This window comes from Nitrospinota bacterium (genome assembly GCA_016235255.1).
GTDB lineage: Bacteria > Nitrospinota_A > UBA7883 > UBA7883 > JACRLM01 > JACRLM01.
This window is the reverse complement of record JACRLM010000074.1, coordinates 1-55,410: the sequence shown is the minus strand read 5'-3', so window position 1 is coordinate 55,410 and position 55,410 is coordinate 1. Positions and strand designations below refer to the sequence as shown.

At 58.2% G+C, this 55,410-nt stretch carries 68 protein-coding genes (1 of these 68 only partly in view); 45 read left to right on the top strand and 23 right to left on the bottom strand.

Annotated elements, in window-relative coordinates; all coding sequences use genetic code 11:
* From dnaB to HZB29_09890, 17 genes are all read right to left on the bottom strand, one after another.
* On the bottom strand, window positions 1-1,308 hold the 5' portion of the coding sequence (gene dnaB, locus HZB29_09970) for a replicative DNA helicase (GenBank protein ID MBI5815923.1). The gene continues 30 nt to the left of window position 1, outside the view; only the first 1,308 of its 1,338 coding nucleotides appear in the window; it begins with the start codon at window positions 1,306-1,308; its stop codon lies beyond the left edge, outside the window.
* Entirely contained in the window at window positions 1,308-1,508 is a 201-nt protein-coding gene (locus tag HZB29_09965; GenBank protein MBI5815922.1) for a hypothetical protein, read from the bottom strand. The genes dnaB and HZB29_09965 overlap by 1 nt, the downstream gene beginning before the upstream one ends.
* Before the next feature lie 280 nt (window positions 1,509-1,788).
* Entirely contained in the window at window positions 1,789-2,184 is a 396-nt protein-coding gene (locus tag HZB29_09960) for a hypothetical protein (protein ID MBI5815921.1), read from the bottom strand.
* Window positions 2,181-2,414, bottom strand: coding sequence for a hypothetical protein (locus HZB29_09955; protein ID MBI5815920.1), 234 nt, complete (start codon window positions 2,412-2,414; stop codon window positions 2,181-2,183). The genes HZB29_09960 and HZB29_09955 overlap by 4 nt, the downstream gene beginning before the upstream one ends.
* 83 nt (window positions 2,415-2,497) lie before the next feature.
* Complete coding sequence (locus HZB29_09950; protein MBI5815919.1) at window positions 2,498-2,704, bottom strand: hypothetical protein; 207 nt, start codon at window positions 2,702-2,704, stop codon at window positions 2,498-2,500.
* A gap of 4 nt (window positions 2,705-2,708) precedes the next feature.
* Window positions 2,709-3,275 (bottom strand): hypothetical protein, encoded by a 567-nt coding sequence (locus tag HZB29_09945; GenBank protein ID MBI5815918.1) that lies wholly within the window; start codon window positions 3,273-3,275, stop codon window positions 2,709-2,711.
* A complete protein-coding gene (locus tag HZB29_09940; protein MBI5815917.1) occupies window positions 3,272-3,481 on the bottom strand; it encodes a hypothetical protein in 210 nt (69 codons plus the stop codon). Before HZB29_09940 ends, HZB29_09945 begins: the two co-directional genes overlap by 4 nt.
* Window positions 3,482-3,501: 20 nt before the next feature.
* Window positions 3,502-3,732, bottom strand: a complete 231-nt coding sequence (locus tag HZB29_09935; GenBank protein MBI5815916.1) for a hypothetical protein — start codon at window positions 3,730-3,732, stop codon at window positions 3,502-3,504.
* 18 nt (window positions 3,733-3,750) lie between these two features.
* Complete coding sequence (locus HZB29_09930; GenBank protein ID MBI5815915.1) at window positions 3,751-4,134, bottom strand: hypothetical protein; 384 nt, start codon at window positions 4,132-4,134, stop codon at window positions 3,751-3,753.
* Window positions 4,134-5,453 (bottom strand): AAA family ATPase, encoded by a 1,320-nt coding sequence (locus tag HZB29_09925; GenBank protein MBI5815914.1) that lies wholly within the window; start codon window positions 5,451-5,453, stop codon window positions 4,134-4,136. Before HZB29_09925 ends, HZB29_09930 begins: the two co-directional genes overlap by 1 nt.
* A 21-nt stretch (window positions 5,454-5,474) precedes the next feature.
* Window positions 5,475-7,223, bottom strand: a complete 1,749-nt coding sequence (locus HZB29_09920) for a DDE-type integrase/transposase/recombinase (GenBank protein ID MBI5815913.1) — start codon at window positions 7,221-7,223, stop codon at window positions 5,475-5,477.
* Window positions 7,224-7,231: 8 nt separating this feature from the next.
* The gene (locus HZB29_09915) at window positions 7,232-8,143 is read right to left on the bottom strand and encodes a hypothetical protein (GenBank protein MBI5815912.1); all 912 of its coding nucleotides are present in this window, start codon (window positions 8,141-8,143) and stop codon (window positions 7,232-7,234) included.
* On the bottom strand, window positions 8,133-8,474 hold the full coding sequence (locus tag HZB29_09910; protein ID MBI5815911.1) for a hypothetical protein: 342 nt from the start codon (window positions 8,472-8,474) through the stop codon (window positions 8,133-8,135). The genes HZB29_09915 and HZB29_09910 overlap by 11 nt, the downstream gene beginning before the upstream one ends.
* Window positions 8,474-8,701: a hypothetical protein gene (locus tag HZB29_09905; protein ID MBI5815910.1), complete on the bottom strand. Its 228-nt coding sequence runs from the start codon at window positions 8,699-8,701 to the stop codon at window positions 8,474-8,476. Before HZB29_09905 ends, HZB29_09910 begins: the two co-directional genes overlap by 1 nt.
* Window positions 8,694-9,005 (bottom strand): hypothetical protein, encoded by a 312-nt coding sequence (locus HZB29_09900; GenBank protein ID MBI5815909.1) that lies wholly within the window; start codon window positions 9,003-9,005, stop codon window positions 8,694-8,696. The genes HZB29_09905 and HZB29_09900 overlap by 8 nt, the downstream gene beginning before the upstream one ends.
* A 59-nt stretch (window positions 9,006-9,064) precedes the next feature.
* Window positions 9,065-9,532, bottom strand: a complete 468-nt coding sequence (locus HZB29_09895) for a hypothetical protein (protein MBI5815908.1) — start codon at window positions 9,530-9,532, stop codon at window positions 9,065-9,067.
* A 108-nt stretch (window positions 9,533-9,640) separates the two neighbouring features.
* Window positions 9,641-10,297, bottom strand: a complete 657-nt coding sequence (locus HZB29_09890) for a hypothetical protein (protein MBI5815907.1) — start codon at window positions 10,295-10,297, stop codon at window positions 9,641-9,643.
* A gap of 279 nt (window positions 10,298-10,576) precedes the next feature.
* Here HZB29_09890 and HZB29_09885 point away from each other — a divergent pair, with 279 nt between their 5' ends.
* Both HZB29_09885 and HZB29_09880 read left to right on the top strand, forming a co-directional pair.
* Window positions 10,577-11,296 carry a LexA family transcriptional regulator gene (locus HZB29_09885; protein MBI5815906.1) on the top strand — a complete coding sequence of 240 codons (720 nt, stop codon included), beginning with the start codon at window positions 10,577-10,579 and terminating at the stop codon, window positions 11,294-11,296.
* Window positions 11,297-11,298: 2 nt separating this feature from the next.
* A complete protein-coding gene (locus tag HZB29_09880; GenBank protein ID MBI5815905.1) occupies window positions 11,299-11,973 on the top strand; it encodes a hypothetical protein in 675 nt (224 codons plus the stop codon).
* Between the two features lie 96 nt (window positions 11,974-12,069).
* On the opposite strand, the gene HZB29_09875 is transcribed toward HZB29_09880, so the two are convergent.
* From HZB29_09875 to HZB29_09860, 4 genes are all read right to left on the bottom strand, one after another.
* Window positions 12,070-12,315, bottom strand: a complete 246-nt coding sequence (locus HZB29_09875; protein MBI5815904.1) for a helix-turn-helix transcriptional regulator — start codon at window positions 12,313-12,315, stop codon at window positions 12,070-12,072.
* A gap of 39 nt (window positions 12,316-12,354) precedes the next feature.
* Window positions 12,355-12,675 carry a hypothetical protein gene (locus HZB29_09870; GenBank protein MBI5815903.1) on the bottom strand — a complete coding sequence of 107 codons (321 nt, stop codon included), beginning with the start codon at window positions 12,673-12,675 and terminating at the stop codon, window positions 12,355-12,357.
* The gene (locus HZB29_09865; protein MBI5815902.1) at window positions 12,672-13,097 is read right to left on the bottom strand and encodes a hypothetical protein; all 426 of its coding nucleotides are present in this window, start codon (window positions 13,095-13,097) and stop codon (window positions 12,672-12,674) included. The genes HZB29_09870 and HZB29_09865 overlap by 4 nt, the downstream gene beginning before the upstream one ends.
* A 145-nt stretch (window positions 13,098-13,242) precedes the next feature.
* Window positions 13,243-13,764, bottom strand: coding sequence for a hypothetical protein (locus tag HZB29_09860; protein MBI5815901.1), 522 nt, complete (start codon window positions 13,762-13,764; stop codon window positions 13,243-13,245).
* Between the two features lie 415 nt (window positions 13,765-14,179).
* On the opposite strand from HZB29_09860, the gene HZB29_09855 reads away from it, so the two are divergent.
* The 33 genes from HZB29_09855 (at window position 14,180) to HZB29_09695 (ending at window position 43,156) form a co-directional block, all read left to right on the top strand.
* Window positions 14,180-14,482 (top strand): hypothetical protein, encoded by a 303-nt coding sequence (locus HZB29_09855; GenBank protein ID MBI5815900.1) that lies wholly within the window; start codon window positions 14,180-14,182, stop codon window positions 14,480-14,482.
* The gene (locus HZB29_09850; protein ID MBI5815899.1) at window positions 14,479-15,075 is read left to right on the top strand and encodes a hypothetical protein; all 597 of its coding nucleotides are present in this window, start codon (window positions 14,479-14,481) and stop codon (window positions 15,073-15,075) included. The genes HZB29_09855 and HZB29_09850 overlap by 4 nt, the downstream gene beginning before the upstream one ends.
* Window positions 15,062-15,496 carry a hypothetical protein gene (locus HZB29_09845; protein ID MBI5815898.1) on the top strand — a complete coding sequence of 145 codons (435 nt, stop codon included), beginning with the start codon at window positions 15,062-15,064 and terminating at the stop codon, window positions 15,494-15,496. Before HZB29_09850 ends, HZB29_09845 begins: the two co-directional genes overlap by 14 nt.
* Before the next feature lie 2 nt (window positions 15,497-15,498).
* Window positions 15,499-17,052, top strand: a complete 1,554-nt coding sequence (terL, locus tag HZB29_09840) for a phage terminase large subunit (GenBank protein MBI5815897.1) — start codon at window positions 15,499-15,501, stop codon at window positions 17,050-17,052.
* A complete protein-coding gene (locus HZB29_09835) occupies window positions 17,049-19,301 on the top strand; it encodes a DUF935 family protein (GenBank protein MBI5815896.1) in 2,253 nt (750 codons plus the stop codon). Before terL ends, HZB29_09835 begins: the two co-directional genes overlap by 4 nt.
* 2 nt (window positions 19,302-19,303) lie before the next feature.
* Complete coding sequence (locus tag HZB29_09830) at window positions 19,304-20,290, top strand: hypothetical protein (GenBank protein MBI5815895.1); 987 nt, start codon at window positions 19,304-19,306, stop codon at window positions 20,288-20,290.
* Window positions 20,291-20,335: 45 nt separating this feature from the next.
* Window positions 20,336-20,974, top strand: coding sequence for a hypothetical protein (locus HZB29_09825; GenBank protein MBI5815894.1), 639 nt, complete (start codon window positions 20,336-20,338; stop codon window positions 20,972-20,974).
* Window positions 20,975-21,126: 152 nt separating this feature from the next.
* Window positions 21,127-22,041, top strand: coding sequence for a Mu-like prophage major head subunit gpT family protein (locus tag HZB29_09820; GenBank protein MBI5815893.1), 915 nt, complete (start codon window positions 21,127-21,129; stop codon window positions 22,039-22,041).
* Window positions 22,042-22,059: 18 nt separating this feature from the next.
* Window positions 22,060-22,392 carry a hypothetical protein gene (locus HZB29_09815; GenBank protein ID MBI5815892.1) on the top strand — a complete coding sequence of 111 codons (333 nt, stop codon included), beginning with the start codon at window positions 22,060-22,062 and terminating at the stop codon, window positions 22,390-22,392.
* 3 nt (window positions 22,393-22,395) lie between these two features.
* The gene (locus HZB29_09810) at window positions 22,396-22,815 is read left to right on the top strand and encodes a DUF1320 family protein (GenBank protein MBI5815891.1); all 420 of its coding nucleotides are present in this window, start codon (window positions 22,396-22,398) and stop codon (window positions 22,813-22,815) included.
* Window positions 22,816-22,817: 2 nt separating this feature from the next.
* Complete coding sequence (locus HZB29_09805) at window positions 22,818-23,258, top strand: phage virion morphogenesis protein (protein MBI5815890.1); 441 nt, start codon at window positions 22,818-22,820, stop codon at window positions 23,256-23,258.
* Window positions 23,255-23,695, top strand: coding sequence for a hypothetical protein (locus tag HZB29_09800; GenBank protein ID MBI5815889.1), 441 nt, complete (start codon window positions 23,255-23,257; stop codon window positions 23,693-23,695). Before HZB29_09805 ends, HZB29_09800 begins: the two co-directional genes overlap by 4 nt.
* 1 nt (window position 23,696) lies before the next feature.
* Window positions 23,697-25,079 carry a hypothetical protein gene (locus HZB29_09795; GenBank protein ID MBI5815888.1) on the top strand — a complete coding sequence of 461 codons (1,383 nt, stop codon included), beginning with the start codon at window positions 23,697-23,699 and terminating at the stop codon, window positions 25,077-25,079.
* Between the two features lie 36 nt (window positions 25,080-25,115).
* Window positions 25,116-25,820, top strand: a complete 705-nt coding sequence (locus tag HZB29_09790; GenBank protein ID MBI5815887.1) for a hypothetical protein — start codon at window positions 25,116-25,118, stop codon at window positions 25,818-25,820.
* 47 nt (window positions 25,821-25,867) lie between these two features.
* A complete protein-coding gene (locus HZB29_09785) occupies window positions 25,868-26,083 on the top strand; it encodes a hypothetical protein (protein ID MBI5815886.1) in 216 nt (71 codons plus the stop codon).
* Entirely contained in the window at window positions 26,076-30,542 is a 4,467-nt protein-coding gene (locus HZB29_09780) for a phage tail tape measure protein (protein ID MBI5815885.1), read from the top strand. Before HZB29_09785 ends, HZB29_09780 begins: the two co-directional genes overlap by 8 nt.
* On the top strand, window positions 30,543-31,742 hold the full coding sequence (locus tag HZB29_09775) for a hypothetical protein (protein MBI5815884.1): 1,200 nt from the start codon (window positions 30,543-30,545) through the stop codon (window positions 31,740-31,742).
* Entirely contained in the window at window positions 31,739-32,635 is an 897-nt protein-coding gene (locus HZB29_09770; protein ID MBI5815883.1) for a hypothetical protein, read from the top strand. Before HZB29_09775 ends, HZB29_09770 begins: the two co-directional genes overlap by 4 nt.
* Window positions 32,636-32,648: 13 nt before the next feature.
* A complete protein-coding gene (locus HZB29_09765) occupies window positions 32,649-33,830 on the top strand; it encodes a hypothetical protein (protein MBI5815882.1) in 1,182 nt (393 codons plus the stop codon).
* An 8-nt stretch (window positions 33,831-33,838) separates the two neighbouring features.
* Entirely contained in the window at window positions 33,839-34,510 is a 672-nt protein-coding gene (locus HZB29_09760; GenBank protein MBI5815881.1) for a hypothetical protein, read from the top strand.
* Window position 34,511: 1 nt separating this feature from the next.
* Window positions 34,512-35,063, top strand: a complete 552-nt coding sequence (locus HZB29_09755) for a hypothetical protein (protein ID MBI5815880.1) — start codon at window positions 34,512-34,514, stop codon at window positions 35,061-35,063.
* Between the two features lie 199 nt (window positions 35,064-35,262).
* Window positions 35,263-35,646, top strand: a complete 384-nt coding sequence (locus HZB29_09750) for a hypothetical protein (GenBank protein ID MBI5815879.1) — start codon at window positions 35,263-35,265, stop codon at window positions 35,644-35,646.
* The gene (locus tag HZB29_09745; protein ID MBI5815878.1) at window positions 35,639-35,827 is read left to right on the top strand and encodes a hypothetical protein; all 189 of its coding nucleotides are present in this window, start codon (window positions 35,639-35,641) and stop codon (window positions 35,825-35,827) included. The genes HZB29_09750 and HZB29_09745 overlap by 8 nt, the downstream gene beginning before the upstream one ends.
* The gene (locus tag HZB29_09740; protein ID MBI5815877.1) at window positions 35,824-36,303 is read left to right on the top strand and encodes a hypothetical protein; all 480 of its coding nucleotides are present in this window, start codon (window positions 35,824-35,826) and stop codon (window positions 36,301-36,303) included. The genes HZB29_09745 and HZB29_09740 overlap by 4 nt, the downstream gene beginning before the upstream one ends.
* Window positions 36,304-36,349: 46 nt before the next feature.
* Window positions 36,350-36,631: a hypothetical protein gene (locus HZB29_09735; GenBank protein ID MBI5815876.1), complete on the top strand. Its 282-nt coding sequence runs from the start codon at window positions 36,350-36,352 to the stop codon at window positions 36,629-36,631.
* Between the two features lie 109 nt (window positions 36,632-36,740).
* Complete coding sequence (locus HZB29_09730; GenBank protein ID MBI5815875.1) at window positions 36,741-37,748, top strand: DNA/RNA non-specific endonuclease; 1,008 nt, start codon at window positions 36,741-36,743, stop codon at window positions 37,746-37,748.
* A gap of 127 nt (window positions 37,749-37,875) precedes the next feature.
* Window positions 37,876-38,646, top strand: a complete 771-nt coding sequence (locus tag HZB29_09725; protein MBI5815874.1) for a DNA adenine methylase — start codon at window positions 37,876-37,878, stop codon at window positions 38,644-38,646.
* Between the two features lie 347 nt (window positions 38,647-38,993).
* The gene (recA, locus tag HZB29_09720) at window positions 38,994-40,034 is read left to right on the top strand and encodes a recombinase RecA (GenBank protein MBI5815873.1); all 1,041 of its coding nucleotides are present in this window, start codon (window positions 38,994-38,996) and stop codon (window positions 40,032-40,034) included.
* A 325-nt stretch (window positions 40,035-40,359) separates the two neighbouring features.
* Complete coding sequence (locus HZB29_09715; GenBank protein MBI5815872.1) at window positions 40,360-40,857, top strand: regulatory protein RecX; 498 nt, start codon at window positions 40,360-40,362, stop codon at window positions 40,855-40,857.
* On the top strand, window positions 40,854-41,621 hold the full coding sequence (locus HZB29_09710; GenBank protein MBI5815871.1) for a prepilin peptidase: 768 nt from the start codon (window positions 40,854-40,856) through the stop codon (window positions 41,619-41,621). Before HZB29_09715 ends, HZB29_09710 begins: the two co-directional genes overlap by 4 nt.
* 44 nt (window positions 41,622-41,665) lie before the next feature.
* Window positions 41,666-41,902 (top strand): CDGSH iron-sulfur domain-containing protein, encoded by a 237-nt coding sequence (locus tag HZB29_09705; protein MBI5815870.1) that lies wholly within the window; start codon window positions 41,666-41,668, stop codon window positions 41,900-41,902.
* A gap of 30 nt (window positions 41,903-41,932) precedes the next feature.
* On the top strand, window positions 41,933-42,535 hold the full coding sequence (locus HZB29_09700; protein ID MBI5815869.1) for a polyisoprenoid-binding protein: 603 nt from the start codon (window positions 41,933-41,935) through the stop codon (window positions 42,533-42,535).
* 72 nt (window positions 42,536-42,607) lie between these two features.
* Complete coding sequence (locus tag HZB29_09695) at window positions 42,608-43,156, top strand: metal-dependent hydrolase (protein MBI5815868.1); 549 nt, start codon at window positions 42,608-42,610, stop codon at window positions 43,154-43,156.
* Here HZB29_09695 and HZB29_09690 read toward each other — a convergent pair.
* A complete protein-coding gene (locus HZB29_09690; GenBank protein ID MBI5815867.1) occupies window positions 43,153-44,247 on the bottom strand; it encodes a tetratricopeptide repeat protein in 1,095 nt (364 codons plus the stop codon). The genes HZB29_09695 and HZB29_09690 overlap by 4 nt on opposite strands.
* Before the next feature lie 378 nt (window positions 44,248-44,625).
* Here HZB29_09690 and HZB29_09685 point away from each other — a divergent pair, with 378 nt between their 5' ends.
* The 5 genes from HZB29_09685 (at window position 44,626) to HZB29_09665 (ending at window position 48,169) form a co-directional block, all read left to right on the top strand.
* Window positions 44,626-45,834, top strand: coding sequence for a hypothetical protein (locus HZB29_09685; GenBank protein ID MBI5815866.1), 1,209 nt, complete (start codon window positions 44,626-44,628; stop codon window positions 45,832-45,834).
* Between the two features lie 123 nt (window positions 45,835-45,957).
* On the top strand, window positions 45,958-46,446 hold the full coding sequence (coaD, locus tag HZB29_09680) for a pantetheine-phosphate adenylyltransferase (protein MBI5815865.1): 489 nt from the start codon (window positions 45,958-45,960) through the stop codon (window positions 46,444-46,446).
* Window positions 46,447-46,490: 44 nt separating this feature from the next.
* Window positions 46,491-47,684: a pyridoxal phosphate-dependent aminotransferase gene (locus tag HZB29_09675; GenBank protein ID MBI5815864.1), complete on the top strand. Its 1,194-nt coding sequence runs from the start codon at window positions 46,491-46,493 to the stop codon at window positions 47,682-47,684.
* Between the two features lie 20 nt (window positions 47,685-47,704).
* Window positions 47,705-47,836 (top strand): redoxin domain-containing protein, encoded by a 132-nt coding sequence (locus HZB29_09670; protein MBI5815863.1) that lies wholly within the window; start codon window positions 47,705-47,707, stop codon window positions 47,834-47,836.
* A gap of 30 nt (window positions 47,837-47,866) precedes the next feature.
* A complete protein-coding gene (locus HZB29_09665; GenBank protein ID MBI5815862.1) occupies window positions 47,867-48,169 on the top strand; it encodes a peroxiredoxin in 303 nt (100 codons plus the stop codon).
* A 25-nt stretch (window positions 48,170-48,194) separates the two neighbouring features.
* On the opposite strand, the gene infA is transcribed toward HZB29_09665, so the two are convergent.
* Window positions 48,195-48,503 carry a translation initiation factor IF-1 gene (gene infA / locus HZB29_09660; protein MBI5815861.1) on the bottom strand — a complete coding sequence of 103 codons (309 nt, stop codon included), beginning with the start codon at window positions 48,501-48,503 and terminating at the stop codon, window positions 48,195-48,197.
* Between the two features lie 156 nt (window positions 48,504-48,659).
* Between infA and HZB29_09655 the strand changes: the two genes are divergently transcribed.
* From HZB29_09655 to asnB, 5 genes are read left to right on the top strand one after another with little or no spacing between them, the layout of a single operon-like run.
* The gene (locus tag HZB29_09655) at window positions 48,660-49,535 is read left to right on the top strand and encodes a class I SAM-dependent methyltransferase (protein MBI5815860.1); all 876 of its coding nucleotides are present in this window, start codon (window positions 48,660-48,662) and stop codon (window positions 49,533-49,535) included.
* Window positions 49,535-50,284: a methyltransferase gene (locus HZB29_09650; GenBank protein MBI5815859.1), complete on the top strand. Its 750-nt coding sequence runs from the start codon at window positions 49,535-49,537 to the stop codon at window positions 50,282-50,284. Before HZB29_09655 ends, HZB29_09650 begins: the two co-directional genes overlap by 1 nt.
* Entirely contained in the window at window positions 50,281-51,162 is an 882-nt protein-coding gene (locus HZB29_09645) for a glycosyltransferase family 2 protein (protein ID MBI5815858.1), read from the top strand. Before HZB29_09650 ends, HZB29_09645 begins: the two co-directional genes overlap by 4 nt.
* Window positions 51,162-53,018: a glycosyltransferase family 39 protein gene (locus HZB29_09640; protein MBI5815857.1), complete on the top strand. Its 1,857-nt coding sequence runs from the start codon at window positions 51,162-51,164 to the stop codon at window positions 53,016-53,018. The genes HZB29_09645 and HZB29_09640 overlap by 1 nt, the downstream gene beginning before the upstream one ends.
* A gap of 30 nt (window positions 53,019-53,048) precedes the next feature.
* Complete coding sequence (gene asnB, locus HZB29_09635) at window positions 53,049-54,956, top strand: asparagine synthase (glutamine-hydrolyzing) (GenBank protein ID MBI5815856.1); 1,908 nt, start codon at window positions 53,049-53,051, stop codon at window positions 54,954-54,956.
* Window positions 54,957-55,410: the final 454 nt, after the last annotated feature.

Here is a 55,410-nt window from a genome sequence, read left to right as displayed (position 1 = left end):
CTCAAACTTCGTGATCTCTTTTAAATAAGCCAGCCGCACAGTCCCCAGCGGACCATTGCGTTGTTTGCCTATGATGATCTCCGCGATCCCTTGCGCCTCCGCCTTGTCCGGCGTATAAAATTCCTCGCGATGGACGAACAGCACCACGTCCGCGTCCTGCTCGATGTCCCCGCTTCCCCGCAAATGCCGAAGCTCCGGCCGCTTGTCCGCCTTCTCTTCCGCCATCCGCGAAAGCTGCGATATCAAAATCACCGGGCATGACAGTTCTTTCGCCAGCGCTTTCAAACTCCGCGTCATCTCCCCCAGTTCGATCACCCGGTTCTCGCTCCCCTTCGCCGGCGTGATCAGCCCCAGATAGTCCACGACGATAAGGTCCAGCCCCCCCGCCGACGTTTTCACCCGCCGCGCCTTCGCCCGTATCCCCATCGTCGTCATGCTCGCCGTGTCGTCCACATACATTTTCCAGTCATGCACCCGCCCCGCCGCCGCCGCAAGGTTCGGCCAGTCACTTTTGGCCAGGTATCCAGTCCGCAACCTGTGGCCGGACACCCGCGCCTCCGCGCATAAAGCCCGGAGCACCAGTTCCTGCGCCGTCATCTCAAGCGAGAACACCCCCGCGATCTTTCCAGCGTTGCATGCGTGCCCGCAAACGTTCAGCGCAAACGCCGTCTTTCCCATAGATGGGCGCCCCGCCACGATCACAAGGTTCCCCGGTTGCAGTCCCCCCGTCAGCGTGTCCAGTTCGCCATACCCCGTCGGAAGCCCGGTTATCAGCTGCTTTGTCTCATACAGCTTTTCGATATGCTGCACCGCTGGCGTCACAAGCTTCGCCGCGATCACCGCCTCCCCGGTCACCATGTCGTTCGCGATGGAAAGCGCCGTGCGCTCCATAAAATCGAGGAACTCTTTTATCTCCCCCTCTTCTTCATAGGCACGCTCCGCGATTTCATTTCCGGCCCGGATCGCCCGGCGCAAAACGTGTTTCTCCCGCACAATCCGCGCGTGGGCCCCCACGTTAACCGCCGTCGGCGTCCCCTCCACAAGCTCCGCCAGATATTCAATTCCGCCCGCCGCCGCAAGCTCCCCCCGCCGGTCCAGTTCCGCCTGCAGAGTGACAAGGTCAATCGGCTCGCTCTTTTCAAACAGCGCCGTCATCGCCGCGAAAATCTTCCGGTGTTTCGGCGCGTAAAAATACTCTTCCCCCTTGATGATCTCCAGCGCCCGCGCGAAAGCCTCGTTGTCCAGAAGCGCCGCCCCCAGCGTCTGCCCCTCGGCGTGCATGTCGTTCGGAGGCGTCCGTGCCGCCATCACTCCCGCCCTCTTCTTTTGTTGCGCACCACGCGATATGAATGCCCGCTAAAAGCCCCGATCTCCCCCATATCGTCGCCAGTCACTGATATCATTTTCCCCGCGTGCATCGAGCACAGTTTCCGCACCGTCTCCGGCTCCGGCGACAAAAACCGTATCCCGCACGCAGCGCACGATCTCGGAGTCCCCAAAACTTTCATTTCTCCCTCCCAAAACCCACATCCAAAGCCCCCGCCAATACGATCCCGTGTACGCGGCGAAAACAACCGATACGATCACAAGCAAAACGATTACTCCGTTTCCGGTGATAAAGGCCGCGTTGCGTTGATATGCCCCACGATCATGCGCTCACTCCGGCCCCGGCAGATGTTTTCCGCCTCTTTTGCCAAACGGCAAGCGGCGCTGGCCGCCTTCCCCCACGGCTCATACCGCCGGTTCTCCCAGTCTTCCAGCAACCCCGCCCCCAGCCCGTCTTTTCCATTACGCCGCCTCCTTTTGCGAAAAAATCCGCAGATAAAACCGCTGCTCATATCCCCGCGCGATCTTGATCGCCAGCGTGCGCGGCATGGCCAGCTCCAGCGTGCAATAAAAATGAAGCGGGTTTAACCAATGCCTCGCCCTGTCGCGCCACGTCAAACGCTTTCGCTGTGGAGCCACCTCTGTCAGGCTGAGCTTGTCGAAGCCCTGTCGAAGCGTCTCCTTTTCCAAAATCCCATCAATAAACTCCTCCCGCTCCGCCTCCAGCCGCTCCCTCTTTGCCCGCGCCACGTCCGCCAGCGATCCAAGCCCTTTCCCGAACGCATAAAGCCGCCGTCCGCCGATCTCCGCGTATTGCGGCGCGTCCTTGGCTTTCTTTAGGCAATTCGCGCAGTTCATAGGTCGTCTTCGTCTCCGTAAAAACCGTACATATCCCTCTCCAACCATCTAGCGTGGCCGAGCACAGCCGCCTTCACCGTCCGCGCGATAACCCCCGTGTCACCAATGCTGATCGGGTTGCAAGGGAGGTCGCGGTAATCGTGATCGGCGAAGTCCCGGAGCCAGCCGTGATCCAGCATAAAAGCGATAAGCTTCTCCGCGTCCTCCCGCCTATCTATTAATGAGTTCATTAGTATCTATACAAAATCGGTTACGGAAATCTTGAAAAGAGGGCTAAATTTGACATTTTTTGCGATAATCGTGTAAAACATACTTATGAACTCATTAATAATTCAAAAACTCTCCTCCCGGTTGGAACGTGCGTCACCACCGAATAGCCAAGGTAGTCATGGATGGACAGATAGTCATAAATATCAGCCATCACCCACCGGTCGTCTTCCCCTACCTCACTGATAAACACAGCCCCTCGGGTCAGCGCAAGCGCGGGCTTCTCGGTAAACTGCATCTCTTTATGCCTCATCCCCTCACCGCACATGTTCCCCTCCCGCGGCCGCTCGTTCCTCCCGCGCCCTCACTGCGGCGGAATGATTTAGAATCGCCTGGGAAAGGTTCTCCAAAACCGCCCCCGGAATCGGGGACTCCGTTTTCTCGATCAACCGTTCGATTATCGCCACCATCCGCATCGTCCCGTCCTCCTGCCCCTTGAACGTCCGCATGGCGTTCTCCCCCTCCACAAGGACAGGCAACGCCCTGGCTGCCCGTTTCACCACGGCTCCCCGCCGCGCGGGGACGTTGGATGTCTTTTTCACCGGAGACATGCCACGCCCGCACCGGTAGCACTGGTCCTTGTTTTTGCCGTAGAGATTCTTTTTCAATTCACCGCCGCATGTCGCACACGCCGCCATCTTCTTGTCCTCCGTTATGGTTTGTTCATCCGCCTTATCAACTCCAGGCGCATCCTCGCTGACTGGGACAATCTTCCCGATATGCTCCGGGCAGAACCTCTGTCGCGGATCGGGATTACAGAACACGTCTCCGCAGACCGAACACGAGCGCGGCGTCCCCACCACGACGGCCCCTGCAAACGTCATCGCGCCGCCCCCGCGCTTCCCCGCCGCGCGTCACGCAACGGCAGCCGGTCAACGCTTTTCGCCATCGGCCTCGGCTTGCGCCGGATGCTCGCCCCGAAAACCGCCGTCCACGCCGTCAGCGGCGCCCAAATGAAAATGCACCACAGCCCCGCCGCGATCACGCCGATCACCCGCTTGCACAACGGCTCATGGATTTCAGCCTTCATGGTTTGCCTCCGGATAGCGCTCATCCCTCCCTCCTCTCCGCCGCAAACTCCCGGCTCAACGCATAATTGATATCGTCCACACCCTTGCCCGCCGTCGCGTGGTTTTTCTCACCGCATTGCGGGCACATCCAGCCGATCTCAATCCCCGCCCTGGGCGTCAGCACCGCCGGGGTGAACACGATCTTCACCTCCGCGTCAAAATCGCACCCCCGCCGCCCGCACCTGATCTGCATGCCGCTCCTGTTCTCCATCTCCGCCTCCATAAATAGTTAAAGCCCCGGTATCAGCGACGTCTGCGGGAACGTCCGCGCCATCGCCTTTTTCACCGCCGCCAGCTGCTCTCCCATCTGCAGAAAATGCCCCTCCAGCGAGTCCACATACCGCTGGAATTCATCCGCCCCCTGCGGCACGTAATAGCCCCCGCCGCTGCTGTAACGGCTTGCGATGGGGGCGTTATAGATCGTGCGCAAGGTGTGGATCACCAGCCGCGTTTCCCGCGCGCTCACCTTGTGCCCCAGCGAAAGGGTCACCCACCCGGCCAGTTCATCCTGCGTCTGCGCGTTGCGTTCCCCCAGGGCGTGCGCGTTGAGCGCGGCGACAATCGCCCGCTCCAGTTCCACCATCCCCTCGTAAACTTCAACCCGCGTCGGCATCAGTCCCTCCCCGGCCGCTGGGCCGCGATCACCACGTCCGCCGTCACTTTCTTGTATCCCATCTTCTGCGCCATGTTCATCGCTTTCACCGCCAGGATGTTCACCAGCAGCGGATAACATTTGCTGGCGTTAACCGTCCGCATCCCGATCTTTTCTTTCAGCGTCAGCGCCTCCTGAATCTGTTCCACCGCCCCCGCGTCGAACACCGCTTCCAGCCGCGCCCCGGCGCGCTCAAACTTGAATCGCAGATAATCCGGCGTCTCCCCGTTCAGCGACGGCATTTTCAGCATCTCTATCCGCCGCGATGTCTGCCGGAGCGCATAATTGCCGTTTTCGTCCAGCAGCCCTTCCAGCTCCGGCTGGGCGAAAATGATGATCCCCACCAGCCGCTTGCCGCAATGCTCCAGCTCGTAAAATCCTTTCAGAAAATAGAGCATGGCGGAAGTCAGCCTCTGCCCGTCCTCGATCAGCAAAAGATTGCGCTTGTGCGCGTCCAGCCGGGCAATCAAAAGCTCCCGCGCACGGCGCACCATGATCTCTTCGGAAGTGAACGAGGCTTGCCCGCCCAGGTCCGCGATGATCGAATACAAAATGGACGCCGTTGTGATTTTCCGCTGGTCCAGCGTGGCCGGGCGGATCACCTGTGTCACACCTTCATCCGCCAGCCTGCTCTCCAGATATTTGCGGAGTACGCTTTTCCCGCAGCCGGACTCTCCCACAAAAGCGGTGAATCCCCCTTGCCTGGCCACTTTGTGCAGGTTTTCGTACAGCCGCGTGAACTTCTGCGGCAGGAACACGTCGCCATATTCCGTCACGTCCTCGATAAACGGGTTCGCCTCAAGCCTGAAATGTTTTTGCGTCTCTATCAGCATCGCCTCCACCTCCATATCTAAAACGAATGCATCATCAGGCGGATTGTGCTTCGGGCTCCTAGCTCCGTTGCGCCTGTCCGCCGCCGCCTTTGCCTCTTCCCCCGGTGCGCTCTCCTCGCGGAAGAGCTCCTCCGGCTTTTTAAGTCCCCACTCCGCCATGAAGTTTTTCAACGCCGCCGCGCGCCGCCCGGTCTTGAAAAGCGCCAGAACTTTTTGTTTCCAACCCGCCGCGTTCGGCTCCCGCCCGAATCGCTTAAAAAGCCCCCATTCGTTGCGGGAAACGCCAAGGGCTTTGCCTATGTCCTCGTCCGTGACATTTGCCGCCAGTTGGAAATGCCAGATCAGGCGCGGCTTTGGGCCCCGCATGTAATGCGGCCGCCGGTCCGCCAGTTCCCCGGGAGGTTTCCTCGGCCTCCGCCGCATTTTCTCCGCCGCTTTTTTCGCCACATCGCCTCCGTAAAAAAATGGTTATTCGTTCACCGCCGGGCGCAATGTCACAACCTTTTCGCCGCCATCCTGCCGGGTGAAAAGCGCCACCGCCTGGCGAATGTCCGCCTCCGTCATGCCGGCCGGATACATCGCGTGCAAATGATCGTTTTCCGCCGCGTAAAGCCTGTCTCTCCCCATTTCGCCCATGATTATTTCCATCGCGGAGATCAGCGGATATACAGTCGCCGGTTCCGCCGCCGCTTGCGCCGTGGCCGGGTGTTCCGTCCCTTTGCGCGGGATCAGCGCCACGTCCGGCAGGTTTTCCGCCATCTCGCCAAACACTTTTAGCCGCGCCCCGGAATGCTCTTTCGCGGGAAGCGCCCTGCGGTGGCTCCCCGTCCCCTTGAACTCCACTCCGTAGCCGGCCAAAAACTTTTCAGCTTCTTTTTTGCCCGTCTCCACCGCGCCGTCCTTTATCGCCTTCGGCGCGCCCGGCCGCTGGGCCGTCTCCACGTCAATCGTCCGCCCATAAATGTCTTTCTCGATGGGCGCCAGCGCAAACCGCGTTTCCTTTTCCGTCCCCCGCCACACGATCACCTCCGCTTTGCCAAAGTCGTATGCGTTCAGCCGAACAAAAGCCTCCTGCCCGTTGAGCGCCGGATCGTTGGGGAGCCGGTACATTTTCCCGCCGAAGCTTATCTGCAGGTTCGGCGATATCCTGCGGCGCACAGGTTCCGTCGCCGCCAGCCGCCCGAAGATTTCTTTGGGCGGGCACTCGCGCAGTTGCTCCTGCGTGATCGTCATCCAGAGCGCCGTCCGCGCCAAGGAGCCGCGAAAACAGTTCTGCGCGTTTTTCCAAACGCAAAAATCAAACGCCCAGGCGTTGAGTTGCACCAGACTCGCCGGAGTTTTCAGCGCAAGCCACGCCTCAAACCACCGCGTCAGCCAGTTGTTTATCGTTTCCACCGCCCCCTTCGCGCGGGGGTTTCCCGGCAGATGATGGGTGAGTGTCACATCGAGGTTCTCGCAGAGGTTTGTGATAATGGCGTTTTTAAAGGCGCTTCCGGGGTCTGTCCATAAAAAGCGCGGAACCCCCCGGAATGGAAACCGGCTGTCATCCTTCGCCGCCATCGCCTGGTAGATAAAATTCATCACATCGTTTGTGTTCTCCCCCGCCGCATAAACATATTGGAAGAAGAAGGCGCCGCTGGTGTGATCCACCATTGCATAGCGGATCAGATGCTCCCGCACTTTCCGCATATCCTCCGGTTTGCGGGAGACCTCGATGGTAAAGTCCCGGTTCGCCCGCACCGCCCCGCCATCCGCCAGGAAATACATCACGCACGGTGTTGCGTCCGTCAGCCAGAGCTCGTTGGGGTGGTCGGTATAAATCGGGCGATACGCTTTTTCCGCTTTCAATCCACGCGCCGTCAGCCCCAGCTCACGCAGTCTGCGGTTCCACGCCCCGGCGCTCATCCCCCCCACAGCCAGCCCGTTTTGCTCTAAAATCCGGACCGCGTCCGGCGTGGCGCCAAGCACCTGGTTGTTCCGCCGCCTCGACGCGGAAAGCAAAGCGAAGCAGCGCTTCGCCGTTTCATCAGATATCGCCGATCCCCGCTTCGCCCGCGTCCGCCCGCTTCCCTTGCCGTGCGCGTTGAGGATGCGATAGATCGTCTTGACGCTCACACGATACACCTCCGCGCACCGCGCCACATAATCGCCCAGCGGGCCGGAATGCGCGGCCCGCCCTTCGGCGATCTGTTTTGCGGTGGTTGCGGAGATTTTCATTCGCGTGGTCACGCGTTCACGGCCATCTCTTCCGCTGGAATGAGCTCTCGCTCCACCAGCCATTCGGCGGCGGTGCTGGTGTCAAGCCCTTTGGGATTTACGCCGACAAAACCCCGGTGCTTCTCCAGCGTCCGTATCCACTCCATGTGCTCGATAATGTTCGTCGCCACCGCCGCGTAAAACTCGCCGATGATCTCCGCGTCCTCCACCTCCTCCAGGTTGATCCTGCCAAGAGGAGCCAGGGCCATCAGCCCCTGCACGCGGATCTCCGCAGCCACTTTCAGCGTGTCTTTTGTGCTGTTGGCCACGGGGTGCAGCTGTTTTTCAAGCTGGCCGATTTTTGTCTCCGCCGCTTCAAGGTTTTTTGAAAGCTTCTTTTCTTTATCCTTATGCTCGCGCAACGCGGTTTTCAATTTTCTCACCGGCAGCCGGTCTATCTCGTCCAGCGGCGTGCCGCCGAGCGTGTCTTTCTCCGGGTCATAATCCTCGGCGCTCATCCCCGCCTCGACCAGTGTGTATAATTTCGATGGCAGAATCTTTTTGAAAGCCGCGATATTTTCCCCAAACGCCCTGGCGACTTTCATCATGTTGTAAGCGGTGGACTTGGCGATGCCGCGATCCTCCAGCCCCGCCAGAAAATCTCCGTGCGGCAGGTCCGCCTGAATGGTCAAAAGCGCGGCTCCGTTTGTGAAAATTATTTGCGCCGCATCGGAATAGCCTTTTTCAATGAGCGCCCATCGCTCCTCTATGGATGCGGGCAAGCCCCCACGCAATTTCTCCACCGCCTTGTCCTTCGCGCTGGCCGGATGCGCCAGCGCCACCGCCGCCGTCTTCGGCTGTTCTTTTTTCTCCGCCGCGAACCGCTCAACGCGGCGCTCTTTGAGTTTCGCCACGCGGCTAACTTTTTTATTACTTGCCATTTCCGATTCCTCCGTATTGTTTGATTTCATCCGCTATCTTCAAGGCCGCGTCCGCCGCACCCCTGTAAACGCAAAACGCAATGTCCAAAATCCCTTTCCCGAGGCGGTAGCGGTCGTCCACTTTTTCCGCCCAGTCATTGGCCTGGAGCGCGCCGAGCTTTGTTATCACCGTCGCCGCCGCAAGTCCGGTGGCTTCCACCAGGTCTTTCACCCCCGCCGGCCGGAAATGCCTTTCCGCCAGCGCCTCGATCACCAGGATCAGCTTCTCGTCGGATGACAGCCGCTCCAGAACCGCCCTCGCGTCAATATCAATCGCAATCGTTCCGTTCATCACGCCCCCTCCTTTATGTCCACCATGTTTTCCAGCTCGTGTTCCGCCCGGATCATCTTGATCGCCAGCACCGCCAAGCGCCGCTTGTTGCCCGGATTCGCTTTCGCCGGGATAAAAACCGCGTGAAATCCCAGCTTCTCCGCCGCCGCCGAAAGCCTCCACAGCGCGTCCATGCGCGCCCGCGCCGCCGCGCTTTTTGTGATCTCAATCCCATCGCCGCTACACATATGCCGCTCCTCCGTTTGACTTTGTGATCGCATAAATCAGCTGCGCCCGCCGCAGCCTCCGCAGATAATCCCTGTCATCGCTTTCATCTCCATCCGCCTTCACCGCCTCCGCCAGTTCTTTTTCCCAGTCAAAAGTACCCTCCCCCAGCGCGAATCTGACGACCTCGCGCATTTCTTTGTCGCTGGGGAAATAATCCCGTCTGGAACTTTTAAACCATTTATTCACCGAGCCGATTGGAACGGAAAAACCAAAGGCGTCCAGATGGGCGGCCAGTTCTTCGCGGCTTTGTTTGTTTGCCGCCATTACCCTTCGCACCGCGCGAAGAACGCGCTGTTTGTCTGTGGCGCTCATCCCGGCAGTTATCACAGCTTGATCTCCCCGCGCTTTGCCCGGCTTAACAAAATCCCGTCCACCGCCCGCTCCAGTTTTTCGTCGTGCATGGCGATCAGCTTTTTGTTCATGTACGCCTCGCCGACAGCCAGGAGCTTTTGCCCCTCCTCGTCAATCACGGAAAGCCCCCGCGTTTGCGCCATCGCGTTGAGCGGCTCATAACTGCCGAGGAAATCACAGATCAAAAGCAGAATGGGGAAAGAAGGCCATTTATCCTTCGTTTCACAAAACCACATGTCCACGGTGGTCACCGCGATGGTCCGATCCAACCGCCAGGTCAGATAATCCGCGAGATTTGATCGGCTTTTATTTCGCCGCTTCATCAACCGCTGGATTTCCCCCATCACAAGTATCCCCGCCAGCGCGGCGCCATGCTCCGGTCCCGGCTCCACCCGGTTAAAGTCCAGCGCCGCCTGCCGGTCTAATTTTTTACTTTTCATAGACCTTGCCCGCCGGGGCAAAAAAAGGGAAAATGGCGGCGGTGAAAAAAATAGAGCGGCGAGGGAAACTGTGCTGACGATGCTGGCTATATATAGATGGATAAGCGATCATAGGGCGCAAAGACCCCCTTTTGCGATGGGGGCAAGCCAGCCAACCTTCATGAGGGCTTTGCCGACAAGATGAAAAAACGTCTTTCTCCGGAGCCTGTCCGCCCGCGCCTTCACCGCGCGGAATTGCAAATGCCGCCGTTCTCCGCCCCGCACAAGGAATTTGTGGCTCATGGCGAAAGCGATCAGGTATTTCTCCCGCATCTCCCCGTCGTCCATCATGGCCGCCTCAAAAAAGGAGATTGTCCTGGGAGGTTCTTTCAGCTCGCCGCTCATGAATGCGTGGACAAGGTTGGCCACCCATATTTTGTATTCCCTCGCCTTCGGCTGGCCGCTCTCGAAAACGATCAACTGAAGCCCAACCGGGGAATAGACCTCCTGTTCGGACTCCCGTTCGTAGGTGGAGTTGCCCCCCTTGCCAGTGGTGAGCTCTACCCTCAAATTGAGGGTAGAGCTCCAGCGCGGATCGCTGATGTGCGGATTCCGCGAAATAATATTGTCCACGGCCTTTTGCGGGTTCTCGTATTCCAGCCATTCGCCGATTGCCCGGCGGGTGAAATAGGGCTTGCCGTTTATCCAGCAGGCCTCCTGCAGGCGCTCCCCGTCGAAATCAAAAGCCCTCGGCGCAAGCGCCGCCTCCCCAGCCGCCGGACACATAATCATTTCCCTTCTCTCCACACTTCGCGGTATCTTTTACCGAGAACCCGTGCTATTTCCTTTTTGACTTTGCGTGATGTGCGCCGCCCGGAAATCACCATAGACACCATCGGCTGGGACACTCCGACCCGCCTGGATATTGTTAAAGGCCCCTCGCCTACGAGGATCAGCGCGGCTTTGATGTGCCTGGAGTCCATCGAATATACGCAGAAGTTATAATGTTAATCATTTAAAAGAAATTTAGCGTATATGTCAAGTGAAAAAAGCACTTACGAGGCTATGGGTATAAGAATTAAGAATTTGCGCGAATATTGTGCCCTCACTCAAAAAGAATTCGCCGCAAAACTTGGGGTGGCGCAAACAGTCATCTCTCGATACGAGCGCGGAACGATAGCTCCCCACCTGGACACCGTATTTCTGATGGTCAATTCATCCGGGTTGAAACCAAGTGGGCGATACATCAACTGGCTGCTTTCCGGTGAAAATGTATTTAACAATCACCAATGCGAAACGCTGGAGGAATTGATTTCATATGATGGTTCCCCGGTGGTCGCCGAAAAGCCCGCTGGTGCGAATTCGCCAGACTTTATAAAAATCCCCTTGCATGGCGTCTTCGCTTCCCTCGGTCCCGGTGCCATCGTGGATGAGGAACATATAATCGGCTGGCGCGCTTTTTCCCGCGAATGGCTTTCGGCGGAGCGGCTGGACGCTAAAAATCTCGCATGTATCGAGGCGCGGGGGGACAGCATGGACCCGGCGATAAAGGACCGGGACACGCTTTTGGTGGACACGTCCATCTCCGCCGTGGCCGATGATGCGATCTATATTTTGCAAAAGGACGGAACTCTGGTGGCCAAGCGGTTGCAAAAATTATATGACGGCAGTATATTGGTCAAATCGGAGAACCCGATATACAGCACGGAAACAGTTCCGCGCGAAGCGGCGGCGGACACCCTGCGGATCGTTGGCCGCGTGGTGGCGCTTATGAGGAGGATTTGAAAATGGCGGACAAGAGCGCTAGACCCATCGCCACATTAATATTTATTGTCATACTCGCAATAATGGGTTTGACAACATCACCCACCATATCGCATGCATCGGCGCGGCCGGAAAACGAAAAAAAACTTATATACAGTGAATTAATAGAAGCAAGGCAACAGGCCGGAAAACAGGCAGAAAAAGAATTTCCCATTCCATCTTCAAAGCGGGTGGGGGAATTAAAAGTCGGTCAAATAATCACTCTGTCATCTCCCAACACCCCGCTAATACAAACCCGTGGGAAACCGGCTAACCTGACAGAAGCCGTGATAAAAATGGAAAACACCGTGCAACTCCCGCCGGGGACAGCAATAAAAGTTCTACGCAAAGAGATTTATGAAAAGACCGATGCCAATACCAGCTACGATTATTGGATTGTGGTCATGGACGGGGTCAAGGGTTGGATTAAAAAAGCCGTTGGCATTAAAGGGTGGATTCCGAGCGAAGCAGTCGAATTCCAGCATCCTTATAATCCCTCGCTGGAAACATTAAAACAAAAACACGGTAAGCTTTTTTATGCTCTTTTGTCGGAGAGTGAAAAACGCCTCGAAACAAAATATAATTTGCAACCGACAGAGTTAAAGGCGATTGGAGACGAAGGATTTAAGAAACACTGGCCCCAGACAGGACTGCGCTGATCCTCGCCGTCGGCGTCAGAATAGCCGCATCACAATTATAATCATTGCCACCCAGAACAACAGCCGCGACCATACGCTCATAATGTCCTCCTGATATTATTTTACACCTTTCAGCGCCAACCGGATTCCCTCGCTGACGTTTCCATCCCCCAGTTTTTCCGCCGCCTCCATCGCCAGCGCGGCCATCAGCGGGCAGGGGCGGGCGGACACATCCGCGGGATCGGCGAGCCATGCCCGCAGAGTCCGCGGCGACACGCCAAGATACGCCGCCACCGCCTTATTGGTCATCCCGGATTTTTTCACCGCCGCCCGGAGCCGGGCGCGATTATTTTTTCCCGCCACGTTCCCCTTCCCGCATTTTCAGCCGCTGCGGCGCATCGTTCACATTTTGTTTTCATTTTCCTCCACTACCCTTATTGCATCTTCCGGCGTATCCGTAAGCGCCAAGTAGAGCGCGTTAGCCGCCCGCCGTTTTGTTTCGGCGGAATCCACCTCGATCCACGCGCCCCAACGCTGGCGCATGACGGCAAACTCCTTGCCGCCAAGCCGATCCCCGGACTTGCCGCGCAAAATAATCCCGATGCCGTAGCTACTATCCGGGTGATCCGCCGTCCAACGGAGTGTCTCCGGGCTTTTTTGCCGCAACCCCATCCGGGCGATTGCGGCAAGGCTGTCCGCCGGGAATCGCAGTTTTATTTTCATTTCCGGGTCTCCCACGGTTTGAGGCACGGGATGGCGTCCACGATCCGGTATTTCCCTGGCAAGCGGAGCCGCTCCCCGCCGCGCGCATAAACGATCACCAGTATATCCGCCCCATGATCCTCCACCGGGAGCAGACGATCCGATTGCTCCGCGCCCAAGTGGATGCAATAGGGATTGTTCGAGCCATCCTCAAACAATACCTCATACGCATCCCGCCGCTCCCGCTCCGGCCACGCCCCCCGCGAGATTATCACGAGGCGCGCCGTTGACATGGCGCCGATAGCCGGTTCCAACGGGGGCGGCACGAGCAACCGCGCCGCCCCGGCATTGAAGCTAAGATAGCAGTATCCAGCCCTCGCCGGATCGCTGTCCCAATAGTTCGTTCCCGAAACGGCGGCGCCGTCGTTTTGGAGAATTATCATCCCGCCCGCACCGGATCGAGGAAGCGATGTGTCCATGTTTTCCCCCTTTTTGTTGTTTGGCAATTGGTTCAAGCCCGCGTTGTATGTTGTATGCGGTCGCCGCCCGTTTGGCGGCCGCGTCATTTTTTGTTTTCGTTTTCCCCTCCTACACTACTGCCCCCCCTCCGAACAGCAACGCGAAAGTGTCGTCAAAAATATCCGGGATTGCACGATAGGCCGGGGTCAGCTTTATCAACCGCCAAGACCGGGGGCCGATTTCGGCGGTTGTCGCCGGCAGGAACCTCCACTCGTGGATAAGCCGCTCCAAATCGCGGGAGTAGAACACACCGCTGTCATTGGCGGCCACCTCTGCATTGGCGCTCACGCGGGCGGCCCGCCTGATCAACTTGTAAGCATCGCGGGATTGTGCCGGAGTTCCGGCGGCCAGCGCCACCAGGTGTTGATTAGATGTTTGACGGATATTGTGGCCGCTATGCGCGGCAATGTAATCCCGGCAAGCCCGCTCACAGGCTTGCTCGTCTTGACCCTCCATCTCCGTGATTTCGAACACAATTCGGCTGGCGCCGTAACTGTCCCCCACAAAATGGCAAGGAGCCTCCCCCAACTGCTGGTATAGACCTCTGTTGGGGGCGTAATAGACCAGATATGTAACGTGATGTTTTTGCATGAGACTGTTTCCCTGCCCCAAGTTTCCGCGAGGCGCCGGTTTGCGGTGATCCGCGCTATCTATAGATATAGTATGCGGCACAATGCGCCGCATGTCAATAGCGATTTTAATTTTTTTAAATTATTTTCACCCTCGAAATTTCCAACGTTTGGAAATTGTTTTCGCCTTTTGTTCACCCTCGAAATTTCCAACGTTTGGAAATTGTTTTCGCCTTTTGTTCACCCTCGAAATTTCCAACGTTTGGAAATTGTTTTCGCCTTTTGTTCACCCTCGAAATTTCCAACGTTTGGAAATTTGGGGCGGCGGTTCCCTCCCTCGCCGCCAATCGGGTACGGCCAAAAATAGCGCAAAATGGCCGAAGATTTTTTTCTCAATCCGCTGAAAAATATATGCAGGGTTTTTTGACGGGGCGGATATGGGATTAGCGGCGATTCCGGCGGATGTGGCTTTGAGCCTGATCACGGCGGCGGTGTCCATCATAGGCGCGATAGCCGTGGCCCGTGATCGGATCGGCCGCGTGCAGGAGGACCTTAAAAATATCCAGGCGCAGATATCCACGGCGCAGGAAAAAATGAACGCCTTCGCGCAGCGGGGCGCTGACGATTTGCGCGAATACGAGCATCGAGCGGATGAAAAATTTGTGACCACACGCGAATACTCCACAACCATCTCCGCGCTTTGGCGCCGCATCGAAAATCTGGAAGGAAAGACCGAATGACCGAATACAATCCCCGCTCCGCGCGGCGGCATATCCTCACGATCATCAACGATCTATTTGAGCACGCCGTGTCGGACAAGCAGGTGCGGGAAAGTCTTCGTGAATTTTCGCTCGATCTCTCCACCACCGACATCCGCCGGGAGTTTGCGTACCTCGCCGGCCTGGGCGCGGTGACCGTGGACAAAAACGAGGGGCACGACATGGAGACCTGCCGCATCACTCCGCATGGCGTGGATATCCTCACTGGCGCGGTTGAGGTGGACGGTGTGCGAACGGGGGATCCGCTCGCCGAAAATCTGTACCACAAAAAAGATTTACGGCGCGGTGTGCTGGCGCACCTGGCGGAGAAACCGGCGATATACGTTGAGGACGTGGACCTGGCGGAGCGTTTCGCCGAGGACGGCTTCGGCGCGGTGGAGCTTGCCGATGTGCAGTATCACCTCTGGTATCTGGCAGGCAAGACCCTTGTGACCCTCCGTGAGATACGTGTCGGCAAGGCAAATAACTACACCGCCAAAATCACGCCGGCCGGTGTGGACGTTTATCAGGGACTGAAGGCCGATGTGGGGATCACCGCCGATGCCAGCCGCTGAAGCCGCGCAGAGCGGCTATGACCGCTACACCGAGGCGTACACCCTGTACGTCCAGCAGGGATGGTCTTTGGAGTCGGTCAGCGAAAAAACGGGTGTGCCAATTTCTACGCTGAAAAGCTGGAGCGCGAAGGACGGATGGGCGCAGGACCAGCGCGATTTTAAGACTCTCGGGCAGAGCATCACGCGCGACCTGATCGTGTCGGCCAAAACTTTCGGCGACCAGGCGAAGCGCGGGGACAAACAGTCCGTATTCGCGCTCCTGAAAATCATGCGCGAACTTCGCCACGACGCGGACCCGAACACGATTATCACGGAGTTCGCCACGGCGCTTGTGACCATGCTGGAAAACGACGGCCACGCCGAAGCGGCCCAGCTTGTGGGCGCGTATCTGCAAAGGGCCGCCGAGAAAGTGACGGGCTGACAATGGCGAAAATGACGCGGGCGCAAAGGGACAAGGCTTTAAAAGCCATCGCGCGGAAGCGCCGCGCCGCCGCTCCCGCGTTCGAGGATGACACACCGGAGAAAAAGCGGGCGCGCAAGGCCGCCTGCGAGCGCGACGTGTTCCTTTTCGCCGACACGTACCTCCCGCATTACGTCACGGACGAAACGCCGGAATTTCATCGCGAGTGGAATGATCTTGCGGAGATAATCTGCAAACTCACGCTGGTCTGCGCGCCGCGCGGGCACGGAAAAAGCGCCGTGTTCTCGCTGATGAAAATATTACACTGGACGGCATACAACAAGCGGCTCCTTGCGATCCTCGCCAGCGACACGCAGACCCAGGCGGAAAACCTTTTGAGCTTCGTGGCCGAAGAACTGAAAAACAACGAGCGGCTGAAAAACGATTTCGGCGAGTTTTACCAGGACGGCAGTTGGGAGGCTTCCGAAATCGTCACGCGGCAGGGGGTGATGATCGTGGCGCGGGGCAAAGGCGCGAGCTTGCGCGGCCTTCGCAACGGCCCGCACAGGCCGGACGCGTTTGTCGGCGATGACATAGAAAACGACGAGGAACAGAAAAATCCCCGCCGGGTTGAAAAAACGCTGGACTGGGTTTTGCGTGTCGTCATCCCCGCGATGAATCCGAAAGGGTGGACGGGGGTGATCGTCGGCACATTGCTTTCCAAAAAGTCCGCCCTGGCGCGCTTGATGACGATGAAACAGGAAGGCTCCGAAGCGCCCCTGTACGTCACGCGGATTTACCGCGCCATCACGATTGAGGGCGAACCTCTTTTCCCCTCGCGCTTCACACTAGATTACCTGATAGACATCCGGACGCAGATCGGAAGCCGGGCGTTCAACGCCGAATATATGAACGATCCGAAAGACGACGAAGGGGCGTTCCGCGAGGAATGGATCCGCGAGGCGCGTGAAGACGGCGCCGCGATAGAGGCCATCGCGATTTACACGGACCCATCCATCGGCGAAACAAAAAAGAACGACTACAAGGCCACCGTGGCCGTCGGATCGGCTGGCGCCACGGCGCGTGTGCTCATGGCGCGCATCCGCAAGGAAAGCCTCTCCGCCTCCATCAACGGCGTGTTTGACATTTACGAGGCCCTGCGCGCGCTGTATCCGCACGCCTCGATTGACGTGGGCTTTGAGAGCAACGGATTTCAAAAACTTTTAAAGCGCGATTACGAGGAGATCGAAAAAGAACGCGGGGTGCGCCTGCCGCTCCGTATGATCGAGAACCACAGCAACAAAGAGGCGCGGATCGAAAGCCTCTCCCCGCTGATCGAAAGCGGGAAGCTGCTTTTCACCCGCAACCAGACGGACCAGGAAACGCTGATCGAGCAGCTGGTGTATTTCGGCTCGTCCACCGTGCATGACGACGGGCCGGACGCACTGGAGGCCGCCGTGCGGATATTGGACAGATTTAAATCCCGCCGCGCCGAATACTCCACCGTCTCCCGCCGCGCCAGCTATAACGCCGTGCGGGTGGAAAACGCGGGCGAACTTGCGGGAGTGGCGCTATGACCGCCGTGGCCGCAAAACCGAAAAAGAAAAAAAAGATAGCCCCGGTGGACACGCCCCAGGCCGTCGTCCCTTACTACAGCCATAACAGCATCGGGGTGATAAAGGCCACTCGGCTAAAGTCCGCCCTGGACGCTGGGGACTGCCACGCGGCGGGGGTGATCTTCACCGAGCTTGAACAGAAATACTACCACGCGATGGCGGAGATGCAGAACCGCGTGAGCCGCACCACCGGGCTTAAATGGAGCGTCACGCCGGCGGCGGTGGACGGCAAAGAGCCGGATGCGAAGGCGCGGGAAATCGCCGGATTCGTGGAAGCAAAAATAAAAGCGATTGAAAATTTCACGCCGTCGTTAAAAGCCCTCGTGTGGCAGGGGATAGGCTGCGGCGCCGCGTTGGGGGAAATATTCTGGATCCTTCGCGGAAGCGAAGTGGTGATCGAAAAAATAGACACGGTGAAACCGTTCCGCTGGTTCGCCTACATGGATATCACATCGCCGCAGACCCTTTTGGATTTCCCGCGCTGGCAGACGCGGGAAAACCCGACGGGGCTGGAACTGGACCGCGCCCGCTTTATTTATCACGCGCCGCTGGCGATATGGGATCACGCCGTGCAAAGCGGGCTGTATCGCTCGCTCTCCTGGCTGTACCTGTTCACGCAGATAGGGATCAAGGACTGGCTCACTCTGCTTGATCTTTACGCCGTGCCGATGCGCGTGGGCAAATACAAGCCCAGCACTCCCCAGGCGGACAGGGACGCGCTGAAAGCCGCCGTGCAGGGGATGGGTGTGGACGCGGCGGCGGTGATCAGCGATGACACCGCGATCGAAATATTGTCAAACTCCATCACGGGGACAGCGCCGCACAGCGCGTTTATAAGTTGGGCCGAATCGCTGGCAAGCAAGCGGATCACAAGCCAGACCCTTTCCGGTGACCAGCAGAAATCAAGCTCCTCGCTTGCGATGGCCCAGGTGCACGAGAACACCGTGAACATGGTGACGGACGAGGACGCCCGCGCGCTGGAAGCCACCATCATGCGCGATCTGGTGATACCACTGGTTGATTTTAACTACGGCCCGCAGGATGAATACCCCGCGTGGGCGATGGGCTCCGAGGAAGTGATCAACGTGGGCGTGGAACTTGACAATCTGCAAAAAGTAAAAAATCTTGGCTACGACGTGCCCGCCGATGTGGTGCAGAAAATCACCGGCTATGAAGTGACGCCCCGCGCCGCCGCGCCGGACATGCCGCAGGCGCCGCAACCGGGTGATCCGGCACAAGCCGCACAGCAAACACCAAACAGCCTGCGGGCGAACAGCCTGGCGGCGGCCAGCGCCTCCACCGTGGCCGCCGTGGACGAAATATTCAACGACGCGGAAGTGCGGCTGGCGCCGCAGGCATACGCGGAGCTATATGCGGATGTGGCGCGGCGCGTGGACGGCGAGGATATCCGCCCGATGACACCCGCCGAGATAGAGGGGAGCGGGATATACAAAGCGCTGCTTGCGATGTTCCTCACCGCCGCCGTGGCCGCCGAGGCGGTGGCGAAGGCGGAAGCGGCGGGGGCAATGGCAAAAGCGGTGACCGCGAATTCATTATGGGTCAACGCGCTGGATCATTCGTCCGTCCCAAAATCAGTGATCACCCCGGATGTGGCACGCGCCTGGTGGATAAACAAGCTTTCGTTGCCGGCGGAAGATTTCGACGCGCTCACCGCGCGGGAAAAGATGAGCGCATTCACCGTGGCGCAAAACGAAGATGTGGGAGCGATCCGGCGGTTAAAGGACCTTTTCACAAAAGCCCTCAACGATAAAAAAACGGAGTTGCTCACCTTCCGAGGCTGGCTGGCGGAAGCGGAGCAGACCGGCGTGGACTTTATAGACCGCGCCCACGCCGAAACGGTGTTCCGCACGAATCTCGCCAGCGCATACGAAGCCCAGCGCCATATGGCATACCAGGGGGAATACGTGGCGGACGTGTTTGAGGCGTACACGATCCACACCGCCGGGGACGAGAACACCTGCCCGATCTGCGGCGCGCTCTCCGGTGTGACGTTGCCGCGCGGGGACGCTTATTGGAAGACCCACTGGCCGCCCTTTCACTTTAACTGCCGTTGCACGGTGGCGCCGGTGAGCAAATATGAAAACTATTCCATCACCCGCCCGGACAAAAACATCAAGTACGCCGATGGATTCACCAACCCCGCGCTGGCCCGGTTCGGCGCGGTAAGCGATCCAGGGAGGAATTTCTGAACATGCTGGTTACATTATTATTAAATGTCTCAACGGAGATCGCCGACGGGCTTTTGCAGGAAACCGTGCTTGCCCCTTACGGCGAGCACCCGCACACGGCGGGGTTGCAGTTGGTGGACGCCCCTGCGGTGGAGAGAATGCTTGCCGCCATGTCCGCTGACGGTCGCGACGTTTGCGTGGATTACCTTCATAACAGCATCAAAAGTGATGATCCTCAAAAAGCGATCGCGGCGGGATGGGTGCTGTGGAACACGGCGAAAATCACGCCCGCCGGGCTCACTGCCACGATCAAATGGAACGACGACGCCGCCACGCTTATCAGGGACAAAAAATATAGGTTTCTTTCCCCGGTGTTCATGGCGAATGGGGGCGTAATCACAAAGCTTGTCAACCTGGGGTTGACCAATAATCCGAACATACCGGCGATGCCGCCGTTATCGAACCAGACTCAATTTTCAACGCAACAGGAGAAACCCAAAATGAAAGACCTTTTGAAGAAACTCGGCCTGGCCGAGACCGCAACGGAGGCGGACGCCATCGCCGCCGTGGAGAAGCTCCAGGCGAACAGCGCGGGCAGCGCCGGATTGCTGGCCAGACTGCAGGTGAACGATTTCACCGCCGCCACCGCCAGGCTCACGGAGCTCCTGGCCCCGCCCGCGTACAACCCGGCTGATGTGTCCGCGATGCAGGCGCGGATCACCGCGATGGAGTCCGCCGAAAAACAGCGCGGCGCGGAACTGCTGGTGAACGACGCGCTGGCAGCCGGGAAACTTACCCCCGCGCAGAAGGCGTGGGCGCTTGGCTACGCGGCGGAAAATCCGGAGGGATTTAGAGGCTACATAGCCAACGCCCAGGTGATCGTGCCGCTGGCCGCGTCGGGAGCGGACGGGAAAAAGGTGGCCGCCAACGCCGGCGTGGTGACCGACGAAGTGAAGCTGATCGCAAACCAGCTTGGGCTGAAACCCGAAGACCTGGCGAAGGTTTCGTAGGCGGGCAAGAAAAAAAACAAATAACGCAAACTGGAGAAAACGAAAATGGCTTTGACATCAGGGAAACAGATAACCAGAAAAGGGGACGATCTTTTCGCCGCGCCCGTTGCCGCCGCCGCGAAAATATATGAAGGGGCGCTGGTGAGCGCCAAGGCCACCGGCTATGCCGCCCCGGCCACGGACACGGCGGGGGAACACTTTCTTGGCGTGGCGCGCATCGAGGCGGACAACACCGGTGGAACCAACGGCGCCATCACCGTGGAGGGATACCGGGAGGACGTGCACGAGCTGACGGGCGCCGGGGCGATGACCCAGGCGGACGTGGGCGAGGACGCCTACGTGGTGGACGACGCCACTGTGGGGCGCGGCATCGCGGCCCAGCCGGTGAACGTCACCGGCGTTGTGTTAAAGCGCATCGCCACAAGCCGTGGCGGAACGCGCGCGCTTGCCTTCACCGCCGCAGGCACAACGCTCGGCTACGGCGGCGGCTCCGCCGTGAACGTTGGTGCGGGCGGGGAATTCGTTCTCACCGCCACGGACGGAGCGCAGATACTGGCGGTGGTAACCGCCGCGAACATCCCCAACGCGGACAAGAGCGACAACATCCAGCTGCGCCACGTGCGCGCGGGCAAGATCACCGGCTACGTGTCCGCCACGGAAGTGTGGGTGGACCTGGCGCGGTAACCAACAACCAAGAAATCACAACCAAGGAAACTAAAATGAAAAACCTGCTTTTGATAGTGATGGGGCTTTTCACCGCCGCCATCTACGCCCTGTGCGGCACGTGCCACGGCGGCTCGCCGCTTCCCCCGGCTGGCTTCGACTCGCTTCCGCTTATGCTGGGGCTTGTGGTCAACGGAGCCACACTGCAGACGCTATACCGTGGATTTAAACTCATTTTCCAGGGGGCCTTTGACAGCGTGACATCCGACCTCCCCAAACTGTGGACGGAAGTAAAGTCCACCACGGCGGGGGAGGAATACGCATGGATCGGTATGATGCCGAATATGCGGGAGTGGATCGGCGAGCGCGTGATAAAGAGCCTCGCCGCCGCCGGTTATTACCTGAAGAACAAAGATTTTGAACTGACCCTGGGCGTTCCGCGAAACAACATCCTGGACGACAACCTGGGGCTTTTCACCCCTCTCCTTGAAAGCCTGGCGCGGGCGGCAAAACTCCACCCGGCGGAGCTCCTGGCCGCGATCCTCAAGGCCGGGGAAACGAATTTGGCTTTCGACGGGAAACCGTTTTTCGCCACGGATCACCCGAACGGAGCACAGACCCCGTTCTCAAACCTGTTTGCCGCCACCGCGTTGACCGCCGATAACTACGGCGCGGTCCGCGCGGCGATGATGAGCTATATCAACGACGCCGGAAACCCGTTGGGGATCATCCCGGACACGCTGATCATACCGCCGCAGTTGGAGAAGGTGGCGCGGTCAATCCTCACCGCCGACGTGATCATCGGCGACGCCACGGCGGGCGGGTCGCAAAGCAACGTTTGGAAAAACTCCGCGAACCTTCTTCTCGCTCCGGAACTGGCGGACCATCCCACGGAGTGGTATGTGGCCTGCCTCAACCGCCCGCTCAAACCCTTTATCTACCAACTCCGCCAAGCGCCGGAATTCGTTTCGCTGACAGCCCCGGACGACGACAACGTGTTCATGCGGAAGGAATACCTATACGGCGTGGACTATCGGGGCAATGTGGGCTACGGCCTGCCGCACCTGATCGCCAAGGCCCGCGCCTGATAGGAGACGCATAACGCCATGAGCGGATTTTTAAAGTTTTCATACCCACTTGGCTATGGCGCCCGCCACGGCGCGCCGCAGCCGGTGGACTGCGTTTACCCGGCTGCCCTGTACCGGGACGTGACCCTGGCGAAATTCCGCGAGCAGGGCGTGGCCATCACACCCTGCGACGCGGATGGATCGCCGATCGTTTCCGCTGGAGACGCTTCGTCCTCGTCCGAAGCTGTCTCCGCCTCCGGGCCCCCATCCGCGTCGCCGCTGGATGGGGGCGTTATTTCCGGTGATGGTCCCGCGCCCGCCGAAGCTCCCGCAAAGGGCAAAGGCGGCTTTTTCAAACGCGGGGGGAAATAGCCGATGTACTGCGCGGTGACGGACGTAAAAGCGAAACTGGACACAACGTGGCTTTCCACGCTTGCGGCCAACGACGCGGGGACGGTGGACGATTCGATCATCACCGCCGCGATTGTTGCCGCCGACGCGGCGATAGACGCGTATGTCCGCGCATTTTACGCCGTCCCGCTTTCACCCGTCCCGTCCAGCGTGCGGGACATCTCCGCCACGCTGGCGGTGGGGAAACTTGTCCAGCGCAAGGGGCTGGACTTTGCAAACTGGCAGGCGGCGTGGGACGACGCGCTGGGCAAACTGAAACTGATCGCATCCGGGATTTTAAAGCTGGACGGGGTGGAGATGAAAGTGTACACCGCCGCCCCGTCCAACCCTGTGATAATCCCCGGCCGGAGAAACACCGGCGGCGACGCTTTGGACGGATTTTAAAAATGCTGGTGATAAAAATATCAGGGGACGCGCCGGGCAAACTTGCCGCCGCATCGGGGAAGCTGCGCGACCTCACTCCGGCCATGCGCGCCATCGGCGCGTTCGAGCTCGGCGCCACCCTGAAAACCTTTGGAAGCGAGGGCCGCCCGAACAAGTGGCCGGCGCTGGCCGAATCCACGGCCGCGTACAAGGCGAAGAAGAAAAAAACAAAAATGCTGATGATGAGCGGGATGTTGCGCCGGTCCATGACGGTGAAGGCCGGATCGCGGAAGGTGGACATCGGCTCGTCATTGCCGTATTCGGCGATCCACCAATTCGGCGGGGACGCGGGACGCGGGCATAAATCCAAAATCCCGGCGCGGCCATACCTGGTGGTGCTCGATGAGGACATCGCGGTGATAAATAAAATTATGGGCGACTATGTGAGAGGGGCGCTGGCGTGAGCGCAAAAGCCATTCTGCAAACGATCATCGCGGCGCTGGAACCGTTGAAGACCACCGCCGGGGTGAAGACCATCCGCGCATACGGCGGCGAACTGGCGAAGCTGGAAAGCGGCAAAGAGCCGCCAGCGCTTGCCCCAGCGATCCTCGGCGGCCTGCACCAGGACAGCATGGAGTATGTGGACCAGATCACGGACACCCGCCGGATGCGGTTTGTGTTTTTCCTCCTCACCGCCGACGCGGACCGGGGAGTGAAACGCGCTGAAAGCATGGCGGACCTGCTGGACGCTTTCCGCGGCGCGCTGCACAACCAAACTTTGGGAATGACTTTGACGGCCCCCATCAGGGTTGCCGAGTTTGAAATCATCGCCGACTCGCCGCTGTTTCTCGGCGCGGCAGTGTCGGTGGAAATCGAAACACTGGAACAGACAGGAGCTTAACATGACAATCTCACGCGCTCTCTCCTCCGCTTACAAATCGTTCGCCTCGCAGATCGAGTCCGCCTACGCAATCGGCGGGGACATAAACAACGCCACCATCGAACACGCGCTGGACGCCACCACCATAGACCTGCAGGAACGGGCAGACCTGGAAAACAAGGAAAGCGTGCCGGACGGCGTGGCCAACTCCCCTTTTAAAGGAAAACTCAATCCCGCGAAGTGGACGGCGGAATCACTCATCGGGCTGGCCTCCGGCCCGGCGACGAAGGCGAGCTTTGACGACCTGATCGAGTGCGCCATGCTCGGCGCGCCGTACCTCACCCCCGCCGGGGTGACCACACTGGCCGGGTCCACAAAAACCACGCTAAACGTGGGCGCGGCGCACGGGCTGTTGCTTGGGGACATAATAATGATCGGGATGGAGGCCGTGTCCGTCCGCGCGGCCGGCGCAAGCTCCGTCACGGTGGACCCGCCCCTTTCCGCCGCGCCGGGCAACGGCACGGCGATAAAACAACTCAAACAATATCCGCTGGACACGGCGTACAAAACGATGGTGCGCCACGCATACCGGGACCTGATGGCCATGCGCGCGGACGGCTGCACGGTGGGCAGCTTCAAATTGGATGTCCCCGGAAAAGAGCTGGCGAAAATGACCGCCAGCGGCGAGGCCGGGTATGTGACCACGATGCAGGCCACGCGGCTTGCCACCGCGATCAACACAAGCGTGGCCAGCGCCAGCGCGTCGTTCACCCCGGAACACAAAGGGTTCCTCGCGGTGGGGATGAGGATCAATATCGGCGCGGAAAAAAATGATCTGGTCACCGCCGTCAACGAGACCACCGGGGAGGTGACCATCATGCGGTCCAACGTGGGAGTGGCAACACATGCCATTGGCACGGAGATAACACCATACTGGCCCGCGCTTCCGGCGACGATCAAGACCGTGGCCCAGGGAAAATCCATGACCATCCGGATGCTGGAGCCGGGCGCCACGGACGCCGTGACTGCCCATGCGCTCAACTTCGCGTTCGAGATGAACACGGGGCTTTCCCAGTTCACCGACGAAAGCGGCTATGACGGACCTAGCGACGTGGACGTGGACAAAAAAACTGGCAAGATCACGGTCAAGACCATATTCCACCAGCCGGACTACACCCGCGTGGTGAACGCCGGGAAAGATGTGACGTTCAGCGTCATCTGCGTGATTGCCACTTCGGACAACGCCCACGGCCTGGTGTTTTATGCGAACAAGTGTTCGCTGAAAACGAAACTGGACACCAGCGGAAAAACGCTGAAGCACGACCTGGAATTTGCCATTGGGCGCAGCGTGGACGCGAGCGGGAACGACGTGATCAACGAGGCGTGGCGCATCGCGCGATTCTAAAATTACCAGCAACCATAAAATACGGAGGGCGGGAAAATGGGAGTGAACGGGCATAAGCGGCTGACCGGCGCGGAAGTTATCGCGATGTTCAAACGCGGCGAGATAAAGGCGGACATCCCGTGGACAGACAACGTGGTGATAACCGTGGTCCTCCCGCCGCCGGGGGAACTTAGGAAGCGCCTGGCCGCCGCGAAAAAGATGAGCGAGGCCGCGCCGGTTTCAATCTGGAAAGACCTTGCGGGAAAATCCGCGCCGGAGATCGAGGATCTCTTCAACGAGCGCCTGTTGCTCCAGGCGGCGCAGGACCTTGCGCTGGCGAACGCGGAAAACAAAATATACGCATCGTATGTGGAGGCCGCGCAGGATCGGCGCATATCAGATGACGGCGTCGCCCGGCTGTATCTCTCCTTTATCGCCGACACGGACTATATGGACGGGTTCGCCACCCAGCCGCAGGAGGCGGTGGTGGAATTTTCCACCGATCTGCTGGTGCATCTGATGGACCGGAATGACAACATCCGCAGGCTGATGATTTTCGCGGTGAACAATATCGTTGCGTACAACCGCACAAAGTCGGAGGCGGAGCTGGGAAACTTAAAAGGTTCGCCGAATACCACCTCGGCGGGCGCGGCCCCACCTGCGAAGAATGCGTTGACATCCACCGGGCAGACTCCGCCGCCCCCGGCGGAAGCCTCGGAGCCATCCCCGCAGACCGCGCCGAACGACTCTTCGAGTGGCTGAAAGAGGAAGCATGCGAAAACTGCGAGTGGTCCAGCCCCCGGCTCCGCGTGGAAAACATGGAGGCGTGGGAGATATGGACGAAGTTCGGCGAGCTGCTGTGGGACCGGTTCAGCGGGACGTTCCGGCTGGAAGCGGCGCAGGCGGCGCTGGCAAGCCGGGAGATAGACGACGGCGGGGGAACGCTGGAAAAAATCGTGCTGATAGCGAGGGTGGCGATGGAAATTTCCCGACAGCGGCGTAAGGACGGAGAGGGCAATGGCTGATCTGACGACGAAACTGACTGTCACGGCGGACGCGGACAGCGCGGAGAGCGCGCTAAAACGCCTCTCCGCGAACGTGGAAAGCCTTACCTCCACATTGTCGGAGATGGGGCATACCACCGCCGCATTTATCGCGGGCAGCCAACTAGCATCCTTTGCCGAGTCAGCCGCTATGGGCTTTGCGGACTACGAAAGGAAGCTGATCTCCGTCGCCGTTCTATCTGACGATGCAAAAGCCCGGATATCCGAATTCAAGTCCGGGATTCTGAAACTCTCCACCGAGACCGGCCAACCGCTTGACGCACTCACTGCAGGATTCTACGCCGCAAACCGTTCCGGCGTGGGGGCGGCTGACATGATGGGATATTTGAAAACGGCGGCTGATCTGTCCAGTGTAAGCGCGCTGGATATGGTCACCTCGGTGGACACACTTTCCACGGTCCTCAACGCATACGGCATCCCGGCGTCTAAAGCCACGGATGTTTCCGATCAGCTGTTTGCCTCCGTCCGCGAGGGGAAGCTGTCCGTGGGGGACCTGGGCAGGTCATTGGGGGTGATGGCCACTGAAATGCACAACGCCGGCGTGTCCACCGCCGAAATGTTCGCGGCGGTTTCTGTTGGCTCTCAAACGCTTGGTAATACGCAAAAGGCCCTCATAGGGGTGCGGAGCCTGATTGATTCTCTCACACGCGGCGGCGGTGAACTTTCCACGGTATATCAAAATCTTGGATATGACAGCGCCCAATCCGCCATAGAAAATGAGGGGCTCGCCAAAGTATTGCAGGCGGTGATGAACGCCACAGGCGGCACGCAGACCGGCCTGCAACGGCTATTGACCGATCAAAACGCCGTGAACATGGCGATGGTCCTGTCCAGAAATGGCGCGCAGGAGTATGCCGCCGCGCTGGCCAAAGTGAAAGACAGCGCCGGGGAGGTGGCCAAGGCTAACAAGGAGGTGGACGCATCGGCCAAAGAGATGTTCGACAAAATGGCCGCCTCCGCCAAGGTGGCCGCCACCAATATCGGCGAAGGGTTGCAGACCAGTTTTAAGGGCACGGTCACCGCAGTAAAGTCCGCGCTGGACGCGTTCAACGAATTGGACAGCGGCGAACGCGCGGCGGTGACCCAAGGCGCGGCGCTGGCCATCGGCGTCGGCGTGGCGACCGGAGCCGTCCTCAAGTTTGGCCCCTCCGTGGCCAAGGCCGCGGGGTACGTATCCGATCTTGTGATCTCCATGCGCGGGATGACCGCCGCTGAAGCGGCGGCGGCAAGCATGTATGGCTATGGCGCGGCTGTAACCGCCGCTGGAACGGCCACAACAGTCACCTCCGCCGCCGTGGCGGCCTGTATTGCCGAGATAGTGTTATTGCCAGTGGTGGTGGGCGCCGCGATCTATGCAATAAATGAGTGGTTTAACGCGACGGAAACCGCCCGCGTGGCCGAGGAAAATCTTGCGATTGCCAAGGCGACAAACACGAAAAAAATCCGTGAAAAAGTCCAGGCGATGGCCGAGGAAGGCGCCGTCCATAAAAGCCTTGCGTCTTTGGTTCAGCTAGGAATCGTTTCGGAAGAAAAAGCCGCCGCCGTAAAAGAAACCGCCGCGCAGGCGGCGCTAAAAAACGTGGCGGCGCTCAAACAGGAATACGACTGGAGATCAAAACTTCTCCCCGCTCAAAAAGCTCTGGATCAATCACTTCAATCATCCCTCGCCTCCGAGTTTGAAAAAATAAACCTGGAGCTTAAAAAAAATCTGGAAACGGCCGGAGCCAGCGCCCAGCTAAAGGCGGAGGCATATGCGGACGCGGCGAAAAAGATAAAGGGCATCATCACGGATTTGACGCTCGCCGCCGAAACGGATCCTTTCAAAAAGCTGGAGACGGAATACCAGCGGGATATGGACAAATACAAAGGGAACGCCACCGCCAAAGCGCTGATCGACACTGAATACACAAACAAGAAAAATGAACTGGCCGCCGCGTCCGCGAAAGTGGTGGAAGCGTCCGCGATGGAAACGAAGACGCTGGCGCTGGACGCGGCGCAATACGACCTGAACCTGCAGGCGGAAAAACTGAAAAAGGACGCGGAGGCCAACACCCTGCGGCTGGAGGATGTAAAAAACTATTCGGAGGCGTACAAGGCATATGTGGACGCCCGGATATCCTACGAGCTGGACAAGGAAGTGGCGGCGCTGGCGGAAAAGCTGAAAGACGCGGCCCTTTCCGACGAGGCGCGGATCGCGCTGGCCGAGGATTCCGCCGCGAAGCAGGAACTCATCATCAAAAAAGGGGCGGACACCTATAAATCCGGGATGAAGACGGTGGAAGAGGCTGTCGCCGCCGCGCAGAAAAAACAGGATGATTTCTGGAAATCGTTTGAGCTTAACGCCGCCTCGATCCAGAAACTCAACGAGACCGCGTGGACGAATATCCGGGACAACATCAAGTCCGCGATTGAGAGCGGAAAACTGGACCTGCAAAGCCTGCTGGATGTGTTCAAAAATATCGCGGCGGAAATGGCGGCCAACGCCATCACACTCAACATCGCCGCGAGCCTCGGATTTACAAGCGCCGGCGGCGGCGCTCTGGGCTCCATCACATCCGCGATAAGCGGCGGATCATCGTCCGCCAATGGCTCCACCACCACGGTCATTCCCACATCATTCTCCGGTCTGTCCACCACGCTGTTCGGTGACGCCGCCGGTGGGGCCGACACGTTCCAAGGGCTCATCGGTGTGGGCGGGGACGCCAGCATTTACGGCTCCGCCGCTGGCTATGCGGGGGTGGGCGCGGCGGGATCGTATGCCGGGCAATATCTGGCCGGGCAGATGGGCGCGAATCAAGATATAACTCAAGGATCATCGATGCTCGGCGGAGCCGCCGCCGGGGCTGCGGTGGGTTCTGTGGTGCCGGTAGTGGGGACCATCGCCGGAGCGGTTCTTGGCGGAGTGATTGGATATTTATCAGGGCCCGGATTCGGCGGCGGCGTGGACAACGCCCCGCAGACCGTTTACGGCACATCCGCGCTGGAATCACAAGGCTCCGCCGGGCTGGCGCAGATCGGCGGGCTGTTCTCCTCGCAATCGCAGTCAGGCAACAAAGAAGGCGCCGCGTTTGTGCTCCAGTCGTTCGATGATATCAACGACCGGATAATACAAACCACCGGGCTTACGGATCATCTCGACGCGCAATGGCAGACCGTGTCCGACAGCTATTACGCGGCCGGGACGGCCGTGCAGGATTACGGCCTCGCTTCCGATCAGGCCAACAAGGCCCTCGGGGACACGATAACAACGACGCTCGATTTCGCCGAGGCGATGACCGGCGCCGGACAGGCGGGGAGCGAGTGGACAAGCGCCGCGTTGCAATCAGCCGCGTCCCTGGCCACGGAGCTCAATCCGGCCACGGAGGAAGGGCGCGCGCAGATGGCGGCGCTGGCCGCGCAGTCCGCCGATCTTGCCATCGAAATAGGGCTGACGGGGCAAGCCTCCGCCCAGGCGGCGACGGACGCGGTGAGCCTGGCCACGGCGTTAAACCAGGACACGGTGAACGTCAACAGCGCCATCAGCGCGTTCGACACGCTGATAAATTCCCTGGCGGTGGTGGACTCCCGCATGAGCGGGCTGACAGAAGCGTCCAACGGGCTGACGCTGGCGCAGGACATTTTAAACAACAACACCATGTTCTCCGCCGAACAGGTGCAGACGGCAAGCCAGGCGTGGTCTGCGTTGACGGACATCCAGGCCCAGCAAAAAGATATACAGGACCAACTGCAGGACCCCAACCTGGGGATCGACAAGATCACCGAGTTGCAGACGCAATACGCCGCGCTGAACGAATCGGCGAAAAATTACGAGAACGTCCTGGCGAATATCAGCGGCGCCACCGGAGCGGCGGCCACTGACGCAACCACCGCCGCCACGGACACGGGCGCGGCCACGGAGACCTCCGGCAAGCAGGCGGACGCGGCGAGCAAACAGTTTGACGGCTATACCACAAGCCTTGGCGCCACGGCAAGCCAGGCGGACATCACCACCGGCAAAGTGTCCGCCCTGAACTCCGCCTTGGCGGCGCTTCCGTCCGGCGTTGGCGTCGCAATCACGTATTCGCCGCCGGTGGCTTCCGCCGCCAGCGGGGAATGGTTTGTCCCCGCCGATGACAAACCGTACAACCTGCACTATGGCGAATCGGTGCTCACCGCAAATGACGCCGCGACGTGGCGCAACGCGGTCTCTTCCGGCGTGTGGGGCGCGATGAAAACCGGCTATCTCCCCACAGCCTCCGGTAACCCGGCACAAAACAGCCAGACGGTGAATTCAAGCCAGACGTTGAGTTTCACTATCAACGCGGCTCCGGGGCAGAGCGCGCAAGAGATCGCCGACGCGGTGATGAAAACAATACAACGCGAAAGCGAACGCGGGGCGCGGGTCATCTCGGACAAAGGCATCTACAGGAGGCCCGCGTAAATGCCGACCGCGAACTGGCTCGCCGCCGCCGCCAGCGTTTCCGCCCGGCCCATATTCGTTTTCCAGATGCCGGAAGTGGGGATGTATTTTTCGTCCGACGGCGCACACTTTCCCATTGGGTTCGCCGCCGGAGCATCGGAGCCGTATCACGCGGACCTGATCGCCGAAGGGGGATTCCCCACGATAAAGCGCTCCATCCGCGACATATATTCCGGGCGGGTGGTGGTGACGCTCGGCTCGATCAAGATCGCCGACGCGGGTGAGTTTGACGCCGCAATCGGCGACCACACCGTGACCCTGCGCGGGAAAAAACTGAATGGATGGATCACATACCCTCGCCTGGCGCCGGAGGACGCGGTGCAATTTTTGACGGCGCGCGTGCAGGACGCGGATTTTTCCGACGCGAAAACACTGACCCTGAACATCACCGACGCGGCGGTGGAAGAGGCGGAAGCGGCGCGGCTTGCCGCATACTCATACACCGCCGCAAACCTGGGCACGCTGGTAAAAAATGCCTTAACGGCCGCCGGGGTGGCATATCCGGCGGGCTATGACACAGCAAAATGGAACGCATGGACCGCAAGCGGAAAACCGGGCGCTTTCACCGTCACCGGCTCTTACAGCGACGGAGATATATGGAGCGTGCTGGACGCGCTGCTGGCGGACACGCATTCATGGTACGGGTTTGACCGCACGGGGCTTTTTGTGATCGAACAGTTCGCCGACCTTACCGGGACCCCCGCCGCCGATTACGATTTGAGCGATCCGAACGACGTGTTTGCGTGGCCGGGGATGAAACTTATCACCCCCGTATTCCGCAAGCAGACCGTGAAATATAACGCCGGCGCGTCCAGTGTGACGAAGACCGCGAACGTTCTCACATCCGATCCGTGGTGGCCGACGGCGCAGGACGGCTCCGGCGTGGACGCGGGGATCACCAACGTGACGGACGCAACCAGCCTGGCAACGGCGCGGCTAACCTTGCTTTGCCACGAACACGCGCAGATCGGGACGATATCGGATTTCCGCTTTTGTTCCGCCAACATCGGGCAGACGGTGAAGATGCCGGCCGGGGACAAAAACCTGCCGGGTATCCCGCCGCAATACCACCGGATCATCGAGATCGAAGAGGACCCTAACACCGTGGGCGGCGTGAAGATTGCGCTGTGGACGGACCTTGGGGGGCCGGGGATAGTATGACTATCGCCACGCTGAAACGAACGCGGATATTGCCGACGAACCACACCCTGCAGGCTGTGAGCGCAACGTGCGCCCCGGCTCCGCTCTCCGGCTATGATGCGGCCAACCTAAAAAATCCGGCGCGGACAAAACTTTGCAAAGTGGCCGGGACCACGATGACGCTGAATATCCGGCTTAACGGCGTGCCGTCCGTGGCCGCGCTGGCCGTGTGTGGCGGTGAACCGATGCGCGGCATCGGCTACTCGGTGAACGCCACTATCCGCGCGTGGGGGAACGACGTGGCGGCGGATTGGACAAACGCAAAGTATGACACAGGCGAAATCCCCGCGTATCCCCCGGCTGGCAGCTTCGGAGCCGGGCTTTTCGGCGATAATGCGATGGGGGGATATATCAGCCCCTCCACATCCCGCTGGTGGCGCCCGGTGTTCATCCTGTTTTTCGCGGAAGTACAGGCATATGAGTACTGGCAGATACAGATCAACGATCCACTGGGCGACGGGTACATCTCCATCGGCATAGTAGGGCTGTGCTCCGTGGTGGAGCTGGCGCGCAATATCACCGACGGCTGGAGCCACACCCCGGTGGACACGACACAGGCCGAACGCACCACGGGCGGGGGGATTAAGACCACGCGGCCGGGCGTGAGGTACGTCGAGATGTCCGCGAATGTCAAAGGCTACCCCACGGCGGAGATGTGGAGCCTGTCACACATGTTCATGATTTTGGGCGAGACCACGCCGTGCTTTGTGGCATTTCATCCAGATGACGAAGTCAACTCGCCGTGGACAACGCTATACGGGACGCTTAAATATTCCGGCCTGACGCGCCCGGCGAACAACTTAAACGATTTCGCTCTGACGCTAAAAGAGCAACCGACACTTCCAGCGAGCTAAGGAGAGCACAAACATGAAAAGGATTCTAACGTTTATCATCGCCGCACTGGCGGCGGGGTCCCTTGCCGGGGCTTACGATTACGGCTCCACCCCCAAACTCACGTTGCCGAAGACCGGGGAAGGAAGCTGGGGGCCAAAGATCGAGGACTCGTTCAAAAAGCTCGCTGACTTCAATTCCTCCTTCGCGAATCCGGACGGGACACTGAAGGCGACGGCAACGGCCACACCGTGGCAATCCGTCACCTCCACGGTGACTTACGTTTCCACCACGCAGCTCTCGGTGAACTCATCACTGGCGGCGTATTTTGAGACCGGGCGGAAAGCGTGGGTGACACAGTCCGTCCAGGCGATCGGTGTGGTGACTGGGACATCCACGGTCGGCGGAGTGACCACGGTGACCCTGGGGAATATCGTCCAATACACCGACAACGCCACACCCGCCACGCTGTCGGACCCGATAACAAGCGTGTCGGTGAGCATGGTGACGCCGCGCTCTGCGACGCTGGGGAACACTGTGGGCGGGGGATATTCGGGGCTGTTGATAGCCAACAACACCACAAATCCCTCCTACCAGATGGGCATTTCCGCGTCCGAAATCACACTGGACGACGGGACGTATTACAAAAATTATCATTCAGTCGCCGTCACTGCGGACATCACCGCCGCCGGCGCGAACGGGAGGGACACGGGAAGCGAAGCGGCATCCACATGGTATTACATCTGGATCATCGGGAAAGCGGACGGCACTGTGGCCTCGCTCCTGTCCACGTCCTCCACCGCGCCCGCGATGCCATCCGGCTATACGTACAAACGACGCGTTGGGGCGATTTACAACGACGCTTCGTCCAATTTCTGGCGTACACTGCAGACTGACAATACGGTTCGTACCACCCACGCGTTCAATACCGGCGTATATTTGTCCGCCGGGACGGCGACCACATACACACTGCTGACGCCCATCGCGCCACCCACCTCGCGGCTGATAACTGTACAATTCCAGACCGGCGGCGCCACGTCCACCGGCTATTTCACGTTTTCCCTTGACGGCGCCACGGACACTTTTATTCAAAGCATCATCTCGTATTTCGGAGTGATTCAAATCCCGCTGAACACCTCCGGCCAGCATTATTACAAGAGAGCCTCCGGCACGGACAATCTCTATCTGTATGTCATCGGGTGGGTCGACAATCTTTAGGAGACGCGATGAAAACAACAATGGCCCTTTTAATTATTCTTTCCACGTCCAGCGCATACGCCGCGCAAGGACGCGTGGACGCATCGACTGGCGAAATTCTTTCTGTCGGTGAGGGAAAATATTCCACTGACTCGGTGGACGTGACGGTGGTGAATGTGAACCCCGCCGCGATCACGGAGGCGCTGGACCACTACAAATATGATTTTGCGTCCGCCGCGATCCGCCGGAAGCCGGACGCGGAATTGCTCCCGCTGCTGAAGGCGGCGGCGCAACGCGAACGCGAAACGGCGGTGGCGGGGATCATCGGCAGGGAGGACATCCACCCCACGTGGGACGCGGTGACCACGCTCTACGGCGTGCTCGGCGAGATGCTTGCGGACATGCAGGGGGTGATGGACGCCATCGCCACCGACCCTAATTCCTCCGCCACAAAAAGCGCCATCGGCGCGTTCAAAACAAAATGGACACCAATCATGGGAGTCCCCCAGGCGCTCAAGCGGGACCTCCCCTACGCGCTGAAACATTTGGAAAACTCCACCCCGGTGCTGGCGGAGAGCAACACACGCGCGGCGAGGATCGAGGCGGCAACAACGCCAGAAGCGGTGGAGGCCGAGCGCGCTAAGCCGTGGCCCGCGCCATCGAAAGGGCGCAAGAAAATACAAGAGGAGCTTGGGCGCTAAAATGAAAATCCAAAAGTACGCGGACATCCGGGATCAACTGCAGACCGGCGACAAGCTTTTGTGCGCCGGGGTGAACCTGGTGTCCCGCAGGATTGAGGCGATCACCGATTCGCCATACTCCCACATCGCCGGAGTGTGGGTGACGCACGGCCGTGTGATGGAGTTTGAGGCGATCTCACAAGGGGCAACACTTCGGCCACTGTCGCTGATGGCCCACGAGGGATACAAATATATTTCCGTCCACAGGATCGGCGCAGCGTTCACGCCGCAATTTAATGGTGACAAATACGTCACGGCCATGCTCGACCTTCTCGGAAAAGAATATGGCTATTCCACAATCAATAAAATCTGGTGGAAAGAGCGTTTAAAAATCCCGGCGGTCATGGTGGACGATCCGGGCATCACATCGGTGATCTGTTCGCAATACCAAAGCCTGGGGGATCAGGCGGCGGGGATTGACCCGAGCGACAAACCCGCGCAGCTGACCTATCCGTCCGATTTCATGGAAGGGCGGTGCAAATACTACGGGGAAGTATTTAGGTTTAAATTCTGATGGAAAAAAAACATTCGCCGAGGCGCTGACAGCGGAACTTATCGCAGGATCGCTGAAAGTCCCGCTTGCCAATGTGGAGAAAAACTGGCCGGCGATATGCGCCGCGCTGGTGAAGCATGGCTGTGACGGAGAAAAATCAACCTGCATAGCGCTGGCCACCATCGCCACGGAAGTCCCCGTGTTCCTCCCGATTACAGAGATGGGAGCGCCGGCATATTTTAATAAGTACGACGGACGAAAAGACCTTGGGAACACGGCGCCCGGCGATGGATATAAATACCGTGGCCGAGGGTTCATCCAGATCACCGGGCACGCTAACTATCAGGATTTCGGCGCGCGGCTCGGCGTTGACCTTGTGGGCAACCCCGGCCTGGCGCTGGACCCGTCCACCGCCGCCGAAATCCTTGTGGTGTATCTGCGTCGGCGGGGAGTATTTACAGCGCTCACTCCGGAAAGGCAACGGCGGCTTGTCAACGGCGGGCTGAACGGGATCACAAAATACAAATCCGCGCTGGCGGCTCTCGCCGGGCTGACGTTGGGAATACAAACTGAAAACGGCATAGGAGAAAAGGCTAATGGTTAAGAAAATTGTCGGAGCCGTGCTGATGGCGGCGTTGATCGCGTCCATCTGGATCACCGCCGGGATGGTGACCGGCTGCGCATTCACGATGCGGGCCAGCGGGGCGCTGGGGCAGGACATTCCATCCAGCAGCGAGGAAACGAGCAAGGATGGGGTCAAAAAACAGGAGGGAAAAGTAAAATGAAAAAACTGACAAGGTTCACCACTACGATGATCGGGCCGGGCTTTTGCGCCATTGCCGCCGCCCTGATTATCCACGCCTGCGGACCGGTGGTGGACAATTCCAGCCACACCAACGCGCCCATCAGCGACTCCCAGAATATCACCGGCGGCGGGGGGACATCATCGGCCACCGCCATCACACTGTCGGCCACGGCCCCCACGTTGACGGTGACGGATGCCGGCGTGGCGACCACGTTCACCACGTCCATCGAGCTGACATGGTTCTATCCCGCGCTGGTGGCGGGGGCAAACGCGCCGGTGGAGATATGGGTGCAGCCCCCGTCGGCGACGGACTTCTTCCTGCTGGGGATAGTCAATATGACAAACACCACCGGCTCATATTCTTATCAGCCACTCGCGGAAATCGGCGAACACCGATTTTATGTGTCCGCATATGGGTTGAAGAGCAACGAGGTGGTGGCGACGGCTTTATTTTAAGGACGAAGGAAAAGACCATATTATTATTCCAGAAAGGAAAAACGACATGAACGCATTGGCCATACTGGCGGCCTTACTGCCGCTGATTCCCGAGGTGATCGGCAACGTGGAAAAGCTTTCGGACGAAAAGACCACCTCCCAGGACAAACAGGGCGCGTCGCTGGCGATATTGGAAACCGCCGCGATGACCGCCGGGATATTCCCGCCGGAGATACCCTGGACGACGGTGAAACCGTTGGCGGTGATGGGCATCAACTACCTGGTGGCGGCGAATAACCGGGGGAAGTGGAAGCGGGAAGCGGCCACGGCCACAACGAAGAAAAAATAATGGGGGACGATGACACGCGCAGGGACACGCGGCCGGAGACCGTCCGCACCCCTGCACTTGTCCTTCCGCTCAAAAAAATCACAACCTTTGTGAGGAGACTTTTCAGGCTATGAATATTATAAAAGTGGCCAAGTTCATCTTCGAACTCCGCGGGTGGGCCGCCGGGTACAAAACCTATATCACCGCCGCCGCTGGCATCTGCGTCACCACAGCGGCGTTTCTCAACAGTCAGTTGCTGCCGTGGATAAACGGAACGGTGGGAACAACCGATCTATTGTCCGGGGCGCTTCCGGCTTATCTGGAAACGGTGGCTGGATTTTTCGCGGCGGGCACGTTGCGCCACGCGCTGGACACACGGAGCGTGAGCGACAAAGCCAATCTGTTAATCGTGGCGTTCACCGCATCCGCCGTGATGTGGACGCTTGCCCCGGTGATGGCCAACGCGGACGCTTTTGAGGACTGCGCCGAACACCTGGCGGTGGTGACACCGAGCAAGAACGGCGACGCGCTTTGCCGGACGGGCTATTTCGCCATGCACAATCCGGATCGCAAAACGCCGGACTGGGTGGCGGAGCATTTGACGGCGGAGCACATCATGTCGGACAGATACCCGCGCACCAACACATTCATCACCGATCCGGACCTTGCGCCGGGGAGACGGGCGACGCCGGCCGATTACACGCGGAGCCGGTATGATCGCGGGCACCAGGCCCCCTCCGCTGATTTTCACTGGAGCAAAAAGGCAATGGTGGAAAGCTTCTACATGAGCAACATGGCTCCTCAACGCCCGAACCTCAACCGCAAATTGTGGGCGGAACTGGAAGGAACTGTGCGGGGGTGGGCGGCCAGCCGGAGCGAACTTTATGTGATAACCGGGCCAATTTATGGGCATCGGCCAAAGCACATCGGCAAAAGCCGGGTGGCTGTGCCGTTCGCGTTTTTCAAAGTGATATATGCCCCCGGCCAGAACGAAACCCTGGCGCTGGTGATCCCCAACCGGAGCCGGTTCAAGCCGCTGGAGTCATATATATGTACCTTGGCCGGGATCGAACACCGGACGGGGCTGAAATTCCGTCCGGACATCCCGGAGGTGGACACACACAAACTATGGTCGTAAAAGCGCCTGTGACCGCGCGGTAACGCGGCCACAGGCAACCCAACCCGTGATAACGGACACCACGGATCAGGCAGACAAAAGCGATATAAGCCTACCATATCAACCCCCTGAATCGGAGCCCGTTATCATGGCAAAACCGTTTTTCGCGTGGGTGGGCGGCAAAGCCCGCCTCGCTAATCGCATCCTCCCAATCTATCCCAACCATAAATGCTATGTAGAAGTTTTCGCTGGGGCTGGCGCGCTTTTCTTTTTAAAAGAGCCTGCGAAGGTGGAGGTGCTCAACGATATCAACAAGGAACTCGTCAACCTGTATCGCGTGGTGCAGCACCATCTGGAGGAATTCTGCAAGCAGTTCAAATGGGCGCTGGTGAGCCGGACGATGTATGACTGGCTCAAAATGTCGAAGCCGGAGACACTGACGGACATCCAACGGGCAGCGCGGTTTTACTATCTGCAGAAGACCAGCTTCGGCGGGAAGGTGGGGAAACAGAATTTCGGCTATTCAACCACCTCACCGTCAAAACTCAATCTGTTGCGGATCGAGGAGGAACTTAGCCAGGCTCATTTGCGGCTGGCCAGGGGCACGGTCGAAAACCTTGACTGGAAAACGTGCGTGGAGAAATATGACCGGCCGCACACACTTTTCTATATGGACCCGCCGTACTATAAGGTGGACAAGGGTTTTTACGGGATGAACCTGACACTTGATGATTACCGGGCGCTGGCGGACTCGGCAAAAAGGATACAGGGGAAATGCGTGATCAGCGTGAGCGATATGCCGGAGATGCGGACGGCCTTCGAGGGGCTGGCGATGAAATCCGTGCCGATCAACTATACCGTAGGATCGTACAAAGGCCTGGCGGCGGCCCGACGGGAGCTTATAATCCACAACTGGTAAGAGTCGCGCCCTTGTCCGCGCCCGCGTCTCGTGGCATGATTCTTGTGGAATAAAATTCCATCAGGTGGAAAATTGAGATAAGTGAGTTATCCCGATTTTCGCCCTCGGTTTTGGACATGCCGCCTTAGTCCGGGGTGTTGTAGCCCGCAAGGGCGGTCACCCCGGATCCCTTGTGTTACGCATAAAGGACGAGCGATAAACCGTTTCCAGCAATGTCACCCCCGCCAAGGCTTAGTTTTTAACCGCAAAAAAAGAAATTTTGCATTTTCGTATTTTTTTCGTTTACATTTGACTCCGCATGGGTATAATGAGCCCATGATTGAAACCTTACGATAAGGATTAAAACAATGGCCAAGGAATCCGGGGAAAAACAAAAAGCTCTGCAAAACGCCCTGTCCCAAATCGAAAAACAGTTCGGCAAAGGCGCCGTGATGCGCCTGGGTGACGGCCATTCCGAGCCGATTGAGGCCATTTCCACCGGCTCGCTCTCCGTGGATTACGCCCTCGGCATCGGAGGCCTCCCCCGTGGGCGGGTGGTGGAGATTTATGGCCCGGAATCTTCGGGCAAGACCACGTTGACCCTGCATGTCATCGCCGAGGCCCAACGCAACGGCGGCAACGCCGCTTTTATAGACGCAGAGCACGCTTTCGACCCCACATATGCCCGTAACGTGGGAGTGGACATCGATAACCTGTTGATTTCACAGCCGGACACTGGCGAACAGGCGCTGGAAATCGCCGAAACGCTCATCCGTTCCGGCGCGGTGGACGTTATCGTCATAGACTCGGTGGCTGCCTTGGTCCCCAAATCGGAGCTTGAAGGGGAAATGGGAGACCCGCAGATGGGGCTCCAGGCGCGGCTGATGAGCCAGGCTTTGCGCAAGTTGACCGCCATAATATCCAAATCGAAGACTTGCCTTATATTTATCAACCAGATACGCCAGAAAATCGGTGTAATGTTCGGCAATCCGGAGACAACGACAGGCGGCAACGCATTGAAATTCTATGCCTCCGTCCGGATAGACATCCGCCGCATCGCCACCATTAAGGAGGCGAACGAACCTATCGGCAACCGGGTGAAGGTTAAAGTGGTGAAAAACAAGGTGGCCCCGCCGTTCCGCGAAGCGGAGGTGGACATGGTGTTCGGCGAAGGGATTTCCCGCGAGGGTGACCTTGTGGACCTGGGCGTGCTGCACGGGATGGTCCAGAAGTCGGGCGCGTGGTTCTCTTATAATGAAGAGCGGATCGGGCAGGGACGCGAGAACTCGAAGAAATTCTTCCGCGACTATCCGGAAACCGCCGGGGAACTGGAAAACAAACTGCGCGAAAAGCTCGGGTTGCCGATTCTGGAAAGGCACAGGGTGGCGGCGGCGGCCGAGGAAAAATGACCATTTGACACTATCAGCATCCGGGGAGGCGCACCATGGCACAGCATAAAATTGAAGTTGTGTTGGATGGGTTTTCGGCGATGTTTGTCAAAGAAGTTGAATTGACTGTATCGCAAGATGGGACGCAGATCAAATCTGTACGGCTCACTCCTCCGCGCCCGGGGCGCCTCCAAAAAGCGGCGCGGACCGAAGCGCCTTCGTTAAAGAGGGCCGTGTGGTCCTTTTTATATTTTATTTTCTTAATGCATCTTTTTATTAGATTTCTGTAGATTAACTTTCCCTCCCCTCCATGAGTGGAAAGTATCCCTTATTCTAATGGAACTTTATGCGGGGCAAACCTTCATCCCTATCCTGCATTACTTTCGCTTTCAAGCTTCTTGGCCGCCGCGCCCATTGCGTCCATGAAATAAATGCCAAGCTCGAACGCAAAGGCTATGAAAAAGACGAAATCGCCGCGACAGTCCAAAAGCTCCAGAACCTCGGCTATCTGGACGACGCCAAATATTGCAAAGCATACGCCTCCGCCCGGGTGGAGCGGATGAAAATCGGCCCAGCGAAGCTTGCCGCCGAACTTTCCCGCAAAGGTTTTGCGGGCGATCTGGTAAACTCCGTGGTGGCCGGTATTTTCGGCGGGCCGGAAGACCAGTTTCAGGTGGCGCAAAAGGCGGCGATGAAAAAATTCAGGACAATCGCGAAAAAGGTGGAGGCCGGTTCGGCCAGACGCAAGGTGTTCGACCACCTTGTCCGGCGCGGCTTCTCCATGGAAATTGCCCGCAGGGTGGTATTTAATGGCTGGAAAGAACTGGCGGGTGGCGGAAGATGACCGGTGACGTGAATGAGTGGCTCTTTTGGGCGTATGTGTTCATCGCCGGCGCCAGCGTGGGGAGCTTTCTCAACGTGGTGATATACCGCCTGCCGATGAATCTTTCCGTGGTGCGTCCCGCAAGCCGTTGCCCGGAGTGCGGCTCGCCTGTGCGGTGGTTTGACAATATACCTGTTATAAGCTGGTTTGTCCTGCGCGGGCTTTGCCGGGACTGCGGCGCCATTATTCCCCCCCGCTACATGTTTGTGGAGCTTTTCACGGCCATTCTCACCATGGCCGTCGTCCAACGCTATGGATTGCACATCCACACTCTTTTATACCTGACGATGGCGTGGGGACTTGTCGCGATAACTTTCATTGATCTTGATTTTCAGATAATACCCGACGAGCTTAGCGTCGGAGGTTTGGTTTTGGGGCTTGCTGCTTCCTTCTTTCTTCCCCTCGGCCTCACCGGGTCGCTGGCCGGCGCGCTTGTCGGCGGCGGTCTCTTTTTCACCGTGGCCGCTTTATACCCCGGCGGGATGGGGGGGGGCGACATAAAACTGATGGCGGCCATCGGCGCCTTCCTTGGCTGGAAACTGGCGTTGCTGACCATAATCCTCGGCTCGGCGGCTGGCGCCGTCACCGGCGTCGGAGCCATCATCTTCCTTGGCAAGGGGAGGAAAGACCGGATTCCATTCGGCCCCTTCCTTGCGCTGGGAGCCCTCGTCTCGCTATTATTGGGGGATATCATTACGGAAGCCTATTTGACTGCGGTCATGTAATATGTAAAGACAATCAACGCCATTCATTTGCGGGGGAGAATAAAATGAGCGATCCTAAAATAGCGGACAAAAAACCGGTGGTCATGGAGCTTGAGCCGGGGGACTACTGGTGGTGCGCCTGCGGCCATTCCGCCAAGCAGCCTTTCTGCGACGGGGCGCACAAGGCCATTGGCATGGCTCCCATGAAATTCAACGTGGCGGAAAAGAAAAAATCGGCGCTATGCATGTGCAAACATACCAAGAACCCGCCGTTTTGCGACGGCGTCCATAAAAGCCTTTAACAGCCAACAGCTTTCGAATTGGAGGTGACTATGACTCGCAGGATAATCTTTTCCGCGGCGCTGTTCTTTTCCCTTGTGTCCCTGGCAAACGCCGAAACTTTCACCGTGGACACGGCGCACACCCGCATAGGCTTTGCGGTGAAGCACATGGTGATAAGTTCCGTGCAGGGGGAGTTCATGAAGTTTGGCGGCTCTTTAGACCTGGACGGAAAAAACCGGCTGGTAAAGGCGGAAGCCACCGTGGAAACCGCCAGCGTGAACACCCGCGAGGAAAAGCGGGACGCGCACCTGAAAAGCCCGGACTTTTTCGACGCGCAGATGTACCCTGAGATAAAGTTCCAGTCCAAAAAGGTGTCCATCGGCGGGGGCAAGCTCACCGTCACCGGCGACCTGACCATCAAGAACGTCACAAAACCTGTGACCCTCACCGGCGAGATGTCCGGCCCAATCAAGGGGATGATGGGGGAGACGCGGGTGGGCTTTCACGCGGAAGGCAAAATCAACCGCAAGGACTTCGGTGTAAACTTCCACAAGCTGCTGGACACCGGTGGGCTTGTGGTGGATGACGAGGTAAAAATCATACTGGACATTGAGGGGACGCCCAAAGGCTGGGCGCCCCCGGCCCCGAAATAGTTTAGCGGCGCGGCCGCTCCCTGCCAGACCGGGGAGCGGTCCGTTCACTTTCCAAAGTTTAATAAACACCCAATGCCAACCCCCATCGGCCATTCGCTCCTCGGCCTTTCCATTATGGCCGCGGCGTATGGCGTGAAAAAGCCGGCGTTCACAAAACACGGACTAAAGCTGGCGGTATTCTGCGTGGCGGCGGCCTGCCTGCCGGACATCGATTTTGTCCACTGGGACGGCAATGGCCTGACGCTTACCGGAGCCTGCCACCACGGGATCACCCATTCGATAGGATTCGCGCTCTTCGCCGCGTCGCTAGCCGGGCTTTGGGCGAAATTGGCAAAGCATGACGGCTGGCCAAAGATCGGCCTGCTGACATTTGCGCTGGTTGGAAGCCACGTCCTGGCCGACTTGTTCGGGGTGGACGGGTACGCCGCCAACGGGATCGGCGTTCCGGCGCTATGGCCGTTTAGCGGCGAATATCACATCATCCCCATACTACCAGCGGCGGACAGGGCGAATGTATTTTCCATGGGCAGCCTGTGGGCGATGATTGTGGAGCTGTTCGTGTTCGGAGGGATATTCGCCGTTTCAACTATCAACGCGGGGCGCAGGCGCAAAAGCGGCTAGACGCTCTCCAGCTTGGCGATCATGTCCCGGGACTCCTGCATGTGCGGGTCTATCTGGGCGGCTTTCTTGAAGCTGTCCAGCGCCTTTTTGCCCTCCCCTTTCCTGTTCCACATCATGCCGATGTTAAAGTGGACCCCTGCGTCCGCCTCGTCTATGTTCAGCGCTCGCTCGTACATTTCCAGCGCCTTGTCATACCTTCCGGCGCGGGACTGGGCTATGCCCATCCGGTTATAGACGTGGATAAGCTCCGGGTCTATGTTCTGGGCGGTCTCAAAGAATGTCAGCGACTCGTCCACCCACCCCTTTTTCAGCGCCAGGTTGCCGATGTCTATCACGAACATCAAATCGGTCTGTTTTTTACTGACGGCCAGCTCCAGCACCTTTAACGCCTTTTCCTTCGGAAGCGTTTCACACGCTATCATCGCCTTGAGATAAAGGGTCTTTGGATGGTCTGGCATCAAAGTCTCGGCTTTTGAGATCACCCGCAAGGCCGCCTCGTAATCTCCAAGGGCGATAAGTGTCTCGGCCATTTTCACGTACGCCTCGAAGAAGTCCGGGCTCTCTTTTATCGCCTGCCGGAAAAACTCCTTCGCCTCCTCATACCTCTCGTCCTCCAGCGCGTCCACCCCCCGCTGGTAATACTCCAGCGACTTGGACTCGTCGAGCACCTTGCTTTTGCCCGCCACCCCCCTCTGGAACAGGGAAATGAGCGCCTGCTCCACCTTGAATCCGTTCACCGGAGTCTCAGCCCATTGGATTATGGCGTCGGCGGTGGTGAAATGTTTGGGATGCTCCTTGACCTTGTTCGTGAACACCACCATGGGGGCGGTCTTGAATCTGGTGGAGTCTATAAGCCTGCGCAGAAACTCCATCCCCTCGGCGCGCTCCACCGAAAAAACCAGAACGCTGGTGGTTGCCAGCTTGAGCTTTTCCCACGCCTCGTCGCAATGGTCGAATTCAAGGATATCCGCCAATCCGTCTTCCCGAAGGACACCTTTGATCTGTTTGCGATCATTCCGGGCGTCCATGACTATGGATATGCGCTTCCTCGAATACTTCTGGAACAGCGCTTTCAGCGCTTTTTCATCCATTCTATTTGCCTTGGAGGGAAGTTTTTAGCTGTTATTGACAATTAGTTTGTAGTTAATTATATCCTAATTTAATCACTATTCCAAATTTTTCCTGAAATTTTGTTTTAAAACTCGCAAGATGTCACGCATTGTAACATACTGAAACCTTTGGAAATCACCTTTGGCGGTCAATCCAGAATAGTGGATAATCAAATACACTATTGTCTATGATATTAATATAATTCGTTAAATTCAATTTACTCCTTGACTTGAAAAATTAACGGAAAAATAATGAATGGCAATTCTCAAATGGCTTTTCATGGCTTGGGAAAAGAGGAGCGGAGCCTTGGAAAAAGCGAGAGCATTGCGCTGTTCAACAACAAAATGAGGCAAAGAATTATGAGCAAGATGAGAAGACTTGTGGTGGCGGCCATGGCCCTTGCGGCAGCTGTCACGTTCACCCCGGTGAAAGCCTCGGCTTTCAAGGTGAACGACAATAACGATGTGTACGGCTACACGACGATGTGGGGCATTCTCGATGAGAGCGCCTTTAACACCGCCAAGGACAGCAGCGGGGAAAAGGGCAAGGACAAGTCCTTCGGATTCCAGCTAAAGCAGGCCCGCTTGGGCGCCAAGGGGAATATGGCCGACGGCGTCCTCGGTTACGCGGTCCTTTTTGACGGCGCCGGCTCATCCGGCTCGGGCACTGGAACCACGAGCAACGTGGCTTTCGTCGAAGGTTGGGCGACTGTGCGCCCCCTTGGCAAGAACTTCGATATCAACATCGGCCAGTTCCGCCCCTATGGGTCATATGAAGTGGGCGTGGTCAGCGGCGCGGACATCGTCAACCTGGACGTTTTCGCCGCCGGTTCCAAGCAGATGGCGGGGTTCCTGGCAGGCTCGAACAACACGCGCGACCGCGGCATCGAGTTTGTCGTGAAGAACATCGCTGAGATCGCCACCCTGAAAATTTCCGCCACCAACGGCTATGGCAACAACGGCGACGTTGGCGGCTCCCTTTCCGGCTCCAAGGCCATCTGGTCCAACGGCATGCTGGACGCGGCCTACACTGCGGCCCTGATCGTGAAGCCCTTCGAAGGCTTCCGATTGAACGCTGGCTACGGCATGAACAAGCATGACAACGCCGTGGTCAACCTCAATTCCTACAGCGGCACGGTCGGCTCCGATGGCACGGCGGTGACGGTGACAAACTCCAACTCCAAGACCGTGGTGGACCTGGACCGCAAGATGTATTCGGCCGGCTTCGAGCTGGACCTGCATGACGCCGGTCTGTGGATCGACGGCGAGTACGCCTCGCTGAAGGCCGACGACAAGGACACCCTCAAGCCGGGCTACGAGGTGAAAGGGTGGTACCTGCGCGCCGGATATTTCCTGCTCCCCAAGACTCTTGAGCTGGTGGCCTGCTATGAGGCGGCCGAAGAGACCGCCAAGACCGGCGCGGAGAAGGACAAGGAGACCCAGTACATGCTTGCCGCCCGCTACCACCTGGACAAGCTTGTGTTCACGCTTGAGTACGAAAAGCGCGACTATGACAATTCCAATGACGATCCCACAAGGCTCGCCTTCAGGACTGTCCTCAAGTATTAATCGCGCTTCAAGTTTTATGGGGCCGGCCTTCATGGCCGGCCTTTTTTATTTGTCCACTTGCGGCGTTTCTTTCGATAAAGTAGTCTATCCGCATTCACTGACACCATTTTTGAGGATGTTAAATTGTCCAGAATAACCGCTGTCTATCCGGGCACGTTCGACCCGGTGACCTATGGCCATATCGACCTTATGAAACGGGGCACGGCCATTTTCAGCGAGCTTATCGTCGCCGTCGCCCACAACCCGGGTAAAAATCCGCTTTTCTCCCTGGAGGAACGCGTTGATTTCATCCTCCAGGCCACCGCCGGGATCGGCAACATAAAGGTGAAGCCTTTGCGGAATCTTCTGGTGGACTTTGCCCGGGGCGAGGGGGCGAGGGTGATATTAAAGGGGCTTCGCGCGGTGTCGGACTTTGATTACGAGCTGCAGATGTCGCTGCTAAACAGGCGGCTTGCGGACGATATCGAGACGGTGTTCATGATGCCTTCCGAGGAGTATTCGTTCATCTCCTCATCTATGATAAAGGAGATATCTTCTTTGAACGGCGACGTGGGCAAGCTTGTTCCGCCGCCTGTGGTGGACGCGCTCAAGGGACGGTTCAGCGGGAAATGAACCGCCAAGACTTCAAATCACTTATTTAGCATTCGAGGTAAATAATGGAACTTGCCAAACGGCTTGCGGCGATAAAACCGTCGCCGACCCTGGAAATAACCGCAAAGGCCAAGGCAATGAAGGCCCAGGGGCTCGACATAGTCGGCTTTGGCGCGGGCGAACCGGATTTTGACACCCCGGAATACATAAAAAAAGCCGCCATAGAAGCGCTCAACGCGGGCAAAACGAAGTACACCGACACCCCCGGCATACCGGAACTGCGCGACGCGCTCACGGAGTTTTATAAAAAGACCGAGGGGCTGGAGTATAAGCGGGGGCAGACCATATTCTCCTCCGGCGGCAAGCATACGCTTTACAACCTTTTCATGACCATCCTGTCGCCGGGTGACGAGGTGATAATTCCCACGCCGTACTGGGTGTCTTATCCGGACATGGTGATGTTGGCGGACGGGAAACCTGTGTTCCTTCACACAAAAGAGGAAAACGGCTTCCTGTTCGCCGCCGAAGACCTCCAGAAGCTCGTGACGCCGAAGACCAAGGCAATCGTGGTCAATTCCCCGTCCAACCCGTCCGGCGCGGTCTATGACGAGGCGACGCTTAAGGCCATTTGCGCCGTTGCGGTGAAACACGGGATACTCGTGGTCTGGGACGAGATATATAAGGACATTTATTACGGCGATGGTAAGCTGCGTTCGCTCCCATTTTACGACCCTTCGGTGAAGTCTTTGACGATCATCGTAAGCGGCCTTTCCAAGGCTTTTTCCATGACCGGGTGGCGGCTTGGCTGGGCGCTGGGGGACGAAAAGATAATAAACGGGATGAACATCATCCAGGGGCAGTCCACCTCCAACCCGGTGTCTTTCGCCCAGTACGGGGCGCTGGCGGCGTTGCGCGAGGGGCTCACGCACCTTCCGGCGTGGGTCAAAGAGTTCAGGGAGCGGCGCGACAGGCTTGTGGCCGCGTTCAACGAAATCCCCGGTATGAAATGCCTGAATCCCATGGGGGCGTTTTACGTGTTCCCGAACGTTTCCGGATGGTTCGGCAAGACGTGGAGCGGTGGAGCAATCAAGGACTCTTACGGCGCCACGAAGTTTCTGCTGGAGGCGGCCCGGTGCGCCGTCGTCCCGGGCGATCCGTTCGGAGCGCCGGAGAACATACGGCTTTCCTACGCGCTTTCGATGGACGAGATTGAAAAGGGTATATCGCGGATAAAGGAAGCGGTGGTAAGCTTGAAGTGAACCTGTAAGGAGAGCCAGCCATGCTAAAAGAAGGCGACAAGGCCCCGGAGTTTAATTTATCCGACCAGGAGGGCGTAAAACGCTCACTCAAAGACTTCACCGGAAAAAAAGTGGTTCTGTACTTCTTTCCGAAGGCGAACACCCCCGGGTGAAACACCGAAGCGTCCGAGTTTCGCGACGCAATAAAGGATTTCACCGGAAAAAACACCGTCATCGTGGGCGTGAGCGCCGACAAGCCCGAGTCCCTGAAAAAATGGGCTGAGAATAAGGGACTGCCGTTCACCCTGCTTTCCGATCCGGACGGCGAGGTCTGCCGCAAATACGGAGCCTGGAGCGGGGTGGACCTTCTTGTGACGAAAGTCGGGCTTCCCTCACGCTCCACCATCATAATCGGTCCGGACGGCAAGGTGCTCAGGGCCTTCTACGGAGTGAAAGCGGCGGGGCACGCCGCCAACATGTTCAAGGAGGTCTGCGAAATCGGCTGAGCCGTCAAGCGGCAGGTGACGGAGGCTATTTGTAGCGGTATGTGATCCTGCCCCGCGTCAGGTCATAGGGGCTAAGTTCGAGCTTCACCTTGTCTCCCGGAAGGATGCGGATGAAAAACTTCCGCATTTTTCCAGAGACGTGGGCGAGCACCGTGAAATTGTTCTCAAGCGCCACGTTGAACATGGCGTTTGGAAGGGCTTCCAGCACGGTGCCCTCAACTTCCACAGCCTTGTCGCCGGTCTCTTTGGGAGTCTCCTCCTCAAAGCCGCCGCCCTTTCTTTTCCTTCTCTTGTGACGCTTTCCGCGGTCACCTTCATCGCTAACTTTCGGCATTCATCGCTCCCAAATATCATGCGCTCAACAGGCCTGCCGATCCCTTATCTTCACGGCCCGGAACAGTTATAATACACCAATTTTTTTCCGCCGCCGCCATGAATATTTTTCATGATAATTTTCCGCAATATCACAACAAGGGTAAAGACCGCCAAAATGTCATACAATCAATCTGCCGCCGGGAGCCCGGCCCGGCTTCACGAACACAACAAGGCAGGCAGGCTAAGGACTATGGCGCAGGAAAAGCAGGACCAGTGGAGGGAGCAGTGGACCCTCCTTCGCGACGGCGAGCTTTTCCTTTTCAAGGACTGGATCCATCCGCATACCCTGGAAAGCTTCAGAGGGCTGGACATTCTTGAGTGCGGCTGCGGCGGAGGCCAGCATACCGCCTTTATGGCCCCCTTCGCCAAAAGCGTCACGGCCGTGGACCTTAACACCGCGCAGCTGGCCCTGGAACGCAACGCGGGCGCGTCCAACGTACGTTTCCTGGATGCCGACATCGCTGAAATGGACCTGGGCATGCGGTTCGACGTTGTGATGAGCGTAGGGGTTGTCCACCATACCGATGATCCGGACAGGACTGTGGCAAACCTCATCCGCCACGCAAAACCGGGGGGGCGGCTGATAATTTGGGTCTATTCACACGAGGGCAATTGGGCCGTCCGCAACATGGTGGAGCCGTTCAGGAGGCTGTTTTTGCGCTCCATCTCCAGAAAGACGCTGCTCTGGCTCTCAAAGGCCGTCACGGCCATTCTATATATTCCGGTCCACACGCTATACCGTCTGCCTCTCAGGTTTTTGCCGTATTTCGATTATTTCGGAAATTTCCGGAAGCTTTCATTTTACAGGAACACCCTCAATGTCTTCGACAAGCTCAACGCGCCGAAAACCGGATTTATCACGAGAAAACGGGCTGAAAGCTGGGTTGCTCCGGAGAAATTTGAAAACATCCATATAAGCCGGTATAAAGGAGTAAGCTGGCGCATCAGCGGACACTTGAAACGACACGGTTTGACCAACAACATACGCTAATGGAACATCAGGCCAAATCATCCTCCTTTTACGACGCCGGATGGGCGAAATGGGAATTGATAACCTCCCGCTCGCCCGCCCCGGCCATGCGCAGAAGGAAAATCATCGCCATACTGTCGAAGCAGAAATTCAGCTCATTGCTGGACGTCGGATGCGGTACAGGTGAACTGTTAAGGGACGTGGCGTCCCTTGCGCCGGGGGCCGGGCTGGCGGGGGCGGACCTTTCGCCGGCTGTGCTGGAGGCGAACAAGGCCAGGTATCCTCAGATACGCTTCTTCCCACTCGATATAGACCGGGAGGCGATTGCGGAAAAGTTTGATGTTGTCGTAAGCTCCGAAGTCGTCGAGCATTGCTCCGATTACCGGCAGGCGGTGGCCAGGCTTGCCGGGATGGCGGCCCGCAGACTGATTATCACGGTCCCCTCCGGCCCTGTGTATCCGATAGACAGGATGATGGGACATACGATGCATTTCACGGCGGAGCGGATCGGGGAGGCCATGGCCAAGGCAGGCCTTAAAGTGGTGAAGATAGAGCGGTGGGGATTCCCCTTTTTCAATCTATACAAGCGGCTGATAAACATGAATCCCGAACGGGTCATGGAATCCTATTCGGCGCCCGGGAAATATGGTTTCAGGCAGATTGCGATGGCGTCGCTGGTGGCTGCGTCTTTCAGGTTGTGCCTTCCATTCTGGGGAAACCAGATTTTCGCGATTGGTGAACGGCCTGACATTGAGCGGAGTGAAAGATGATAAGCGTGGTGGTCCCTGTTTATAACGAGGAAAACGGCATAGGGGAGTTTTTGATCGAACTGAAAAAATCCCTGGAGGCCTTTCCCGGGCATGAAATTATCGTGGTCAACGACGGGTCCACGGACGGCACGGCCGAGAAGGTGCGGACCGCCGGAATTCCCGGGCTCAAACTGATGGAGCATCCGGAGAATCTGGGCTACGGCAAATCACTGTACGACGGGATAGCGGCCTGCGCCAACGAATGCGTGGCGATAATAGACGGCGACGGGTCCTATCCGCCATCACGGTTCGCGGATTTCTACCGCAATTATCCGGCCTACGACATGGTGGTGGGGGCGAGACAGGGATGGGAATATAAAAAGGGCTTTTTCAAAAGGCCTGCCAGGATGGTGTTCAAGGCGCTGGCCGAATACGCCGCCGGGCGCAATGTGCCAGATATAAATTCAGGGATGCGCATGTTCAAAAGAAGCGTCCTGCTCCGCTTCAAGGATTCGCTTTGCGCCGGATTCTCGTTCACGACCACGATGACGCTATTTTTCATGCTAAACAGCCACCCGGTGCTTTACCTGCCGGTGGAATACCGCAAGCGGGAAGGTTCGTCAAAAGTGCGGCCGCTGCGCGACACGTTGCGGGCGCTCCAGTACATAATTGAAGCGATCCTTTTTTATAATCCGCTCAAGCTGTTCTTGCTGGTCGCTTCGATATGCCTTGTGGCCGGGGGCCTACTTGTGTTGCTGGACATCCTTGTGGGAGGAAATCTTTTCATGAGCGCGCTGGCCGCCCTGCTGATCGGAAGCTTTCCCGTCATATTCTCCATGGGCCTGCTGGCCAACCAGCTGAGGAAGATATACATTTCCAGCGGCGGAAACAATAACTGATGCCGTCGTCAGCCGCTGAAAACAACGCGACAGAAAGCGGCGGCGCCAGGGAGGCATTTGGCGCGCGGCTGGACACGCTTGCGGCCTCCTTTCGCGGCAAGGCGGCGCTGGCCCTTTTTATCGCGGCGCTGGCCGTGATTCCACGGATCGCATATTTCTCCCAGGCTGTCGGCACGCCGCTTGCCACAACAAGCGCAAACGACCAGACCGACATGTTTTTTTTCGACCTTTGGGCCAAACGTATCGCCGCCGGGGACTGGCTTTCGGACACGGACATTCATCCGATGCATTCGTGGCATTACAAGGTCGCCGCCGACTATTTCAATTTACGTCCCGATGTTTTCGCCGAGCTTTCGGAACGGGTGAATAATACGGGGGGCGACCCTGCAACGCTGTTATGGAGCAGGCTGCAGGGGGGCAAAAGGTTTCACCAGGAACCGCTCTACCCTTACCTTATCGCCATCACATACAAAATATTCGGGGCAGACCCGCGTTATGTTTTCGCATGGCAGATGGTGGCGGGCGTATGCTCGGCGGTCCTTGTCTTTCTGATTACGCTACGGCTCTTCGGCCCGGCGGCGGCGGTGATCGGCGGGGCCATGTGCGCCGTGAACGGGCCATTGATGTGGCAGGAAGTGTATCTTCTGCGCACAAGCCTTAGCGTGCTGGCGGGGCTTGCGGCGGTGTATATGACCATCGCGGCGATGGACAAAAATACGCCGCTTCGGTATCTGGCGGCGGGTATTTGCTTCGGAATCGGGGCGCTCGCGCAAAGCTATTTTATTTTATATTTCCTGCCGGCCGTGGCGCTCATGGCGTGGCGGCTGCGGCGGGAGCCGTTGCCGGCCGTGAAGGCCGGGTTGCTGACGGCCGCCGGTTTTCTGATCGCCCTGTCCCCGGCCATAGCTAGGAATCTGGCGGTGGGAGCGCCTGCGTTGAGCCTGCTTTCCCAGGGATCATATTTCTTCATCATGGCCAACGCTCCGGACCTTAATCCCTCCTTCCCCGTAAACATTCTCACTCCTTATACGGCGGACATCGTCGCCAGGACAAACGGCGGCGGCGTGGCGGACTATATCGGGCCGCTGGTGGCCGCCCACGGCGGAATATTCAATTACGCCCATTTCCTGCTGGCGAAATTCGCCGAGGTGTGGGGTTTTAATCCGATGAGCGACAACGGGCCTTATTACTATTATTTTCTATGGCACTCCACGGCCCTCAAATATTCCCCGGCGTATGCGCTGCCGCTGTTCCCGCTGGCCCTGGCGGGCCTGGCCTTGTCCGGCAAAAGGCTGGGGGACTGCGCCCCGCTGCTGATATTGATAATGATCCATGTAATCGTGATGACCGTCTTCGTGACGTTTTTCCGTTATCGCGTTCCGCTGGCGGTGGCCGTGATTCCTTTCTCGGCGCTGGCGCTTGCGAAGTTGCTGTCTCGTGGAGCCGCCGTGACCGGAGCCGGAGCCATCGTTTTCGTCATCGCCAGCCTGGCCTTCGAATTCCGTTTCATCCACCGGCCGCCGGACTTTCCCGGATACGCCTCTGCGGCCAAAAGCCACTTCAGGCCAATGATTCATGACGCGGAAAAATCGGGCTCTTCCGAAAAGGCCGCCAAGATTTATTACGACTGGTTTTCATATGAAAACGGATTCGAAATCAATCCGGACAATATACGTCCCGGCCAGAAGCGGACCGCCGCATGGTACGCCGGATTGCTCAACGAACATGCAAGCCTGCTTCGCTCCGCCGGGAGGGTGGAAGAGGCCGGGAGGCAGGCGGCGAAAGCGGAAACAATCGTCCGAAACCTTAAAACGCCGGCCGCAGGGGAGCAAAACAATCCCCGTCCGGCCGGTTGAGCGCGCGTTGAAAGCAGGGGGGGTCACTCAATGTGCGGAATAGCGGGTATTTTCCACTATGGCGATCCGGCCACGGAGCAGGACGCCCAGGCAATAAAACAGATGACAGGCGCCCTGGCGCACCGTGGGCCCGACGGTGAAGGGATATTTGCCGAAGGCGCCGTTGCTTTGGGCCATAGGCGGCTTGCCATCATAGATCTTTCCCCGGCGGGGGCGCAGCCGATGGAGTCCGTTTCCGGATCTACGCTCATTACGTTCAATGGAGAGATATACAATTATCGCGAACTGCGCGCCGATCTGGAAAAGATGGGGCGAGCTTTCAAATCCCGGTCCGACACTGAAGTTATCCTCAACTCGTACGAGCAATGGGGCCCGTCTTGCGTTGAACGGTTCAACGGTATTTTCGCCTTCGCAATATGGGACCGCGCAAATCGAAAGCTGTTTCTCGCCCGGGACCGGATGGGGGTGAAGCCACTTTTTTATTTTGACGACGGCCACCGCCTGCTGTTCGCCTCGGAAATAAAGGCGATATTGAGCGCACCGGCTGTGCGGCGGACCGTCTGCGCCGAGGGGCTCTCCTCGTTTCTCACGTTCGGTTATGTGGCCGCCCCTCTTACAGGATTTGAGGGAATACGGCAGCTTGCGCCTGCATCGACGCTGACATGCGGCGGCAACGGGATTGCGATCAGCCGTTACTGGGAGCCGAAGCGGCCGCCGGACGCGGCGAGGTTCAAATCACTGGACGAGGCGGCGGAGGAATTCGGGACTGTGCTGCGCCGGTGCGTCAAACGCCAGATGGTGAGCGATGCGCCGCTTGGGGCGTTCCTTTCCGGTGGGCTTGATTCGGCGGCCATCGTATCCGCCATGGCGGGGCAGTCCGATGCGCCGGTAAAAACGTTCTGCGCATCCTTCGAGCAAGGGCAGTTCGATGAAAGCGCCCAGGCGGCGCGCACCGCCGCCACCCTTGGGGTGGATCATCACACCACGATGGTCCCTGAAGACCTGGCAGGCACGCTGCTCAAAGCGGTCCGCCACATTGAGGACCCATTCGCCGACTCATCGCTGCTCAACTTTTTTAGCATATGCGGTTGCGCCGCCGGAAATGTGAAAGTGGCCCTTTCCGGAGACGGCGGAGACGAGCTGCTGGCTGGTTACTTCACCTATGACGCAGGATACGCCGCCGGACCGCTGAAATTCCTTCCAGCGTTTTTCATCGAATTATTAAAGCCCGTTGCCCGCGCCTTGCCGTTGAGCGATTATCCGTATGGCCTCAGAAACCTGGCCGTGCGGTTTTTGGATGGGATGGGGGAGCCGGCCGGGCGCGACCATGCGTCTTGGAGGATACATTGCGGCTCCGCCCTGAAAAATAGCCTGTTCAACGAGGATTTGGCGGCCAGGACCGCAAGCTTCGATCCATTAAAGGAATACGCCGCGCGTTATAACGAAGGGGAACCAGGCCTTTCCCGGCTCGGCAGGATGCTCCGGGCGGACATGCTTTTCCATCTGCCAAACGACATGCTGGTGAAAGTGGACAGGATGTCCATGGCCCATGGGCTTGAAGTGCGCGTTCCGTTCCTTGACAACGAGCTTGTGGATTTTTGCCTCGGGCTGCCGGACGAGTACCTTTTCTCCCCATTCAGGGGGCGCAAGATAATTCTGCGCCGCCATCTTGACACTGTGCTGGGATGCGCATGGAGCCGCGGCCCCAAACGTGGTTTCAACGCCCCCATAAGCCAGGCGCTTCGCGGTTCGCTGTTCGATCTTTTCATGGACGCGATCCATACAGAGCCGTTTTGCGGCCACGGGCCGCTGCGAATAGACCGTTTGGAAAAAATCGCCAACGATCACAAGGACCGGAGGGAAGATTACGCCTATCCGCTCTTTACGGCGCTTGTTCTGGCGCTATGGTGGAACACGTTTGAATTGACCGCTGGATAGGGCCCCGATCTCGCATATTCACTAACCGCAATTCTGGCGTCTTTATATTTTCTTTACACCTCCGCCCCCCCTTTTAGCGCCATTTTTATATGAAATCAGCTTAAATAAAACCATGCGCGCGTGTCAATTGCGTCACCTGTGTTTGGGTCTTGAAATGACCATGTAAATGTCACGAAGCGCCATAGCTGCGCAGGGGCCGCCCGCCGCCGCCGGATGAACAGGACATCAAGAGCCAAATCCTCCTGACCGGAACATAATCTTCCGGAAAAAGCGTATTTGTTTTTTATTTATGCATTTACTGTCCATCTTTATGACTTATTAACCGTCTCATAATAATATAGACATTATTATATATGTATCAAGCCGCGTATTTCGTCGTTTCGCCGTTGAAGTACGATATCACCAGGTCCGGTGATTTCTGGACACGCCGCATATGACTTATCACCGCGCCCTT

Coding starts and splice junctions, on each gene's coding strand:
- HZB29_09965 (MBI5815922.1), bottom strand. CDS start 1,508: ATGAAAGTTTTGGGGACTCCGAGATCGTGCGCTGCGTGCGGGATACGG.
- HZB29_09960 (MBI5815921.1), bottom strand. CDS start 2,184: ATGAACTGCGCGAATTGCCTAAAGAAAGCCAAGGACGCGCCGCAATAC.
- HZB29_09955 (MBI5815920.1), bottom strand. CDS start 2,414: ATGAACTCATTAATAGATAGGCGGGAGGACGCGGAGAAGCTTATCGCT.
- HZB29_09950 (MBI5815919.1), bottom strand. CDS start 2,704: ATGAGGCATAAAGAGATGCAGTTTACCGAGAAGCCCGCGCTTGCGCTG.
- HZB29_09945 (MBI5815918.1), bottom strand. CDS start 3,275: ATGACGTTTGCAGGGGCCGTCGTGGTGGGGACGCCGCGCTCGTGTTCG.
- HZB29_09940 (MBI5815917.1), bottom strand. CDS start 3,481: ATGAAGGCTGAAATCCATGAGCCGTTGTGCAAGCGGGTGATCGGCGTG.
- HZB29_09935 (MBI5815916.1), bottom strand. CDS start 3,732: ATGGAGAACAGGAGCGGCATGCAGATCAGGTGCGGGCGGCGGGGGTGC.
- HZB29_09930 (MBI5815915.1), bottom strand. CDS start 4,134: ATGCCGACGCGGGTTGAAGTTTACGAGGGGATGGTGGAACTGGAGCGG.
- HZB29_09920 (MBI5815913.1), bottom strand. CDS start 7,223: ATGAAAATCTCCGCAACCACCGCAAAACAGATCGCCGAAGGGCGGGCC.
- HZB29_09915 (MBI5815912.1), bottom strand. CDS start 8,143: ATGGCAAGTAATAAAAAAGTTAGCCGCGTGGCGAAACTCAAAGAGCGC.
- HZB29_09910 (MBI5815911.1), bottom strand. CDS start 8,474: ATGAACGGAACGATTGCGATTGATATTGACGCGAGGGCGGTTCTGGAG.
- HZB29_09905 (MBI5815910.1), bottom strand. CDS start 8,701: ATGTGTAGCGGCGATGGGATTGAGATCACAAAAAGCGCGGCGGCGCGG.
- HZB29_09900 (MBI5815909.1), bottom strand. CDS start 9,005: ATGGCGGCAAACAAACAAAGCCGCGAAGAACTGGCCGCCCATCTGGAC.
- HZB29_09895 (MBI5815908.1), bottom strand. CDS start 9,532: ATGAAAAGTAAAAAATTAGACCGGCAGGCGGCGCTGGACTTTAACCGG.
- HZB29_09890 (MBI5815907.1), bottom strand. CDS start 10,297: ATGTGTCCGGCGGCTGGGGAGGCGGCGCTTGCGCCGAGGGCTTTTGAT.
- HZB29_09885 (MBI5815906.1), top strand. CDS start 10,577: ATGGGTATAAGAATTAAGAATTTGCGCGAATATTGTGCCCTCACTCAA.
- HZB29_09880 (MBI5815905.1), top strand. CDS start 11,299: ATGGCGGACAAGAGCGCTAGACCCATCGCCACATTAATATTTATTGTC.
- HZB29_09870 (MBI5815903.1), bottom strand. CDS start 12,675: ATGAAAATAAAACTGCGATTCCCGGCGGACAGCCTTGCCGCAATCGCC.
- HZB29_09865 (MBI5815902.1), bottom strand. CDS start 13,097: ATGATAATTCTCCAAAACGACGGCGCCGCCGTTTCGGGAACGAACTAT.
- HZB29_09860 (MBI5815901.1), bottom strand. CDS start 13,764: ATGCAAAAACATCACGTTACATATCTGGTCTATTACGCCCCCAACAGA.
- HZB29_09855 (MBI5815900.1), top strand. CDS start 14,180: ATGGGATTAGCGGCGATTCCGGCGGATGTGGCTTTGAGCCTGATCACG.
- HZB29_09850 (MBI5815899.1), top strand. CDS start 14,479: ATGACCGAATACAATCCCCGCTCCGCGCGGCGGCATATCCTCACGATC.
- HZB29_09845 (MBI5815898.1), top strand. CDS start 15,062: ATGCCAGCCGCTGAAGCCGCGCAGAGCGGCTATGACCGCTACACCGAG.
- terL (MBI5815897.1), top strand. CDS start 15,499: ATGGCGAAAATGACGCGGGCGCAAAGGGACAAGGCTTTAAAAGCCATC.
- HZB29_09835 (MBI5815896.1), top strand. CDS start 17,049: ATGACCGCCGTGGCCGCAAAACCGAAAAAGAAAAAAAAGATAGCCCCG.
- HZB29_09830 (MBI5815895.1), top strand. CDS start 19,304: ATGCTGGTTACATTATTATTAAATGTCTCAACGGAGATCGCCGACGGG.
- HZB29_09825 (MBI5815894.1), top strand. CDS start 20,336: ATGGCTTTGACATCAGGGAAACAGATAACCAGAAAAGGGGACGATCTT.
- HZB29_09820 (MBI5815893.1), top strand. CDS start 21,127: ATGCTGGGGCTTGTGGTCAACGGAGCCACACTGCAGACGCTATACCGT.
- HZB29_09815 (MBI5815892.1), top strand. CDS start 22,060: ATGAGCGGATTTTTAAAGTTTTCATACCCACTTGGCTATGGCGCCCGC.
- HZB29_09810 (MBI5815891.1), top strand. CDS start 22,396: ATGTACTGCGCGGTGACGGACGTAAAAGCGAAACTGGACACAACGTGG.
- HZB29_09805 (MBI5815890.1), top strand. CDS start 22,818: ATGCTGGTGATAAAAATATCAGGGGACGCGCCGGGCAAACTTGCCGCC.
- HZB29_09795 (MBI5815888.1), top strand. CDS start 23,697: ATGACAATCTCACGCGCTCTCTCCTCCGCTTACAAATCGTTCGCCTCG.
- HZB29_09790 (MBI5815887.1), top strand. CDS start 25,116: ATGGGAGTGAACGGGCATAAGCGGCTGACCGGCGCGGAAGTTATCGCG.
- HZB29_09780 (MBI5815885.1), top strand. CDS start 26,076: ATGGCTGATCTGACGACGAAACTGACTGTCACGGCGGACGCGGACAGC.
- HZB29_09775 (MBI5815884.1), top strand. CDS start 30,543: ATGCCGACCGCGAACTGGCTCGCCGCCGCCGCCAGCGTTTCCGCCCGG.
- HZB29_09770 (MBI5815883.1), top strand. CDS start 31,739: ATGACTATCGCCACGCTGAAACGAACGCGGATATTGCCGACGAACCAC.
- HZB29_09765 (MBI5815882.1), top strand. CDS start 32,649: ATGAAAAGGATTCTAACGTTTATCATCGCCGCACTGGCGGCGGGGTCC.
- HZB29_09760 (MBI5815881.1), top strand. CDS start 33,839: ATGAAAACAACAATGGCCCTTTTAATTATTCTTTCCACGTCCAGCGCA.
- HZB29_09755 (MBI5815880.1), top strand. CDS start 34,512: ATGAAAATCCAAAAGTACGCGGACATCCGGGATCAACTGCAGACCGGC.
- HZB29_09750 (MBI5815879.1), top strand. CDS start 35,263: ATGGGAGCGCCGGCATATTTTAATAAGTACGACGGACGAAAAGACCTT.
- HZB29_09745 (MBI5815878.1), top strand. CDS start 35,639: ATGGTTAAGAAAATTGTCGGAGCCGTGCTGATGGCGGCGTTGATCGCG.
- HZB29_09740 (MBI5815877.1), top strand. CDS start 35,824: ATGAAAAAACTGACAAGGTTCACCACTACGATGATCGGGCCGGGCTTT.
- HZB29_09735 (MBI5815876.1), top strand. CDS start 36,350: ATGAACGCATTGGCCATACTGGCGGCCTTACTGCCGCTGATTCCCGAG.
- HZB29_09730 (MBI5815875.1), top strand. CDS start 36,741: ATGAATATTATAAAAGTGGCCAAGTTCATCTTCGAACTCCGCGGGTGG.
- HZB29_09725 (MBI5815874.1), top strand. CDS start 37,876: ATGGCAAAACCGTTTTTCGCGTGGGTGGGCGGCAAAGCCCGCCTCGCT.
- recA (MBI5815873.1), top strand. CDS start 38,994: ATGGCCAAGGAATCCGGGGAAAAACAAAAAGCTCTGCAAAACGCCCTG.
- HZB29_09715 (MBI5815872.1), top strand. CDS start 40,360: ATGCGGGGCAAACCTTCATCCCTATCCTGCATTACTTTCGCTTTCAAG.
- HZB29_09710 (MBI5815871.1), top strand. CDS start 40,854: ATGACCGGTGACGTGAATGAGTGGCTCTTTTGGGCGTATGTGTTCATC.
- HZB29_09705 (MBI5815870.1), top strand. CDS start 41,666: ATGAGCGATCCTAAAATAGCGGACAAAAAACCGGTGGTCATGGAGCTT.
- HZB29_09700 (MBI5815869.1), top strand. CDS start 41,933: ATGACTCGCAGGATAATCTTTTCCGCGGCGCTGTTCTTTTCCCTTGTG.
- HZB29_09695 (MBI5815868.1), top strand. CDS start 42,608: ATGCCAACCCCCATCGGCCATTCGCTCCTCGGCCTTTCCATTATGGCC.
- HZB29_09690 (MBI5815867.1), bottom strand. CDS start 44,247: ATGGATGAAAAAGCGCTGAAAGCGCTGTTCCAGAAGTATTCGAGGAAG.
- HZB29_09685 (MBI5815866.1), top strand. CDS start 44,626: ATGAGCAAGATGAGAAGACTTGTGGTGGCGGCCATGGCCCTTGCGGCA.
- HZB29_09675 (MBI5815864.1), top strand. CDS start 46,491: ATGGAACTTGCCAAACGGCTTGCGGCGATAAAACCGTCGCCGACCCTG.
- HZB29_09670 (MBI5815863.1), top strand. CDS start 47,705: ATGCTAAAAGAAGGCGACAAGGCCCCGGAGTTTAATTTATCCGACCAG.
- infA (MBI5815861.1), bottom strand. CDS start 48,503: ATGCCGAAAGTTAGCGATGAAGGTGACCGCGGAAAGCGTCACAAGAGA.
- HZB29_09655 (MBI5815860.1), top strand. CDS start 48,660: ATGTCATACAATCAATCTGCCGCCGGGAGCCCGGCCCGGCTTCACGAA.
- HZB29_09650 (MBI5815859.1), top strand. CDS start 49,535: ATGGAACATCAGGCCAAATCATCCTCCTTTTACGACGCCGGATGGGCG.
- HZB29_09645 (MBI5815858.1), top strand. CDS start 50,281: ATGATAAGCGTGGTGGTCCCTGTTTATAACGAGGAAAACGGCATAGGG.
- HZB29_09640 (MBI5815857.1), top strand. CDS start 51,162: ATGCCGTCGTCAGCCGCTGAAAACAACGCGACAGAAAGCGGCGGCGCC.
- asnB (MBI5815856.1), top strand. CDS start 53,049: ATGTGCGGAATAGCGGGTATTTTCCACTATGGCGATCCGGCCACGGAG.